This is a genomic window from Nocardia sp. NPDC127526, from assembly GCF_042672265.1.
In the GTDB taxonomy this organism is placed as follows: Bacteria; Actinomycetota; Actinomycetes; order Mycobacteriales; family Mycobacteriaceae; genus Nocardia.
Map to the genome: position 1 here is coordinate 372,424 of NZ_JBHXVO010000001.1, position 57,671 is coordinate 430,094.

A 57,671-nucleotide genomic window follows, 5' to 3' on the forward strand; every position below is an offset into this window, starting at 1 on the left:
TCTCTCTCTCCTCGGGCCTTTTTTCGCCCCCCCCCCCCCCCCGCGGGGCGGCACCCCCCCCCCCCCCACGCCGGGATGACGGGTGGGTCCACGCCGGGATGACGGGTGGGACTTCTCTCCGCAGGCTTGGTCGGTTGATGAGTGTCGGATCGTGCGGGCGATGTGTGGCGGATCGGGCTCAGGCCGAGGCGGTTTGGGGGCGCGGCGCCTTGCGGGAGGCGTGCGCGCGGGGTGCGCCCGGATCGGCGACGACACCGAATCGGATGAGGCTTTCGGCGGTATCGAGCAGGGTCTGCTCGATGGGCCGCATGCTCCAGCCGAGCTCGTTCTCGGCCTTCGCGGCGCTGAGCAGTTCGCGGCGGCCGAGGTAGCGCGCGGCCAGGGCGGCCGAGGGGTTGAAGCGGGCGACCAAGCGGACCAGCCAGTCGGGCAGGGTGCGGGTGGGGACGCGGTAGCGGGTGGCCAGGACCCGCGCCATGTCCGGGAGCGAGAGTTCGCGGCCCGCACAGATATAGCGGTTGCCCGCGGCCTCGGGAGCGGTCATGGCCAGCCGGTGTGCGACGGCCAGGTCGCGGACGTCGACCGTGGCGAAGTTGAGCCGGGGCGCGCCCGGCATCTCGGCCGCGAGCAGGATGCGCAGGGCGTCGACGGAGGTGCGGACCTCGGCGTACTGGATCGGGCCCAGGATCATGCCCGGATTGATCACCGCCAGTTCGAGTTCCGGATGCGCGGCCGCGAAATCCCAGGCGGCGCGCTCGGCGAGGGTCTTGCTCTTCTCATAGGCATTGCAGGCCGCGGGATTCGACCAGTCCTCCTCGGTGAGCACCCGGTCGCCGCCGTGCCCGACCCGGATGGCCGCGATGGACGAGGTCAGCACCACTCGCTCGACCCCGGCCGCCGCGGCCGCGCGCAGCACCCGCAGCGTCCCGTCGACCGCGGGCCGGACCAGTTCGTCCTCGTGTTCCGGCTCCCCGGACGGGAACGGCGAGGCCGTGTGCACGACGAACCGGCAGTCCGCGACCGCGGCCGCCCATCCGGCATCGGAGGTGAGATCGGCTTCGACGAGTTCGAGGCCCGGCAGATGCGGCAGCGTGCCACTGCGCGCGAGCGACCGCACCGTGCCCCGCACCCGATAACCATGCTCGTGCAGTTCCTTGACGAGGTGCCCGGCCACATAGCCCGAGGCGCCGGTGACGAGAACGAGATCGGACATGATCCGACTCCAATCTGAGCAGTGTTTAGAATCTAAGTACTGTTTAGATTGAAAGGACCGCAGCTGTCAACCCTCTACAGTCATCCCATGTCGCCGACCAAGGACCGCTACCACCACGGAGATCTCCGCGAAGAGCTGATGCGAGCATCCCTGCAGCTCATCGACTCCGAGGGCTTGGCCGCGGTGAGCCTGCGCCGGGTGGCGCGCGAGGCCGGCGTCAGCCCTGGCGCCCCCTACCACCATTTCGCCGACCGCTCCGCCCTGCTCGCGGCCCTGTCCACCCGCGGCTTCGAAATCCTGCGCGACGAAATCGCCGCCGCCAAGGCCCAGGCCTCCGGTCCCCGCGACGCCTTGTCGAAACTCGCCGCGGGCTACGTCCGCTTCGCCGTCGAACAGCCCGCCTACTTCCGCCTCATGTTCCGCCCCGAACTCTCCCAGCCCGAGAAACATCCGGACGCGATGGTGGCCGGCGAAGCCGCCTTCGCGGTCCTCGCCGAAACCGTCGAAGAGGCAGTTCGAGCGGGCGACCTCCCCGCGGACCAAGCGAGCGCCCTCACCGTCGCCTGGTGGAGCCTGGCCCACGGCCTGGCCGCCCTGACCGTCGACGGCCAGCTCGGCAAGCGCGCGGGGTTGATGGGCACCACCCCCGAGGAACTCACCTGCCGCATCACGAGCATGTTCGCCGCTTTCGTGGACTCCGCCAAAGCGGGCGATTGATCGATACGAACCAGTAAACCTTCGCAAATCCGGCACTACCCTTGGTCGCTGTGACCACCGATCTCCGTAGCTGGGCGGCGCGGACCGCGCGCGCTCGATTATGTGAGCTACCGCGTCGCTGGGCACACACCCAGGGCGTGGCGCGTCGGGCAGCCCTGGCGGCCGGCGTCGTCGACGACCCGGATCTGCTGATAGCGGCGGCCTGGTTGCACGACATCGGGTATGCGCCCGATCTCGTGCGGACCGGATTCCATCCGATCGATGGCACGATTCATCTAGCGGCACAGGGCATTTCCGATCGGCTGTGCGGGTTGGTTGCCCACCACTCGTGTGCGAGCGTGGAGGCGCGCAATCGCGGGCTGACGATCGATTGGCCCGACGAACGGACATCGCTGCGCGATGCGCTGTGGTGGGCCGATCTGACCACGACGCCGACGGGCGAGGTCACCGATGGGTCCAGCCGCATCGAGGAAGTCCGGCGGCGATACGGGGCCGATCATGTGGTCACCCGCTCGGTGGTCGAGGCCGCGCCGGAATTGCTTGCCGCGGTGGGGCGAACCGAACGATTACTCGCCGAACGGGATCAGGTGTAGAACGGGTCGGCTCGGTATTCGAGCCCGCGGGCGATCCGGAGTCTGATGGAAGGGTGGATGTCGAGCGCCGCCAGATCGCCGGTGGCAACCCATTCCACCGCTGTGGATTCCGCGCTCGTGCGCAGTTCGCCGCCGATCGGATCGGCGCGGAAGCAGATCGAGAACTCTTGGCGCACTTCGCCGTCGTCGTAGGCGATGACGTGGCTCGGATTGGAGAAGACGCCCACCAGCCCCGTCACCACGACATCGATGCCGGTCTCCTCCTTCACCTCGCGCACCACCGCCTGCGTCGGCGTCTCACCGATCTCCAGCCCGCCACCCGGAATGGCGTACTTGCTGTTGTCGGTGCGGTGGATCAACAGGATTCGTCCCTCGCCGTCGCGGACCACCGCGCTCACCGCGACCCGGATGGTGTTGGCTCTGGGCGCCGCCGGATCGTGGTAGTAGTCGATGCGGGTCATGCCCTGATCCTGGAGAAGTTGGCGACTTCCGAGGCGGCCCAGACATGTTCGAAGCTGGTCGAATACGTCTCGAACATATCGCCGGCCGGCAGCCGTCTGAGGTGCAGCGCCGGGGCGTAGGCGCCGGGCATGCCGAAGACGTGGGTGTTCACGATCATTTCGTCATCGAATCTGAAGACCGAGTTGTAGAGGGTGGTGCGGTGGAAGCGCAGGTCGACGCCGTCGACAGTGTTCAGCGACTCCACCAGCGCCAGCGCGTTGCGGATCCGGGCCTGCACCGCCCCGGCCGCCAGCCGCTCCTCCGCACTGCGGCGTGCGGCTTCGTCCGCCAGCGGGTCACCGAACAATATTCGCACCGAAACGCCCTGCTGTGCTTTGCTTTTGACCAGCTTCACGAAGACCGGGTCCTCGGCGAGGAACAGGCCCGCGAGCACCAGGATGTCGATATGGTGCACACACGCGCTCAGCAGCCGGTTCCACAGATCCGGGGGAACCGAACTCCGATGCGGATAGACCGTGATCACCTCGGCCGTGCCGGTTCCCGATCCCCGCTCCTGCCCGCAGAACTGCTCGAACAGGTCGCCGATGGACCAGTCCGGGAACATGGCCTGCAGGATGCGGCAATGATGCGGGTACGGCAGGCCGGTGAGATCGCCGGAGAGCCAGCGGTAGAACTGCGCCTTCTTGGGGCCGCAGCCGATCAGCTCGGGCTCCACCAGTCCGGCGAGCCGATCGTATTCCCGGTTGAACGAGGAGACGGTTTGCAGATGTCGTTGTTGCAGTAGCGCTTTCAGTACCGTCGCCATATCGCCGCCCCGAGCCGAGCCGCCGTGTCCATGGCGGCGATCCTACCTGCGGAAACGAGACATAGAGGAGACATTGACGCGGCAGAAGGTACCTCGGCGGCGACGCGCCGAGACCCCGGCTCGGGCCAAGCTGGGGGCCATGGGAAGGAAGGCGATGCGGTTTCGGCCCGCGGCGCTCGGCTATCTGCGGGCGGATGTTTCCGGCATGGGCCAGCCGTGGGATGAGGAGCGGATTCGAGGAGTCGCCGAGCAGCGCGGCTACGACTTCTGCGGCGTGGTCGTGTACGACGCGCGCAGCGGCAGGCCGCCGCTGGCCCGGCTCCGGGCACTGGTGAACCGCCTGGATGTGGCGGCCGTGATCGTGCCCGGGGCCGAGCATTTCAACGGCGGCCGGGCGCCCGACGCACTGGTTCGGCGAGTGGACGTCATCACCGTCGAGCCCGCCGGACTACCAGGACAATTCCTTGCAATGAGCGGCGGAATCGGCGCTTTCGACCTGGAGGGTGGCGTGTTCGATGTGGAAGTCGCCGGCCAGGATCTGCTGGGCGGCGCGCAGGACGTCGTCGCCGGAGTGCCCGGCGGTCACCGCGAGATGGGCGGAGGCCACTTCCATGCCGGAGGTGAGAGTCCAGACGTGGAGGTCGTGGACGTCTGAGACGCCGGGGACGGCCTGCAGGGCCGCGGCGACCTTTTCCACATCGAGGTCTTCGGGGCTGTGCTGGAACAGGATTCGCAGCGAGCGCTTTGCCAGCAGGAAGGCGCGGGGCAGCACCCAGAAGCCGATGGCCACGCCGATGATCATGTCGGCATAGCGCCATCCGGTGGTGAGAGTGATTGCGGCGGAGAGCAATACGCCGACCGATCCGATGAGGTCGGCGAAGACCTCCAGATAGGCGCCGCGCACATTGATGCTCTCCTGGGCGCCCTGGCGCAGCAGCAGGAACGAGGCGATATTGGCGACCAGGCCGAGGGCGCCGACGATGAGGACGGGCCAGCCGGGAACCTCCGGCGGCTCGCCGAGGCGGGCGATGGCCTCGTAGAGGACGTAGGCGGCGACCGCGAAGAGCAGGATCGCATTGGCCAGCGCCGCCAGGACCTCGGCCCGGTAGTACCCGAAGGTGCGGGTGTAGGTGGCGCGGGTGCGCTTGGCCAGCAGGATCGCCGACAGTGCCATCGAGATGCCGACCACATCGGTCAGCATGTGCGTGGCGTCGGAGAGCAGGGCCAGCGACGAGGTCGCGAAGGCGACGATGAACTCGACCGCCATGAAGACGAGCGCTATGGCCAGCGCGAGCACCAGGCGGCCGAGGTATTTGCCCGAGGCGCTCTCCGGGGCTACGCCGTGCGAATGATCATGTCCCACAAGGATCAAACATATGCATAGTTGCGCATGAATGCAAGGACCCGGCCGTGCACCGGCGTGGACACGGCAGACTGGTTGACGTGACTGCTTCGTCCCCGCCCGCCGGGCCGCCCCGCCTGACCCGAGGCCCGCTGCGGCCCATCGAACTCGCCACCGGGGCCGTGCTGGGCGGGGCGACCGTGGGCCTGGTGACCGTGGGCGCGCTGGTGCCGTTCGCCGCCGCACTGCAGCTGGTGGCCGCGGTGCCGATGGGCTTGCTCGCGCACCGGCACCGGCTGCGCGCGGTCGCCACCACCACCATCGCGGCGACGCTGGTGACCTTCGTGGCGGCCGGCATCGTGCCCGCGGTGAACCTGGTCGGGGTGGCCGTGGTCGGCGGGATCATCGGCATCGTCAAGCGGCGGCACGGCGGTCTCCTCGCGGTGCTCGGGCTGTCCGCGCTCGCCGGACTGGTCGGGGCATGCTTCTCCGTCGGAATGCTGCTGCTGTTCTCCCGGTCACGCCAACTGCTGTTCGACACTATCCGCAACTCGGCGCGGGGCCTGGAAAATCTGGCGGCGCGCCAAGCCGCGCTGGAACCGCTCGGACGTTGGGTCGCCGAGGCCACCGATGCCATCCTGCGCTGGTGGTGGGCCTGGATCGGCGGCGGCGTCATCGCCGGGGTGATCGTGAGCGGCGTGGTCTCCTGGTATGTGCTCGGCTCGGTGCTGGACCGGCTGGCCTGGCTGCCCGGACGCGATGATCTGCTCGACGCGCCCGCCGACGACCGGCCGGTCGCACCGCTGCCGGTCACGCTGCGGGAGGTGTCGTTCCGCTATCCCGGCGCTCGCGCGGACGCCCTGCAGGGCATCGACCTGACCGTGCGGGTCGGGGAATTCGTGGCGGTGGTCGGGCACAACGGGTCCGGAAAGTCCACGCTCACCAGGATTCTCGCGGGCCGCCCGCCCACCGGCGGCACCGTGACCCGGCCCGGATCCGCCGGGCTCGGCGTGCGCGGCGGCACCGCAATGGTGTTGCAGCGACCCGAAAGCCAGACCCTCGGCGTGCTGGTGGCCGACGATGTGGTGTGGGGCCTGCCGACCGAGATCGCCGCCGAGGTCGATATCGACGGGCTGCTGACCGAGGTCGGGCTGGCGGGCATGGGCGATCGGGAGACCGCGACCTTGTCCGGCGGGCAACAGCAGCGCCTGGCCGTCGCCGCCGCGCTGGCCCGGCAGCCCACGCTGCTGCTGGCCGACGAGGCGACCTCCATGATCGATCCGGAGGGCCGCCGCGATCTCGTCGCGCTGCTCGCCGATCTGCCCAAGCGGCACGCGATGGCCGTGGTGCTGGTGACCCATCACGAGGCCGACGCCGCGGCCGCCGACCGGGTCGTGCACCTGATGGGCGGGCGCTCGGTCGCGCAGCTGCCCGCCTGGCCGCGGCCGGTCCGCGACCAGCGGCGCAGGCCCATGGGCGAACCCGTCCTGGAACTCACCGGGGTGCGCCACACCTACAACCGGGGCACGCCCTGGGAGGCGCCCGCGCTGCACGGCGTGGATCTCAGCGTCCGGCGCGGCGAGGCGCTGCTCATCGTGGGCGGCAATGGCTCCGGCAAATCCACGCTGGCCTGGATCATGGCCGGATTGACCGTCCCGACCGACGGCGCGTGCGTGCTGCGCGAATTCGCCGGCGCCAAACCGGTGCACAAGCGAATCGGCGCGGTACAGCTGGCCTTTCAGCATTCCCGGCTGCAGCTGCAACGGCAGAGCGTGGGCGAGGAGATCGAGGACTGGGGCGGGCACGGCACCGCCGCCGTCGCCCGTGCCCTGGACGCGGTCGGCCTGGACCGCGCCCTGGCCACCCGATCCATCGAGGAGCTCAGCGGCGGACAGGCCAAACGGGTGGTGCTGGCCGCCATCGTCGCCGGACGTCCGCAGGTGGTCGTGCTCGACGAGCCGCTGGCCGGACTCGATCCGGAGGGCCGCGCCGGGGTGGTGGAACTGCTTGCCCGGCTGCGCGATTCCGGTCTCACCCTCATTGTCATCTCCCACGATGTGGCGGATATGGCCGCGGTCTGCGACCGCACCGTGCACCTGCGCGACGGGCGCATCGTCGAAACCGCCGCGCCACCGCATCCCGCGGCGCCATCACATCCTGCAGGGCCGCGCGTCCCCGATTTCACCGGAGGCTTCCGATGAGCAGCGTCATTCTCCGCGAGGTCCCCGTCGACAGTCCGGTGCATCGGCTCTGGGCCGGTACCAAGATGATCGCGGCCTTCGCCATCAGCGCGCTGCTGATGTTCATGCCGTCCTGGCCGGTGCTCGGCCTGAGCATCGCGTTCCTGGTGGCGGTGTGGCTGACGGCGCGGCTGCCGCTGGGGACGCTGCCGCGGTTCCCGTGGTGGTTCTGGCTGGGCATCGGCATCGGCGCGCTCATCAATCTGCCGGTGGGCGGGGCCGCGGTGCTGCGCTACGCCAATGTCATTGTCTTCGGCTTGATTCTGCTGGGCGCATCCTTCCTCATCGCCTGGACCACGCCCATGGGGGAGATCGCGCCCGCGCTGGCGAAACTCGGTGCGCCGCTGCGGCGCATCGGCTGGACCCGCAAGGGCGTGCGGCACCGGATTCCGGTCGACGAGTGGGCGGTGGTGGTGGCGCTGACGCTGCGCGGGCTGCCGTTGCTGCTGGAGGAATTGCGGATCCTGCGAGCGGCCCGCAAACTCCGGCCCAAGGATTCGCTGCTGCATCGGGCGTCGGAGAATCCGCTGGTCGACATTCTCACCGCGAGCATGGCCGTATCCAGCCGTCGCGCAGGCGAGCTCGGCGAGGCCATCACCACCCGCGGCGGCACCGGCGAATTGACCGCGCGGCCCAGCCGGCCGGGGCGCGGTGATGTCTTCGCGCTATCGATCGTCGGGGTCGTATGTGCGATCTGCATAGCTGTCGACCTGGTGTTTTGAATGACACTCGAGTCAAAAATGATCCGAGGTGTCGGTGTAACGCGTTACGGTGATCGCTTGTAGAGCGCAATACGCCGCAACACGGGCTCGGCAGCACTCTTCGAGGGGAGGAATCTAATCGATGAGCCGCGTGTTGCCTTCGAAACCTGATGAAGATTGGAAGTTCCATGCTGCGCAAGATCACCGCTGTCGCCGCGCCCGTAGTGACCGCACTCGCCATTGCGAGCGCGGGCGTCGCACAAGCTGATCCGGCCACCCCGAACGTGGGGTACGAGACCAAACTGGTCGGCAACACCGTCGTCACCACCCTGACCGACGGATCCTTCGAAGTCGCCGGCAGCTCGGTGAATGTCAAGGACATCGCCGGCAACACCGTGGTGAGCCTGCCCCTGTCGTTCGCGCAGGACGGCCTCGAATACGCCCTGCCGCACAATATCTCCGTCGACGCCCGCACCCTCGAGCTGACCGCCGTCAAGGATGTCGCCTCGGCCCGCCCGGTGCCGGTGCAGCCCATCGCCTCCACCGAGGAGAACCAGAAGGCCATGCAGGCCTTCAGCAGCCAGTTCGGCATCGCGACCGCGGTCGGCAGCTTCATCGGCCTCGCCGTCGGCGCGGTGGTCGGCCTGATCGGCTTCGCCGGCGGCGCCTTCGGCCTGGCCACCGTGCCGGTCGCGGCGGGCATCGGCGCGATCATCGGCACCCTGGTGGTCGGCGGCCCGACGCTGATCATCGCCGGGGTGGACCTGATCAACACCCTCACCGCGGCGCCCGGCACCACCAAGTGGGCCAACTAGCGCTAGCCGAACTCCGGTAGGGGCGCGCGCATTCCGCGCCCCGCCGGGCTTCAGCGCACCACGCAACCGTTCGCGAGCGGGACACCGGCGAAGCGATCGGACAGATAGTTCAGGGCGCCAACCGATTCCACCACCGCCGCCGGATTGTGGCCCGGGATGGCGGAGTGCACGGCGGTGAGATTCGCGCCCAGGGCGCAGTAGCGGTCCACCAGGGCCGTGTAGCCCGCCACGGGAATGATGTCGTCGCCGAGGCTGTGATACATGTACAGCGGGATATCGGGCGCGACCGCACCGAGTTCCTGCTTCCGCGTCGCGGCCTGGAAGGCCGGATGCCACAACAGATTCGGCTCGTTGCCGTATTCGTCCATGTGCCGGTTGAGATGCCGCACCACCAGATCGGCGCCGCACGCCTGCGCCTCCTGCGCCAGCAGATCCCTGCCGCGCTGATTCAACGCGTCGATCAATCCGGATCCGGGATCGTTGCGCGCCAGGGCCACCAGGATCAGGACCGCGAGACCGGCCTGGGTCTCCCCGTCGATCTGCCTGGCGATGGCGGCGATATCGGCGGGCACCCCACCGGCCGTCACACCCGCGAACCAGAGCTCCGGCGCATAACCGGCCCGCTGCTCCATGGCCCACAAGGTGGCGAACGCGCCACCCGAATAGCCCCACGCTCCGATCGGGCTGGCCTCCGTGATCCCCAGCGGCGGGAACGATTTCGCCGCCCGCACCCCATCCAGGACCCCGCGCCCGGAGTTCACGCCGTCGAAGAACCGCGACTGCGGGCCCTCGTAATCGGACACCACCACCGCCCAGCCTCGCCGCAGCAGCTCCGCCAGGAACGGCACGTCCAGCACGGTATTGACGATCGACCAATCCCGCCCGCCCCGGAGCGCATACGACGGCGCGCACCGCGTCCCGAGACTGTCCTCCGCCACCTGATACGACAGCAGCGGCCGCCCGCCGGGCCCGAGCCATGGCAGCAGCGGTGCGAGCACGGTCGCCATATCCGCGACCGCCGCCCCGGTCGAATCGGTCGACCGGTACTGCACCTGCCACCCCGCCACCGGCAGCGGCAGCCCGAGCACCGAGATCGGCCGCGAGTTCAGCACGTCCCCATTCGCGAAGTCCCCCAACCCGGCCGGGGCCGCATAGAACGGATCATCATCCGGATACGGAATCTGCGCCCGGGTCTGCGGCACCACCACGGCGGCGGCGATCAGAGCGACGGCCGCGACCAGGCCCATCCGCCACCAAGATCGGGTCCGATGCATAACCGCCTCCAGCGTCGACTCCCCGACGCTCCAGCACTACGGACTCGCATCTCGCGCCGACCTTGATCTCCGGCGCATCGGACCACCAAACCTACTGCCCGGCATACCGCCAGGTCAACGGCGTGCGCGCGGCGTAGCCAAGGCATTGCGGGCGAAAACCGGCCGGTCCCAACGAAATGTGTCGAACCGGCCACGAAGATCTGAAACACCACCGACCGGGAACTGGTGGCGGAGCGCTCTCGGCCGATGCCGCCACGGTTTCCCGGTGATCAACTGTCCAGCTGGCCGACCGCTAGGACGCCGGTGCTTTCGAGATCACCTTGATCAGGTGCCAGGTGTGGGAGGGGGCGTCCGCCGGCGGGTTCAGCCAGGGGCGTTCCTCCACGAGCAGGTGGTAGGTGTAGCCGGGCTGGTAGTCGAAGCCTTCGATGTCGAAGTAGTGGAGTTCCCACGGGGAGTTGGGGTCGCGGCGGACCTGGAGGCAGGTCTGGGGAGCCATTCCGGTGCAGGGGACTTCTTCGGGGGCCACATAGATTTCGAACTGCCGGGCGCCGGGAACCGTGGTGCTCGACGCGGCCGCCGAGGTCGTGGACGGCTCGGTGGAGCCGTCGGAGGAGCAGGCGCTCACCGGGAGGAGGGCCAGCAGCGCGAGGGGAACGGCCAGGCGGAGGCGAGTTCGCATGGCGTGAATATGCCATACGGGGGTTCGGGCGCCGGGGGATCAGCGGGCCACGTGGGTGAGTCGGTAGTCGGCGAGATCCACCTTGCGGGTGAGGCGGCGGTAGCTGCGGGTGGTGCCGGGCCAGTTGTTGGTGATGCGGCCGGAGGGGGTGCGATACCAGCTGGTGCAGAAGTTCCAGGGGGTCTTGGCCAGGCGCTGCTGGAGGGCGGTGTTGAAGTCGCGTTCCGCGTCGGGGCGGACCTCCATGACCTGCCCCGGGCGTTCGGCCAAGAGCTGGAGGGCGTGGCGGATGTAGCGGGCCTGGGATTCGATCATGTAGATGATGGAGCCGACGCCGAGATTGGTATTGGGGCCGTAGATCATGAACATATTGGGGAAATCGGGGACGGTGAGGCCGAGATAGGCGTGCGCGCCGTCGTCCCAGACATCGGAGAGGTGCACGCCGGCGCGGCCGCGAATCTTCATGGGCCACAGGAATTCCGTGCCCTTGAAGCCGGTGCCGTAGATGATCACGTCGGCCCGATGCAGGGCGCCGTCCTCGGTGCGGACGCCCTCGGGGACGATCTCGGTGATGGGCGTGGTCTCGACCGCCACGTTCGGCTGGGTGAGGGCCGGATAGTAGTCGTTGGAGAACAGGCCGCGCTTGCAGCCGATGGGGTAGTCGGGGGTCAGCTTGGCGCGCAGTTCCGGATCGGTGACCTGTTCTTCGAGATGCCGCTCCGCGATGCCGGACACCAGTCGGACGATGCCCGGAAACTCCACCAGGCCCAGGGCCACGAATTCGCCGATGGCCCACCAGGAGAAGCGTTCGGCCACGGGCAGACCCGGGACGTGCAGCAGGACGCGTTGATGGACGGGTTTGTAGTCGGTGTCGAACTTGGGCAGCACCCAGGCCGCGGTGCGCTGGAACAGCGTCAGGTGAGCGACCTTGGGCTGAATCTCGGGCACGTACTGGATGGCGCTGGCCCCGGTGCCGATGCAGGCCACGTGCTGTCCGGTCAGGTCGATGTCGTGATTCCACTGCGCGGAGTGGAAGGACCGGCCGGCGAATGTGCCGATACCGGGGATGGCGGGCATGGCGGGCCGGGACAGCTGGCCCACCGCGGAGATGAGGACATCGGCGGTGCGGGCCGCCCCGTCGGCGGTGTGCACGGTCCACCGGCCGGTGGTCTCGTCGTACTCGGCCTCGGTGACGTCCGCGCCGAAGACGATGTGCTCGCCCAGCCGGTGCCGTTCGGCCACCCCGCGCATGTACGCCCAGATGTCCTCGCGCGACGAATACCGCTGCCGCCATTTGGGTTTGGGCTCCTTCGAGAAGGAGTACAGCGGCGACGGCACATCGCAGGCCGCACCCGGATAGGTGTTCTCCCGCCAGACTCCGCCCAGGTCAGCGGCCCGCTCGAGAATGGTGAACTCGCGGAAACCGTTGCGCTGCAACTCCATCGCCATGCCGAGCCCGCCGAACCCGGCACCGATGATGATGATCGACGGCATGTGGCACCCCTCACATCGGAGACGCTTTCCACTGTAGGAGGCCGCGTCGCGGTTCGTGGGGGTCCTGATCGAGAATTTCGGCCATAATCTGGCTATGAGCACGGTGCAGGAGGCGGGGGTACGGGACTGGGACTTCCCACGGGGAGTCGCGAGTGTCGTGCTCATGGTGGGGTTCGGGCGCGAGCACGGGGTGCCGGTGCAGCGCATGCTGGCGGGCTCGGGGGTCAGCGAGAAGACCCTCGCCGATCCGGATGCGCAGGTCGACGCGCACACCGAGCTGGCGGTGATCCGGAATCTGGTCCGGGAGCTGGGGGAGCGGCCCAATCTGGGGCTGGAGGTGGGGCGGCGGTACCGGATCACCACCTTCGGCATCTTCGGATTCGCCTGCGTGAGCAGCCCGACACTGGGGGAGGCCATCGCCTTCGCGCTGCGGTATCTGGAATTGAGCTTCACCTTCTGCATTCCGGTGGCGCGCTGGCGGCCCGGCGAGTTCGTGGCGCGGATTCACGACGAGCGGATTCCGGCGGACGTGCGGCGGTTCCTGGTGGAACGCGATGTGACCGCCATGCATCAGATGCTGTGCGATCTGCTCGGGCATCAGGTGGAGCTGGTGCGGGCCGAATTCGATTTCCCGCCGCCGGGAGACCGGCGGCTCTACGACGAGATCTTCGGGCTGCAACCGCAATTCGATCAGCCGCACAATCTGTTCAGCCTCGATCCCGCGATGCTGGAGCAGCCGCTGCCGCAGGCCAATGAGCACACCTGGGCCATGTGCCTGGCGCAATGCCGGGAACTGGTGTCACGGCGGCGGGCGCGCACCGGTATCGCGGCGGATGTGCGCGAGCGATTGGTGCCGCGCGGCGGGGTGGACGGATTCGCCGCGCCGCCGGGAATCGACCTGGTGGCACGGGATCTCAATATGAGCACCCGCACGCTGCGCCGGCACCTCGATGCCGCGGGCACCAGCTACCGGCAGCTGCTGGACGAGGTGCGCCGTGCGCTGGCGGAGGAAATGCTCACGGCCACACCGCTTTCGGTGAGCGATGTGGCCATCCGGCTGGGATATGCGGAGGCGTCCACCTTCATTCACGCGTTCAAACGCTGGACCGGGACCACGCCCTCGGCGTATCGGCGCGGGGCGCTCACTCCGCCGGTTCGCTGAGCCAGCCGCCCATGGCGACGGGACGGAAGGTGGACAGCAGCCGGCCGTCCTGAATGGAGTGGAAGACCAGCACCGGGTCCGGGGCGAAATCGATGGGGACGTGCCCGGGCCGGGCCGTCTCCCATTCGCCGCCGATGGTCGAGGCGATACTGGGGGCCACGATGAGCGGCTTGCCGGCGAAGGTGGTGGTCAGGCCGAGGTGCACATGGCCGGTGAGCACGGCGAGAATGCGGTCGTCGGCGGCGACGATCTCGGCCAGGCGCTCCGGATTGGTGAGGCGGATGGGGTCCACGACGGTGGAATGCACCGGCACCGGCGGATGGTGCATGGCGACCAGCACGACATCGTCGGCCGGAGTGTTCGCCAGCAAGGTGGTGAGGAAGTCGTAGGTCTCCTCGGCGAGCTCGCCCGCGGACTGATTGGGAATGCTGGAATCGAGCAGGGCGAGGGTGACGCCGTCGATGCTGAACGATTGATTGATCGGTGCGTAGGAAGACGATTCGCCGAACAGCACGGCGCGCATATTGCCGCGATCATCGTGATTGCCGGGGAGGATGACGACCGGGACGTCGGCCTTCAGGGCCAACCGGGCCTGCTGATATTCCTCGACATCCCCTTCGTCGCCGATATCGCCGGTGACCAGGATGACGTCCGGTCGCTGCGGCAGCTCGGCCAGAAAGGCCATGACACGTTCCGTGCGTTCGAGATTCCGATCGCTCATGTTGAAATGGGTGTCACTGAGCTGTGCCAGCAGAACCATCGGCGTTCGCTTTCTGTGAAGGGCAGCGCCATTGCGCCCGAGCGGGCCGCGGGCGGCCACCCTTTCGAGGCTAGTTGAGCTGCCGCTATGCGGTCTCGGTGAGACTCGCCACCGAATATAGCGATTTCACATCGAAGCGGGCTCGGAGTGGGGGAGCCCACTCCCGGGGCCCTCAGGGGCTTCGCCCCCGAATCCCCAACTACGCCGGGGCTTCGGAGGCTTCGCGGCCGAACCCGCGAATGCAGTCGCTGGAGATGATTTCGCCGCCCACGTTCCAGAAGTCCGCGCCGGGTTCGGCTTCCAGGTTCAGGGTTGCCGGGTCGCGCCAGGGGGCGTCGAGGTGTAGGCGCCAGGAGTGGAGGTGGGTGCGGGGGTGGGTTCCGGATTTGTCGAAGAGGGGGTCGCCGGTGATGGGGTGGCCGATCCAGGCCAGGTGGACGCGAATTTGGTGGCGGCGGCCGGTGATGGGGCGGAGGGCCAGCACGGTGTGGGCGGGGGTGCGGGCGAGGGTGGTGAATTCGGTGATGGAGGGGTAGTTCTTGCCTGCCAGGAGGTCTTGGTCGTCGACGCGCCAGGTGTCGCCGTCGCGCCGGATGGCCTCGCGGGGGGCGGCGATTCGTACGCGGTTCTTGCGGCCGACGCCGAGGGGGAGGTCGATGACTCCGCGGTCGGGCAGGCCGGTGGATTCGGTGACGGCCAGGTACGCCTTCTCAGCCGTGCGCTTGTTGAACTGGCGGGTGAGCTGGCCGTGCGCGGGCAGCTCCTTGGCCAGCAGGACGAGCCCGGAGGTGACCTTGTCGATGCGGTGCACCGGGTAGAGGGTCTCCCCGGCGGCCGCGGCGAGCTCCACGAGGTCGGTGTCGTGGCGCTCGCCGGTGACCGAGATGCCCGCGGGCTTGTTCAGCGCCAGCACCGCCTCGTCCTCGGCGAGCAGGCACTGTTTCCGCAGTTCGGGCCAACGCGTATCCACCCGCCCAGGGTAGAGATCAGGCGACGGCGTGCTCCAACTCGGTCAGGCCCGCCTCCAGCAGATCCGGGAAGCGGCCCAGATCCGGCACCGTTTTGCGGCAGCCGACGAGCCCGAAGTCGAGATTGTCGCCATTGCTGGTGACCGTGATGTTCATGGCCTGCGATTCGAACGGAATCGACAGCGGATAGTTGGCGTCCAGCCGCGCCCCCTGCATGTACACCGGCTTGCGCGGCCCGGGCACATTCGAGATCACCAGATTGAACGGCATGCGCGGCAGGGCCTCGAACCCGGGCAGCAGCGACACTCCCAGCGGCGTCATGAGCAGCGCCGACAGCGCCATGGCCTCCAGTTTCGGCAGCTGGGTGAAGACCTGCTTGGTCTCGCGCATGGAGGCGCTGATGGAGCGCAGCCGCGCCAGCGGATCGTCCAGGTGCGTGGCCAGATTCGCCAGGCAGGCCGCGACCATATTGCCCTCGGCGGTATCGGCCTCGGCAATGCTGCGAATGTTCACCGGCACCATGGCGATCAGCGGATCATCCGGCAGCGCCCGGTGTTCCAGCAGATACGCGCGCAGCGCCGCCGCGCTCATGGCCAGCACCACATCATTGACGGTCGCGCCGGTGGCGTACCGGATCGTATTGATGCGCTCGATCGGCCAGGACCGCACCGCGATTCGCCGCGCGCCGCCGATGGAGGTGTTGAGCATGGTCTTGGGTGCGGTCATGGGCATGGTGAGCCGGCCGTCCACGGCCCCGCGCAGCGGCGCGGCAATCGATCCGGCGCTGCGCATCATGCGCGGCAGCGCTTTTCGCAGCTGCTGCCAGGAGCTCTGCGGTTCGCCGTCGCGCGGGACCGGCGCGGCGCCCCACGGCACCCGGACGCGGGTGTCGAACGGATCGTCGGTGAAGGTGCGCAGCATGAGCCGCATGGCCGAGACGCCGTCGATGAGTGCGTGGTGCATCTTGATGTAGACCGCGAAGCGCCCGTCGTCGAGTCCCTCGATGAGGCGGGCTTCCCACAGCGGCCGGTGCCGGTCCAGCAGCGTGCCGTGCAGGCGCTCGGTCAGATCCAGCAGATCGGCCATGGAGCCGGGCGCGGGCAGCGCGCAACGCCGCAGGTGGTAGTGCAGATCCACGGCATCGGCATGCGACCAGGACAGACTGGAGAAGCCGCCCAGCATGCGGCTGGGGTGCCTGCGGAAGCGGGCGCGCACCTCGCCCGCGGCGGCCATCTCCTCGTAGCGGTCGCGCGCGAATTCGGGGCCCGCGTCGGCGGGCGGTTCGAACAGTTGCAGGCCGCCCACGTGCATCGGGTGTTCGCGGGATTCGAAGGCCAGGAAGATCGCGTCGAGAGGGTTGAGAAGGTCCATCGGTTTCGCCTAACCGGTGCGGCAGCGCGGATCGTCACAGTGAAACGGGGCTGCCCAGGAAAGAACGGTATGGCGACACTGCCCCCGTGTGTTAACGGTGAATCAGATTATCACTGTGCTTGATTCGTCATAACCCGAACTCCGGGCCGTAAACCTCCGGCATGGCTGCCGCGCGATTGCTCGCGGCGCAGGTCCGCCCGCGAGGCGAAGGACATGCTCACGATGGTGCGCCGCCCGTGGGTGAACGGGTGCACGCGGTGCAGGGTGGTATCGGTGCGAATCAGGTAGAGATCGCCGGGATGCAGTTCCCAGGAGCGGATCGGATTCCGGATCAGGGTGCGATAGATATCGGAGTGGTCCCAGTCGCGGCGGGTGTGCGCCACGGTCTGCACGAAGCCGCCCTCCTCCAGCGGCGGGCATTCCACCACCAGCGCGAGCAGGAAAGAGTATTCGCCCCAATGCCATTCGTTCGGGCGATCGTCGTGGTGCAGGCGGGTGATGGCGTAGCGGCGGTCTCCCGGCCGCGGCAGCACGTCCTCGGCCGCCACCACGGATAGCCTGTGGCGCAAGGATTCACAGTCGTACAGCTGCGGAATGCACTGCCCGTGCGCGTCGACTTCCCGCTGCCCGATATCGATTCCGTGCCGCGCGGGCTCGTTCCCGGGAAGCTTGGCGCCCAGTTCCTGATGCCGGTCCACCAGGGTCAGCGCCTCGGCGGCCAGGCTGCGTTTCACCTGGTGCGGGAGCAGGAAGCCGAGCCGGGCGATCCCGGTCTCGGTCAATCGATCCCGGGCGTGGAGCAGGGCCTCCGGGTCGATGCGGCGCAAATGCTTGCGAGCGTTCTCGAGCGTGCTGTGTTGCTGCACCTCCTCGATTGTAATCCGTTGCCGGGCAACAACCTTGGAATTGTATTTAGTCTTGATCACGATCGGGGCCGAGCGCCGTGATCTGACTGTCGACCACCGTCGACGGGACGCGCCGAGCGAGGGGCCTTGCCGCCGCGCCCGCGCGCGGCGGGAGTAGCTTGAGATTCGCTATGGGCGATTACGGACATGAGCTGAGGTTCGGGATCTTCGTTCCGCCCGAGGCGGCGCGGGGCCGGGAGCTGCTGCGGCTGGTGCGCCTGGCCGACGAGCAGGGCCTGGAGATCCTCGCGGTCCAGGATCATCCGTATCAGCCCGCCTTTCTCGACACCTGGACGCTGCTGTCCTATCTGGCGGGCGTCACCCGCAATCTCACCCTCATGCCCGCGGTGGCGAATCTGCCGCTGCGCCCGCCCGCCGTCCTCTCCCGCGCCGCCGCCAGCCTGGATCTGCTCAGCGGCGGCCGGGTGGAACTCGGCCTGGGCGCGGGCGCGTTCTGGGACGCCATCGACGCCATGGGCGGACAGCGCCGCCCGCCGGGGGAGGCGCTGCAGGCGCTGCGCGAGGCGATCGCCGTCATCCGCGCCCTGTGGAATACGGAGGAGCGCCCCTATCTGCACGGTGAGATCTACACCCTGCGCGGCGCCAAACCGGGCCCGCGCCCGCCCCATCCGATCGGCATCTGGCTGGGCGTCTACGGCCCGCGCGCCCTGGCCATGACCGGTGAGCTGGCCGACGGCTGGCTCGGCGGATTCGCCTACGCGCCACCGGATTCCCTCGCCGCCCGGATGGCCGCCATCGACGCCGGCGCCCGCGCGGCCGGTCGCGTCCCCGCCCTCATCCGCCGCGCCTACGTGATCGAACCGGCCATGCCGCAGGCCCAGCTCACCGAGATCGCGCTGGCCCACGGCATCAGCGAGTTCCTGCTCCAGGTCGCCCCCGGCGACGAATGGGAGACACAGCGTTTCGCGGCCGAGACCGCACCCGCCGTGCGAGCCGCCGTCGCCGCCGCCCGCGTCGCCTGAACGGTGCGGGCTCGGTCGCCGGACCGGTGCGGGCTCGGTCGCCGGAGCGGCAAGGGGGCTTATCGGTGTCCCAGTAGAGGACTGTCGAGAATCTTCCGGATCGGCGCGGGCGCGCCGGAATGGTTGACCCGCTCGGAGCGCACGATGTGCACCGAACTGTCGCCCTGGGCCGGATCCTCGCAGAGCACGCGAATATCCCGGCCCCCGGCGGCGAGGGTGAGTTTCGCGCTGCCGTCCGCCGCGACGGTCGCCCAGGGCCCGCTGACGGTCTTGCCGGCCAGCTGGCAGCGATTACCGGGCTTCTCGCCGGAGACCGTCGCGGTGAGCGTGGCCCGGCCGTGGATGACCGCCCGCGGTTCCTGCTGGGCCAGCGCCGCGCCGGTGGCCAGCAGGGCGCCGAGCGTGCCGACCACGACGGCGGTGCTGACCCTGGTGCGCAGCGATCGACTCATGCGTCGATGGTGCCGCGCGGGCTATGAGGATTTCGTGATCCCGGGGGCGAGTCGCCCAGGTGGTGTGCTGAAAAGGGTGTCCTGACTGTCCGGTCGGAGTGTTCTCTGCCAGAATCGAATTGCTGTGAGTACGCTGAGCGCCGTTCATCGTGGGTTCCGGAGCCGATAGTCCAAGCTGCGGACGGATCTCGAGGAGGATGTGGTGACTGCCGTAGCTCCCAAGCCGCAATCGGGATTGGAGCCGACTCGGCCCTATCCGCCGCGGCTGGGCCCCAAGGGATCGTTCATCTACAAATGCGTGACGACGACCGATCCCAAGGTCCTGGGCGTCATGTACCTGTGCACCGCGATCTCGTTCTTCATGATCGGCGGCCTGATGGCGCTGCTCATGCGCGCCGAATTGGCCCAGCCGGGCATGCAGTTCCTGTCCACGGAACAGTTCAATCAGCTGTTCACCATGCACGGCACCATCATGCTGCTGTTCTATGCCACGGCCATTGTGTTCGGCTTCGCGAACATCGTGCTGCCTTTGCAGATCGGCGCGCCGGATGTGGCCTTCCCGCGATTGAACGCCTTCAGCTACTGGCTCTATCTGTTCGGCGGCACCATGGCCACGGCGGGCTTCATCACCCCCGGCGGCGCGGCCGACTTCGGGTGGACCGCCTACAGCCCGCTCACCGATATGGTGCACGCGCCGGGCGTGGGCGCCGACCTGTGGATTCTGGGCCTGGCGGTCTCCGGTCTGGGCACCATTCTCGGCGGCGTCAATATGATCACCACCGTGGTCTGCCTGCGCTGCCCGGGCATGACGCTGTTCCGCATGCCCATTTTCACCTGGAACATCATGGTGACCTCGGTGCTGGTGCTGCTGGCCTTCCCCATCCTGACCGCTGCGCTGTTCGGCATCGCCTACGACCGGCACCTGGGCGGGCACATCTACGACCCGGCCAATGGCGGCACCCTGCTCTATCAGCATTTGTTCTGGTACTTCGGGCATCCCGAGGTGTACATCATCGCGCTGCCGTTCTTCGGCATCGTCTCGGAGATCTACCCGGTCTTCAGCCGCAAGCCGATCTTCGGTTACACCACCCTGGTGTACGCGACCCTGGGTATCGCCGCGCTGTCCATCGCCGTGTGGGCGCACCACATGTACGCCACCGGCGCGGTGCTGCTGCCGTTCTTCTCGTTCATGACCTTCCTCATCGCGGTCCCGACCGGCGTGAAGTTCTTCAACTGGATCGGCACCATGTGGCGCGGTCAGCTGACCTTCGAATCACCCATGCTGTGGTCGGTGGGCTTCCTGGTGACCTTCCTCTTCGGCGGCCTGTCCGGCGTCATCCTGGCCAGCCCGCCGCTGGATTTCCATGTGTCCGACAGCTATTTCGTGGTCGCGCACTTCCACTACGTGCTGTTCGGCACCATCGTGTTCGCCACCTTCGCGGGCATCTACTTCTGGTTCCCCAAGATGACCGGCCGGATGGTGGACGAGCGGCTCGCGAAGTGGCATTTCTGGGCGACCTTCGTGGGTTTCCACACCACATTCCTGGTGCAGCACTGGCTGGGTAACGAGGGCATGCCGCGCCGGTACGCGGACTACCTGGAAATGGACGGATTCACCGTGCTGAACACCATTTCCACCATTGGCGCCTTCATTCTGGGCGCGTCGATGCTGCCGTTCGTGTGGAACGTCTTCAAGTCCTACCGCTACGGCGAAGTGGTGACGGTGGACGATCCGTGGGGTTACGGCAATTCGCTGGAGTGGGCGACCTCCTGCCCGCCGCCGCGGCACAACTTCTACGAACTGCCCCAGATCCGTTCCGAGCGTCCGGCGTTCGAATTGCATTACCCGCACATGGTCGATCGCATGCGCGCCGAGGCCCATGTCGGCTGGGGCTCCAAGTCCCATCAGGTGGCGGAGCCGGAAAAGGTCTCCAGCTAGCAATCAGTTCATAGAAAACCGGCGGCTGTCAGCCTGACAGTCGCCGGTTTTCGCATTTTCACTTGGATATCGCTGTGCCCCAGCAGACTTTCAGCAACGGTGCGGTACTGTCCGGCGTATTCCGCAGGTCCGGACTTCGGGAGGGACAATGCTCGCCGATTCGCCTGACGTTTGCGACGTACCGTTCGAATTGTCCCGCGCCCAAATGGAATTGTGGCTCGCGGACGATATCGGTGCGGGAGACGGAGCCGAACTCCGTCCGCGCGCGTTACCCGGACAAGCGCATTACCTGGAACTGCGCGGCGAATTGGACGCGGAGCTGTTCGATACCGCCGCGCATCGCGCCTTCGAGGAGTTCGGCGTCGGCCGGCTGCGCATCGGGCAGGCCGACGGTCAGCCGTATCAGTGGATGGCGGCCGATATCGGCGGCGGCCTGGAACGCGTCGACCTGACCGATCGGCCCGATCCCCATCGGGCCGCGCTGGATTGGATGGATCGGCGGCACCGGGTGCCCATCGAGCTGCTGGACGCCCCGCTGTGGGCGGCGGCGCTGCTGCATCTCGGACCGGATCACCACATCTGGTACGCGCAGATGCACCATGTCGCCATCGACGGCTACGGCGGGCTGAGCCTCATCGCCCGCATCGGCCAGTGGTACGAGGCCCTGCTCGCCGGCGCCGAACCGCCCGCCTTCGGCGGTCTCTCCCCGGCGGAGATCCAGGCCGCCGACGCCGAATACCGGGCCTCGGCGCGATTCCTCGCCGACCGCGACTACTGGCGGGAACGCTTCTCCGACTGGACCGCTCCGATCCCCGCGCCCGGTGCGCACCGTCCGCGCCGACCGGGCGCCGCGCCGCACGCCCTGCGCGCGGTGGGCGCGCTGGCGGCAGGCGAATGGGCGGGGGTGGAACGCCTCGCCGCTGCCTGCGGCGCCAGCCCGGCGCAGGTGCTCGTTGCGGCAGTCTGCGCATTCCAGGCGGGGGTGACCGGGGAGCTCGAGCCCATGGTGCAACTGGCCGCCTCGGCGCGCACCACCGCGGCATTGAAGAAGTCCGGCGGCATGCTCGCCAATGTGCTGCCGGTCCGGGTGCGCTGTGCAGGTGCGATCACGCTGCGCGAGCTGATCACCGCGGCCGCGCGCGAAACCACCGGCGGACTACGGCATCAGCGCTACCGGTTCGAGGAATTGCGCCGGGATCTGGGCGTGGGCGCGGATCAGGTGCTGGGTCCCAGCGTCAATCTCATGTTCTTCGATCGCACCAGCCGTTTCGGCCGGGCAATCGGCGAATACTGCATTCTGGCTTCGGGTTCGGTGGCCGATCTGCATTTCAATCTGTATCGCGCCGGCGCGGAGGCCGGCCTGTCGGTCGATCTCCTGGCCAATCCGGAGCGCTACGGCCAGCAGGTCCTCGATGAGCGGCTGCATCGCTTCCTGCTGTTCCTGCGCAATGTGATTGCCGCGCAACCGGACGAACCAGTCGCGCGCATCGGCTTGCTGACGCCGCCGGAACACGATTTCCTCGTCCGCGCACCCCAGCGCACGCGGACGGGTGATCCGCTGCTGCTGGCGGATCTGCTCGCCGCCGCGGCCGCTCGGGACCCGGGCGCGCAGGCGGTGGTGTGCGGTGACACCTCGCTGACCTACGGCCAGCTGGATTCCCTCTCGAATCGCCTGGCCCGCACCCTGTGCGGGCACGGCATCGGCCCGGAGGACGTGGTGGCCGTGCCCATGGGCCGCTCCGCCGAATGGGTGCTGGCGGTGTGGGGCGTGGCGAAATCCGGCGCCGCCTATCTGCCCATCGATCCGGGACATCCCGGCGATCGCCTGGCGGCCGTGCTCGCGGAAGCGGGGGTGCGCTTCGGCATCACCACCGCCGCGGACACCCTGCCCGGCGCTGTGCGGGACGGCCGGGACTGGCTGGAGCTGGATGCCTGCGAACGGCTGCTCGCCCACGCCGATGCCACGGCCGTCACCGATGCCGACCGAACCCGGCCGCTGCGCGCGGGCCATCCGGCGTATGTCATCTACACCTCGGGCTCCACCGGAATGCCCAAGGGCGTCATGGTCACACACGCCGGGTTGGCCGATCTCACCGCGGCACAGGCCGATCGGATGCCCACGGGCCCCGGGGACCGGGTGCTGTGCGTGGCCGCGCCCGGTTTCGACGCCTCGCTGTGGGAACTCCTCACCGCGGCCACCGGCGGTGCGACCCTGGTGGTCGCCTCCGGTGAGGCGTACGCGGGTCCCCGGCTGGCCGATCTCATGCGCTGGGAGCAGGTGACGCACGCCTTCATCACCCCCGCCGTGCTGGCGGGCACCGATCCCGCCGGACTCGATCAGCTGCACCATCTTTCGACCGGCGGCGAGGCCTGCCCGCAGGCGGTGGCCGCCGCCTGGGAGCCGGGCCGCACCCTGCTCAATGTGTACGGCCCCGCCGAGACCACCATCGCCACGCACATCGGCCACCTGATCCCGGACTGCCCCGCCACGCTCGGAGCGCCGGTGCCCGGCGTGCGCGGCTATGTCCTCGATCCATGGCTGCGACCTGCCCCGGCCGGCGTGCCCGGTGAGTTGTATGTCGGCGGCTCCGCCCTGGCTCGCGGTTACCTCGGCAGGCCGGGCGACACCGCGGCGCGATTCATTGCCGACCCCTTCGGCGTTCCCGGCGAGCGGCTGTATCGCACCGGCGATCTGGTCACCCGGAATGCCCAGGGCGAACTGGAATTCCGCGGTCGCGCCGACCACCAGGTGAAGGTGCGTGGCCTGCGCATAGAACTCGGCGAGATCGAAACCGTGCTCGCGGACTACCCGGGTGTCGCCCAAGCGGTTGCCGTCATCCGCGGCGGGCCGCAGGACACCACCCACGATCACGCGACCGCCGCCACCCGCATCGTCGCCTACGCCGCTCCCGAGCCCGGCTGCCTGCTCACCACCCGCGAACTGGAATACACCGCATCCCAACGCCTGCCGAGCCACATGGTGCCCACGGTCGTCCTGCTGGACCGCCTGCCGGTCACCCCCAACGGCAAGGTGGACCGCCGCGCCCTCCCCGCCCCGCTCCCCGCCACCGCCGCCTATCGAGCCCCGGTCACCCACGCGGAGAAGGTCGTGGCCGAGGCATTCGCCGAAGTCCTCGGACTCGGCTCGGCTACGGGGCGTCCTTTCGATCAGCCGCTGAAGGCTGCCGGGCGGGTGCGGCGGGTCGGGCTGGATGACGACTTCTTCGCGCTGGGCGGGGATTCGCTGACCGCCACGCTGGTCGTGGCGCGGGTGCAGGCGGGGCTGGGGGTGGAGGCGGGGGTGCGGGATCTGTTCGAGGACAGTACGGTCGCCGGGTTTGCCGGGCGGGTGAGTGCGCGGAATCTGCTGGTGGAGCGGGTGCGGCCGGAGGTGCGGGCGGACAAGGGGGAGGCGCCGGCCTCGTATGCGCAGCAGCGGCTCTGGGTGATCAATCAGCTGGATACCGGGTCGGGGCTGTACAACATGCTGCTGGGGCTGCGGTTGACCGGTGCGGTGGATGTGGCGGCGCTGACGGCCGCGCTGACCGATGTGGTGGCGCGGCACGAAGTATTGCGGACGTCGTTTCCGGAAACCGATGGTGTTGTGCGCCAACGGGTGTGGCCTGCCGACGCGGTGGTCTCCGGGCTGGCCGCGGAATCGGCCGGGGCCGGTGAGCTGGCGGGGCTGCTGGAGGAATTCGGCTGCGCCGGATTCGATCTGGCCGCGCGTCCGCCACTGCGGGTGCGGTTGTTCGCGGTGCACGGGGCGGCTGCGGCCGATCACCATCTGCTGGCGGTGCTGGTGCATCACGCGATCGCCGACGGCTTCTCGCTCGGGCCGTTCGCCCGCGATCTGGCCGCGGCCTATCAGGCCCGGATACGCAGCGCGGCGCCCGACTGGGCGCCCCTGCCGGTGCAGTACACCGATTACGCGCTGTGGCAGCGCGAGGTGCTCGGCGCGGACTCGGATCCGGAATCGGTGCTGTCGCAACAGCTCACGTATTGGTCGGACATGTTGTCCGGGTTGCCGGTGGAATCCGGGCTGCCGCCGCATCGCCCGCGACCGGCGAGCACCGCGCGACGGGGCGAACGGGTGCAGGCGGGCGTCGACGCCGATACCGTCTGGCGGCTGCAGGAGGTGGCGCGAAGGCACGGGGCGACGCTGTTCATGGTGGTGCACGCGGCGCTGGCGGCCCTGCTCGCGGCGGTCTCCGGCGGCCGCGATATCGCGGTGGGCACCCCGGTGGCCGGACGCGGGGACGCCCGCCTCGAGGAGCTGATCGGGATGTTCGTCAACACCCTGGTGCTGCGGGTGGACGTGGACGCCTCCGAATCGTTCACCGAATTGCTGGCGCGGGTGCGCGATACCGATCTCGGCGCCTTCGCCCACGACGAGGCGCCGTTCGAGCGCATTGTGGAGCTGATCGATCCGCCGCGGGAACGCTCCCGGCATCCGTTGTTCCAGGTCATGCTGTCGTTCCGGAACTCGGATCGGGCCGCCTTCGAATTGCCCGGCCTGCGAGTGCATCCGGTGGAGATCCCGCTGCCGCTGGCCAAGTTCGATCTCGAATTCGCCTGCGCCGAAACGGCGTCCGGGCTGTCGATCGCGATCCAGTACGCCACCGATCTGTTCGACCGGTCCGGGATCGACGCGCTGGCCTGGCGCCTGGTCCGGATGCTCGAGCAGGTCGGCCGGGATCCGCGGGTGCGGGTCGGGGATATGGATCTGCTGGCCGCGGCCGAACTCCGGCTGCTGCGGGAGTGGAACGACACCAGCCGGGCGGTCCCGCTCACGCTGCCGCAGTTGCTGACCCGCGCCGCCGCCTACGATCCGGAGGCGACGGCGGTGGTGTGCGAGGGCGGCACGCTGACCTATCGCGAACTGGGGGCGCGGTCCCATCGGCTGGCGCACCGGCTGATCGCGCAGGGCGCGGGCCCGGAAGACGTGATCGCGGTCGGCCTGCCGCGCTCGCCGGAATGGGTGATCGCGGTGTGCGCGGTGGCGCACACGGGCGCGGCGTATCTGCCGATCGATCCCAGCGGACCGGCCGAGCGGATCACCGCCATGCTCTCGGATTCCCGGGTGTCCGTGGGTATTACGACCGATCGCTGGAGTACGACGGTGCCCGCGCTGCCCGGCGGGCACTGGACCCTCCTCGACCCGGCCGAGCCCGTCGAGCCGGGTATCCGCCCGGTCACCGATGCCGACCGCGTGCGGCCGCTGCGACTGCACCACCCGGCCTACGTCGTCTACACCTCGGGATCCACGGGAGCGCCCAAGGGCGTCACCGTTACCCACGCCGGTCTGGCGAATGTCGTGGTGACACAGGCGCAGCGGTGTGATTCCGATCCGGAGGCGCGGGTGCTCGCCGTCGCCTCGCCCGGTTTCGACGCCTCGCTCTGGGAACTGCTGCTGGCCTTGGCTTCCGGGGCGGCGCTGGTGATCGCGCCGCCGTCGGCGTACGCGGGCGCCGAACTGCTGGAACTGCTGGTGCGCGAGCGGATCACGCATGCCCTGCTGACCCCGCGCGTGCTGGCGACGCTGGCCACGCCCGAGCGGGTCCCGCGATTGCGGCTGCTCGCCGTGGCGGGGGAGGCCTGCCCGCCCGAGGTGGCCGGAACATGGTCCGCCGGACGGTCTTTCATCAATGTGTACGGACCGGCCGAGGCGACCATCTGCGCCACCGTCACCCGTCCCGTCCGGATCTGCGCGGCCGACGGGGCCGTCTCCCTCGGCGGCCCGGTCGTCGGCGCCCGCTGCTATGTGCTGGACCGCCGCCTGCGGCCGGTGCCGCCGGGCGTGATCGGCGAGGTCTACGTGGCCGGTCCGGGCCTGGCCCGCGGTTATCTGCGTCGCCCGGGCCTGTCCGGCGCGCGGTTCGTCGCCGACCCGTTCGGCGCACCGGGTGAGCGCATGTACCGCACCGGTGATCTCGGCTCCTGGCGCGGCGACGGGGAACTGGATTTCCACGGCCGCAACGACTTCCAGGTGAAGCTGCGCGGCGTCCGCATCGAGCTGGGCGAGATCGAGGCGGCGCTGGCCGCATTGCCGGAGGTGGCGGACGCGGTCGTCGTGCTGCGGCCCGAGAGCGCGGCCGGGGAGGAGATCGTGGCCTACGTGGTGCCCGCGCCCGGCCGGTCGGTGGACCCCGGCGGCGTGCGCGCCGCCCTGGCCCGGCGGCTGCCCGGTCCGTATGTCCCGGCCGCGGTGACGGTGCTCGACCATTTCCCGCTCACCCTCAGCGGCAAGGTGGACCGGGACGCCCTGCCCCCGCCCGCCGCCCGTGCCCGCACCGGCGATCGGATGCCGGGCAATGCCATGGAGCGGCTGGTGGCCCATGCCTTCGCGCAGGTGCTCGCGCGCGACGAGGTGGGTGCGACGGAGGACTTCTTCGACCTCGGCGGCAATTCGCTCAGCGCCACCCGCGTCATGACGCTGCTGCGCGCGGAACTCGCCGCCGCCGACAGCCCCGGCGACTTCGACGTGGATCTCGGTGCGGTCGTGCGGCTCCGGGACCTGTTCGACGAGCCGACCGTGGCCGGGCTGGCCTGGCTGCTGTCCGAACGCCTGGCGGCCGCCCCGGTCGCGCCGCGCCCGCCCGCGCCGAGTCCGGGTATCCGCCCGCATCGCATCCCGCTCTCGCCCGCGCAGCACGGCATCTGGCTGCTGGACCGCACGGGATCCGGGCGCGCCTATCACATTCTGCTGGCGGCGCGGCTGGGCGGCGCACTGGATGTGGCGGCCCTGGCGGCCGCCGTCGCCGATGTGGTGCGGCGGCACGAGGCGCTGCGCACCTACTTCCCCGAGCACGATGGCGTGCCGTATCAGGCTGTGGCGCAGTCGGATACCGGAGTGCTGGAGATCCGCCGGGTCCCCGCGGACCGGTTGGAGCGCGTACTGGCGGAGCTCGAATCCGAACCCTTCGATCTCACCGCCGCACCGCCGATCCGGGTGCGGCTGTACGCGGTCGAGTCGGCCGGGGGCGATCTGCGGCAGGCCGAATGGGCGCTGGTCATGGTGGTGCACCACATCAATGCCGACGGCGCCTCGCTCGGCCCGCTGACCCGCGATCTGGCCACGGCCTACGCCGCCAGGACCGCCGGCCACGAGCCGGACTGGGCGGGACCGGCGCCGCGATACACCGACCACACGCTGCGGCAATCGGCCGCGCTGGGCGTGCCGGACGATCCGGGCTCGGAGCTGAATCGGCAGCTGGGCCAGTGGGTTCGGATACTGGCGGGCGCGCCCGCCGAGCTGCCGCTGCCGACCGATCGCCCGCGGCCCGCGGTAGCCCGGCATATGGGCGCGGGCGTCGAACTGGCCCTGTCGCCGGAGCGCACGGCCGGGCTGCACGTCCTGGCCCGGCAGCACCGCGCCTCCCTGTTCATGGTGGTGCACGCCGCGCTGGCCGTGCTGCTGGCCAAGCTGTCCCGCACCTCCGACGTGGTCATCGGAACGCCGACCGCGGGTCGCGACGCGCCCGGACTCGACGATGCGGTGGGCATGTTCGTCAATACCGTGCCGCTGCGGGTGCGCGTCGATCCGGAGGAATCGTTCGCGGCCCTGCTGGACCGGGTCCGCGACACCGATGTGGACGCCTTCGCCGCCGCCGCGCCGTTCGAGCGGATCTTCGACGCGCTCGAGCTGCCGCGCACCGCCGCCCGGCATCCGCTGTTCCAGGTGGGCCTGGCCTTCCGCAATTTCGGCCCGGCCGAGCTGCGGCTGCCCGGCATTCGCGTCGAACCGCTGACCGTCCCCGTGCGCACCGTGCGCTTCGATCTGGAATTCGAGGTCGCCGAATCGGATTCGGGGCTCACGGTGGCATTGCGCTACGACACGGCGCTGTTCGATCCGGAGACCGCCGATGCGCTGTTGCGGCGCCTGGACCGGGTGCTGGCCCAGGCGATCGAGGATCGCGAGCAGCCCGTCCGCGCCGTGGACGTCCTGATCACCGGCGAACGCTTCGAGGTGCTGGACGGCTGGAACCGGACCGGCGGCGGGCCCGCGCGCACGCTGCCGGAGATCCTCTCGCGCGCCGCACTGCGCGATCCGGACGCCGAGGCCGTCGTGTTCCATGGGCAAGCCCTCACCTATCGGGAGCTGCACGACCGGTCGAACCGGTTGGCGCACTGGCTGATCCGGCGCGGCATCGGACCGGATCAGGTGGTCGCCATCGCGCTGCGGCGCTCGGTGGAGTGGGTGATCGCCCTGTGGGCGGTGGCCAAGACCGGTGCGGCCTACCTGCCGCTGGATCCGGGCCATCCGCAGCAGCGGCTCGCGCACCTGCTCGCCGATGCGGGCGCTGGTTTCGGCCTCACCATCGACCGCATGCTCGATCGGCTCCCCGAATTCCCTGATACCCGGTCGAACTGGTGCTCCCTGAACGATCCGGACTTGGAAGCCGAACTCGCACTGGCCGATTCCGCAGAGGTGACCGATGCGCTGCGGGTGCGCCCGCTGCGCGTCGCCGACGCGGCCTACCTGCTCTACACCTCCGGTTCCACCGGTGTCCCCAAGGGCGTCGTCGTCACCCACGCGGGGCTGTCGAACGTTGTCGAGGCACAGGCGAAACACTGTGTCGTGGACCGTGACTCGCGGGTTCTGCAGGTCGCTTCCCCGAGCTTCGACGCCTCGCTATGGGAAGTGCTGCTCGCGGCGGGCGCGGGCGCCGCGCTGGTGATCGCGGATCCGGATATCTACGGAGGCCAGGATCTGGTGGATCTGCTGCGGCGGCAACGGATCACCCATGCCTTCATCACCCCGGCCGTGCTGGCCGGCATGGATCCCGCCGAACTGGCCTCTCCGCCCACGGGTTCCGCCCTGCGCGTCGTGGTGACCGGCGGGGAAGCGGTCGCACCGGCCGTGGCGGCCCGCTGGTCGGCGGGGCGGACGCTGTTGATCGCCTACGGTCCCACCGAGATCACCATCATCTCGAATCTCAGTGCCCCGTACGCCGCGAGCCTCCCGGTGGACTTCGGTGGCCCCGCCACCGGTGTGCGCTGCTATGTGCTCGACGAGCGCCTCGCGCCGGCGCCGGTCGGCGTTCCCGGCGATCTGTATGTGGCCGGGCCGGGCGTCGCCCGCGGCTATCACGCCCGGCCCGCACTGACCGCGGCGCACTTCCTGCCCGATCCGTTCGACGCGCGGACGGATTCGGCGGCCGGGCGCATGTATCGCACCGGCGATCTGGTCCGGTGGCGGCCCGGCGGTGCGCTGGAGTTCGTGCGCCGCACCGATTCCCAGGTGCAGCTGCGCGGTATCAGGGTCGAGCTCGGCGAGATCGAGGCCGCGGTCGCGGCCGTCGCGGGCGTGGCACAGGCCGTGGTCACGGTCCGCGAGGACAGTCCGGCCGCCCGCCGCCTGGTCGCCTATGTGACCGCCGAACCCGGCGCCGACCCGGAGGTGGCCGATATTCGCGCCGCCGTCGCCGCGCGCCTGCCCGAGTACATGGTGCCGTCGGCGATCGTCCGCTGTGAACGGCTGCCGGTGAACGCCAATGGCAAGGTGGACCGGGCCGCGTTGCCCGCCGTCGCGGCCGAGCTCTTCCGGATGCCGCGCACGCTCGCCGAGCAGACGGTGGCGCGGGTGTTCGCGGAGGTGCTGGAGGTGGATCGGGTCGGTGCGGACGACGACTTCTTCCGGCTCGGCGGCAATTCGCTCAGCGCCACCCGGGTGGCGGCGCGGCTGGGCGCGGCGCTGGGTACGCGGGTCCGGGTGCGGGAGGTTTTCGACGCGCCCACGGTCGCCGAATTGGCCGCGCGCGTGGGCGATTCGCCCGCGCCGGGCCAGCCGTCGCTGGTGGCGCTGACCCGCCCCGAACGGATCCCGCTGTCATTCGCGCAGCAGCGGCTGTGGCTGCTGCACCGGCTCGATCCGGAGTCCGCGGCCTATCACATTCCGCTCGTGGTGCGGCTGGACGGACCGCTCGACCCGGCGGCCATGACGACGGCGCTGCGCTGGGTCGTCGCCCGGCACGAGGCGCTGCGCACCTGCTATCCGGAGACCGCCGGGGAGCCCGGCCAGCGGGTGCTGCCGGTCGAGAAGGTGTTCGCAGAATCGTTCGCGACGGTGACGGTGGCCGCCGCGCAGGTGCCCGAGATCCTCGCGGAATTCTGTTCGGCCCCCTTCGATCTCCGGTCCGAGGCGCCGCTGCGGATCGGCTTGTTCGCCGTCGGCGACGCCCGCTATCCGGACCGGGAATGGCTGCTCGCCCTCACCGTGCACCACGCGAACGCGGACGGTTTCTCCCTGGGCGTGCTCGCGCGCGAGCTGCGCGAGGCGTACACCGCCGCACGGTCCGGGACACTGCCCGACCGCCCGGCTCCCCGCGTGCAATACACGGACTACACGCTCTGGCAGCGCGCGGTGCTGGGCTCACCCGACGACCCAGAGTCCGAACACAGCCGGCAGATCGATTACTGGACAACACAGCTCGCCGGACTGCCCGCCGAAATCGGCCTGCCCCTGGATCATCCGCGCCCGGCGATCGCCTCCCATCGCGGGGCGGTGTTCTCCCGCGCGATCCCCGACTCCATCCTGCGGCGTCTGGGCGAGGTGGAGCGCGAATACGATGTCTCGCTGTTCATGACGCTGCACACCGGTCTGGCCCTGCTGCTCTCGGCCTGGTCGGGCAGTACCGATATAGCGATCGGCACCCCGGTCGCCGGTCGTGGCGAGGCCGCGCTCGACGAGCTGGTCGGCATGTTCGTCAACACCCTGGTACTGCGCGTGAACACCGGTGCCGCCGAACCGATCTCCGCGCTGCTGCGGCGCGTGCGCGATATCGACCTGGACGCCTTCGCACACGCCGAACTGCCCTTCGAACAGGTGGTGCGGGCCCTCGATCCGCCCCGCTCGGGCGCGGTGCACCCGCTGTTCCAGGTCATGCTCTCGGTGGAGAACCTCGACCCGGTCCGCCTGGAGCTCCCCGGCCTGCGCGCCGAACCCCTCACGGTGGCGGTCCCGACGGTCCGCTTCGACCTGGAATTCATTGTCAGCCAAGGCGATTCCGGCCTCACCCTCACCATCCGCCACGCCACCGACCTGTTCGACCACGACACCATCGAGCAGCTGGCCGATCGCTATCTGCGCGTCCTGGACCAACTCGGCGCCGATCCGCAGGCCCCGGCCGCCCGGATCGCCATCCTGGCCGAACCGGAATACCGGCAGCTCGTACACGACTGGAACGACACCGGATCCGCCCCGGACCTGCTGCTGCCCGACCTGCTGGCGGCCGCGGTGCGCCGCGCCCCCGACGCCGACGCCGTGCGCTGCGGCGAACTTACCCTCACCTACCGCGAACTGGACGAGCGCGCTGAGCGATTGGCGCACCACCTGATCGAGCACGGCATCGGCCCGGAGGACGTTGTCACCCTCGGCATAACACGGTCCATGCCATGGGTGGTGGCCTGTTGGGCGGTCGCCAAATCGGGCGCGGCCTTCATGCCCGTCGACCCGGGATTCCCCGCGGCGCGCATCGCCGATATGGTCGCCGCCGCGGCAAGCCGAATTGCGGTGACCACTCCGCAGGAAGGTGCGGTGTTCGCCGCCGCACAGGCGGCGGAAGTCCTGGTACTCGGCGACGATGGCGCAGTACTTGCCGACCGAGTCGCGGTACTTGCCGACCAAGGCGCGGTACTGGGCGACCAAGGCACGCCCACCGAGGTCGCAGGTGCGACTTCTCCCCGTCTTCCTGGCGCGACCTGCTCTCGTCTTCCTGATGTGGCCTTGCCTCGTCCTGATGCGACCGTGCCTCGTCATCCCGGCGCGTTTTTGGCCGGGATCTACACACCCGGTGCACCGACGAGTCCGGTGGATTCCGGCCAAAAGCACGCCGGAATGACGGTGGGCGGGCGAGCCGGGCACGCCGCCTACGAGAAACATGCCGCCTGCGGGAAGCACGCCGCCTACGTGATTCACACGTCGGGCTCTACCGGTGCACCGAAGGGCGTTGTGGTGACGCACGCCGGATTGGCGAATATGGCTGCCGCCCAGGCCCGCTGCCTCGGCGTGGAGCAAAACTCGCGCATTCTGTGCGCGGCCGCACCGAGTTTCGACGTGTCGGTGTGGGAACTCGTGCTGGCCGCAGGTGCCGCCGCCGCGCTGGTGGTCGCACCCACGGACGCCTACGCGGGTCCCGCGCTCGCACGATTCCTGCGTGCCGAGCGGGTGACGCACGCCTTCCTGACTCCCGCCGTGCTGGCGGCCACCGAACCTGATGGGCTGCCGGATCTCTCGGTGCTGGTCACCGGCGGGGAAGCCTGCCCGCCGGCCGTGGCCGCCGCATGGGGTCGGGATCGGCGGCTGGTGAACGCCTACGGTCCGACCGAGACCACGATCGTCGCCACCATGAGCGGTGCGATCGATGGCGGCGGGCCGATCACCCTCGGTGGTCCGGCACTCGGAATCCACTGCTACGTCCTGGATTCCGGACTGCGGCCGGTGCCGGTCGGCACGATCGGCGAGTTGTACATCGGCGGTGCGGGACTGGCGCGCGGCTATCTCGCTCGGCCCGGGCTGACCGGCGCGCATTTCATCGCGAATCCCTTCGGCCCGCCGGGGGAACGGCTTTACCGCACGGGTGATCTCGTCACCTGGACCGAGCGCGGCGAACTGGACTACCGCGGTCGCGCCGACCTCCAGGTGAAGCTGCGCGGTATGCGCGTGGAACTCGGCGAGATCGAGGCGGCGGTGGCGGCCGCGCCGGGTGTCGCGCACGCGGTCGCGGTCCGCGCCGGGGACGGTCCGGACGCCTTCCTGGCCGCATACGTGGTGCCGCACCCGGATCATTCGCTCGACCCGGCTGCGGTGACCGCCGTTGCGGCGGAACGGCTTCCGAGCCATCTGGTGCCCACCGTCGTCGTGCTCGACCGAATGCCGCTGCTGGCGAACGGCAAGGTGGACCGGGCCGCATTGCCTACGCCCGCGCGTCCGCAGCGGCGGCATCGCCCACCGGCCACACCGGCCGAGCAGGCGGTGGCCGCGGCCTTCGCACAGGTTCTGGACATCGAATGCGCCGGGCTCGACGACGATTTCTTCGAGCTCGGCGGCAATTCGCTCAGCGCCGCCCACGTCATCGCCCGGCTCGACGGCGGTATCGCGCTGCGGGACCTGTTCGAGGCCCCGACCGTGGCGGGACTGGCGGCCCGGCTGGGCACCCGGCACGCCGGCGAATCCTTCGCCGTACTGCTGCCGCTGCGGCGCGCCGCCGCCGAGGCGCTGTTCTGCATTCACCCCGGCGGCGGGCTGGCCTGGCCCTATGCGGGCCTGCTCACCCACCTCGATCCGGAGATCTCGCTCTACGGCCTCCAGGATCCGTGGGTGGTGTGCGCCGAGCCCGCACCGGATTCGGTCGCCGCCTACGCGGAACGGTATGTGCGCGAGATCCGCCGGGTGCAACCGGCGGGCCCGTACCGCCTGCTCGGCTGGTCCCTGGGCGGCCGCATCGCCTACGAGGTCGCGGTCCGGCTCCAGGAGCAGGGCGCGCAGGTGCGCCTGCTCGCCCTCATGGATTCCGCGCCCGAGGACGGCGTCTTCGAATCCGCCGGGGAGCCCGGCGATTCCGCGACGGCCTGGGATGAACTGCGCGGCATGGTCAGCGCCGACAGCTTCCCGCCGGAGCTGGTCGACCGCGCCGTCGCCGCGCTGACCCGGCGGGTTCCGGGTGCGCCGAGCGGCAAGTATCACGGCGACCTGCTGCACTTCACCGCCACCCGGGAGGCCGATCCGTCGCGCTGCCCGGCGGCGGGCTGGGCCGATCACGTCACCGGCACCGTCGTCGACGTACCCGTCGAGGCCACGCACATCGGTATGGCGCAACCGATTCCGCTCGCCCGCATTGCCGCGACGCTGACCGAATGGTGGCGGCGGGAGTGAGCGCGGATCACCTGCCGGAGGCCATTCACGTGGTGGGCGCGCGCGTCCACAATCTGCGGGACCTCGATGTGGATGTCCCGCTGTGGCAGTGGGTGGCCATTACCGGGCTGTCCGGGTCCGGCAAGACGTCGCTGGCGATGGACGTGCTCTACGCCGAGGGCTATCAGCGGTTCCTGGAGGGCCTGTCCACCTACACGCGGCGGCGCATCGCCCAGGCCGAACGGCCGGATGTGGATCGCATCGACTTCCTGCCCGCCACCCTGGCGCTGCGGCAGCGGCCGCCGATTCCGACCCGGCGCAGCACGGTCGGCACCATGACCGAGGTGTACAACGTGCTGCGGCTGATGTACTCCCGGCTCGGATCGCACCTGTGCCCCACGGGATATCGGCTGCCGCCCATGCTGGAGGTCGCCGTGCGGGGATATGTGGATCTCCCCGAATGCGGCGGCAGATTCGAGCTGCCCGGCGCGGAATCCTTCGCCTTCGACAGTTTCGGGGCGTGCCCGCGCTGCGGCGGGCTGGGCACGGTGGAGGAGATCGACGACGACGCCCTGGTGCCGAATCCCGATCTCACCATCACGGCGGGCGCGGTGGCGCCGTGGAAGCTGCCGCTGCGCGACTTCCAGCCGCAGATCGCCGCCCAGCTCGGGGTGCGCATCGATGTGCCCTATCGGGAGCTGACCCAGCGGGAGAAGGACATCGTCCTGGACGGACCCGCGGTGAAGCGGCACGTGGTGGTGACCACCAAATCCGGTCGCGCCGCCGAACTCAACGGCACCTACGAGAATGCCCGTGCGGCCGTGCGGCATTCGCTCGCCAACAGCAGCAGCGAGACCACCCGGGAGCGGTTGAGCAAGTTCTTCACCCTGCACACCTGCCCCGATTGCCACGGCGCCCGGCTGCGTCCGGAAGCGCTCACCACCCTGGTCGAGGGCCGCGATATCGCCGCCACCAGCGCTCTCACTCTCGCCCAATTGCGGCCTTGGGCAGGCGGATTGCCGGAGCGCCTGCCCACGGAGCTGGAGCCGCTGGCGAAAAGGCTGACGGCGGAATTCATCCGGACCATCGAGCCGCTGCTCACCCTCGGCCTCGGCTACCTGACCCTGGACCGGGCCGGTGCGACGCTCTCGACCGGAGAGCGCCAGCGAATTCAGCTCACCGCGACCTTGCAGGCCCGGTCCACCGGCATGCTGTACGTCCTGGACGAACCCTCTATCGGCCTGCACCCGGCCAATGTCGAGGGCCTGCGCAGCGTGATCCGCGCCCTGGTCGACAACGGCAATTCGGTGGTCATGGTCGATCACGACGTGGATCTGCTGCGCTGGGCGGATCAGCTCATCGAAATGGGTCCGGGTGCGGGCCGTGCCGGTGGCGCCATCGTCGCGCAGGGCACTGTCGACGAGGTGGCCGCCGACCCGAATTCGGTGACCGGGCCCTATCTTTCGGGCACGGCCGAGACCCGGATGCGGGAGCAGCGGCCGGTGCGGGCCGAGGACGAGCACCTCGAGATCACCGTCGGCGACTACTACACCCTGCACCGTGTCACCGCCCGTATCCCGGTAGCGCGGCTGACGCTGGTCACCGGCGTCTCCGGTTCCGGAAAGACGAGCCTCGTGCTGGACAGCCTGGTGCCCGCCCTCACCGCCGAACTCGCCCGCCGGCGTCTGCCCCGCCACGTGCGCGCGCTGCGAACCGGCGGCATCCAGCGCGTGGTGACCGTCGACTCCACGCCCATCGGCAATAACAGCCGGTCCACCCCCGCCACGTATTCCGGCGCGTTCGACGGCATCCGCGCCCTCTTCGCCGCGACTCCACTCGCCCGGGAAAGGCAGTGGGGCGCAGGGCGTTTCTCCTACAATGTCAAGGGCGGGCAATGCCCGGAGTGCGCGGGCCTCGGCGAGGTCGCCCTGGACGTGCAGTACCTACCGGATATGACGGTCACCTGCCCGACCTGCCACGGCGCCCGCTACAACCCCGAGACCCTGGAGGTCCGCGTCGATGGCCTCACCATCGCCGATGTCCTGCAGCTGACCGTCGCCGACGCCGCCGAGCGCTTCGCCGACTCCCCGCGCATCGGCCCGCCGCTGCATGCGCTGCGGGAGGTCGGCCTCGGCTACCTGTGCCTGGGCGAACCCACCCCGGCGCTGTCCGGCGGCGAGGCGCAGCGCATGCGGCTGGCGAACGGCCTGCGCTCCAGCCAATCTCATACCCTCTACGTCTTCGACGAGCCCACCACCGGATTGCACCCGGAGGATGTGCGCACCCTGCTCGGCGTCCTGGACCGGCTGCTGCGCGCGGGCGCGACGATCATTGCCATCGACCACGATCTCGACCTGATCGCCAATGCCGACCACGTCATCGATATGGGCCCGGGCGGCGGGCCCGATGGCGGCCGCATAGTCGCCACCGGCACACCACGCGAGATCGCCGCGGCCGAGGACAGTCTCACCGGCCGCTATCTGTTCACAGACCCGGAACGCTGAGGTAGACGACGGCGGCGCTGCCCTGCATGAGGTAGACGTCCGCGGGCGGTTCCCGGTGTGCGGCAACTCCGGAATCGGGCAGCCAGGAGTAGTCGAGCAGGGTCAGCGGCAGCGGCCCGGCGGATGCGACCAGTTCGACCTCGACGCCCTCTGCGGTGGGTGCGAAGAAGCGGAACCCGCGCTCCGGCGCCGGCGCGATCTCGCGACCTGCCACGCGCAGGGCCTGTATCGCGTTCTGGGCCCAGCGCAGATCCAGTCGCGTCGCCCCGCGCGGGGACCGCAGCAGCAGGCGTACCGTGCGCTGCCCGGCTTCGGTGCGGTCGGACAGGATCTGAGCGGTCGGCGGCGACAGTGCCTGCGCCGGTGCGGGTCCGCTGGATTTCGCCTTCGGGAATATCTCGGCGGCCGTCCCTTCCGGCGCGTTCGCGCTGACGAACTGCTCGGTCCAGGGGTTCGGCTCGGGTGCGGAGATCCATTGCGCCGCATTACGGTCGGCGTCCAGTGCGTAGTAGAGCTGGGCCATGCGCGGATGCTGGGCGTCGACCCGGTTCACCGCCAGCCCGGCCGCCGTCAGCGCCGCGGTGAGCAGCAGCGCGAGGGCCGGAATCGTCCAGCCGTGCCGCCGGGGCCAGGCGTGGGTGAGCGGGAACAGCAGCAGTCCGCCGTAGAGCACCACCATCGGCGCCAACAGCAGGTAGCCGGTATTCAATCCGACCTGCAATCCCGACCAGCTGCTGCCGAGGAAAAGCGCTGCGGGGAGCAGGAATACGGTGAGCACCGGCAGACGCCAGGCATCCGGGATCAGGAAGGTGAGCGTCACGCCGATCGCCGCCGCGAGCGCGGGCACGACCAGGATGTGCGCGGCCGCGGGCAGCAGCGCCGCGAGCAGTGCGCCCAGTACGCTCACGCACACCAGCAGCCCGACCGGCGTCGCCGTCGGCCCGAATACGCGGCGCGCCAGGGCATACCAGGCGAGCAGGGCGAAGACCGCCGCCATGATCATGGCGGCCTGGAAGAACCCGGGCCGATACGGATCGATGGGGACCGCGTATTCCGGCCGGATCAGCTCCACCGCCCGCCACATTCCATAGGCCGCGCCCACGGCGGCCGGTATGGCGAGGAAGGCCACCACCGCCGAGCCGAGGACGCGCTTGATGCTCGCCTCGCCATGGCGGCGCACCTGCCACACCACCCAGCCCACCAGCACGACCATGACCACCGCGAGGGCGATCAGCACCCACGGCGGCACGGTGACCAGCACGCCGAACGGCAACGCGAAGTACGCCAGATCCGTATCGCCGGCGGTGTCCGCGAGATCGCGCTGCCCGAATTCGCGGGCCTGGGCGAGGGTGTTGTCGCCCATCTGCTGCATGGTCGCCGGATTCACGTGGTCGGGATCATCGAGGCGATTGTGGTAGTAGGCGCTGTGCCCGGCGTACGCCCAGTCCAGCACCCGCAGCCCGGCGGGCTCGAAGGCCGCGAAATCGGTATTGCTGCCGGTCTGTTCGCCGGTGGCCAGCTGCGTGTTCATCGAATCGGTATTCGGATGCGGCGCCACCTTCCGCACCACGTCGATGAGGCCCGAATCGGGATGGGTGATGCGCCACAGCATGGCCGGACCACCGGCCCCGCGCGCCTCCAGATTGATGATCACGCCATTGCGGTCGAAGTCGCCGGAGGACACGAAGGCCTCCGCGCCGAGCAGGCCCATCTCCTCGCCGTCGGTGAGCAGCGCGACCACATTGTTGCGCAGGCCGGTCTCGCCGGCCCGCAGCGCGCGTACGGTTTCCACGATGGCGGCGACCCCGACCCCGTCGTCATTGGCGCCCGGACCGGACGGCACCGAGTCGTAGTGCGCCACCAGGTACACCGTTCCGGTCGGGTTGGTGCCGGGTATCCGGGCGACAATATTGTCGACCCGCCCGACGCCGACGGAATCGGTGCCGAAAGCCCCCGGCCATTTGCCGATCCCGGACCGGATCTCCGTCTCCAGCCCCAGCTCACGCAGTGTGGCGGCCAGATAGTCGCGGACCCGATCGTGCTCGGCCGTGCCCACCGGATGCGGCCGCTGCGCGATCTCCTGGACCGTCCGCGCGGCCCGCGCCGCGCTGAACTCGGTCCCGGGCGCCGACTCCGGCTCGTACCCGTGTGGCTGCTGCTCCCATGCCGTGGCCACCGCCACCAGCAGCAGTACTGCGAATGCCAGAAATCCCGAAAGCCCTCGACCCACCCGCATTCCTAGATCGTAGGCAGACCGCCGTGGCGGCGGACCCTGATCTTTCCCCCAATTCCCATGCCCGCGGAATACGCCGCTCGGGTGACCGCGGACCCTGTCATCGCGCTCGACATGGGTGTGTAATGGGATTCGTAGACATCAGGATCGGAATCATCGGCGGCAGTATCGCCGGGTGCGCGATGGCAATGGCGGCCCGGTTCGCGGGCGCGGACGTGGTCGTCTACGAGCGCAGCGCGGGGCGGCTGGAGGAGCGCGGATTCGGAATCGGAATGCCGCAGCCGCTGCGGGCCACGCTCATCGCGGCGGGCTATGTGGATCCCGGCATGCCCGCACATCCGATGTCGGAGCGGGTGTGGATCACCAAGGCGGACGGCGGGGACGAACGGGTGCTGTGGCGCCAGCCCAGTCCGGTCATGGGATGCAACTGGGGACTGCTCTGGCAGGCCCTGCGCGACAAGATCGCCGAGGGCGACTACCGCGCCGGGATCACGGTGGAGCGGATCGAATCCGACGGCGCGGCACCGGGCCTCGTCACCCGGGACGCGACCGAGCGCTTCGACTGCGTGATCGGCGCCGACGGCTATCGTTCCCTCGCCCGCGCCGGTATCGACGGCCGGTCCGAACCGCACTACGCCGGATACGGGCTGTGGCGAGCCAGCTATCCCGAAGCGGCGCTGCCCGTTCCGGTCCCCGAACTGGAGACCGGTTTCGCCACAGTCGTTTTCCCGAACGGCCACGCCGTCTTCTACTTCATCCCCGACGCCCCGCCGCCGCGCGGCACCGGCGGCCGCCGGTTGAACTGGGGCGTCTACGCCTACCCGCCCAGCACGCCGCGCTCCGAGCACGGTCACCCGCCCGGATCCGCCCCCGAACTCGCCACCTTCGTCAAAGCCCTCGCCACCCAGCACTTCCCGCGCCGCTGGACCCAGCTGATCGAGGCCACCGCCGACACCGAGATCGCCATGCACCCGGTCTACGACCTGAGCGTTTCGGCCTACACCCGCGGCAGACTCGCCCTGGCCGGCGACGCCGGCGCCCTCGCCCGCCCGCACACCGCGTCGGGAGCCGTCAAGGCGATCGACGACGCCCTCACCTTCCAGCGGGCCCTGCGCGAAGCCCCCTCACTCCCCGCCGCCCTCGCCGACTACAACGAATCCCGCTGTGCGGAAGGCAATCGCCTCACCGCCCTCGGCCGCCGCATCGGCCACGCCCAAGTAGAGGAAACCCCCGACTGGTCGCGCATGGACGCCCCCGCCATGGCCGACTGGACCCGCCACACCCTCGCCGGCACCGGCCACTACCTCTACGCCGATCCCGGCGAACCGCCCGCCCGGGCATAGCCCTCGAGGGCTATGCGCCGTCGGGCTTCTTGAAGATCTCGTAGACGGAGAGATAGTTGCCCTCGCCCAGGCCCGCGGCAATGGCGCGTTCGGCGATCTCCCGCATGAGCCGCGGCTGGGCGGAGTGGATGCCCTGCTCCTCGCTGGTGCGGGTGATGTGGTGCAGCGCATTGAGATTCATTGCCAGCGTGCCCAGTGTGCCCGGGTAGTCGCCGGCGTCCAGGGCGGGAGCCCGCCGGGCCAGGGACGCGGGGTCGAGCACGGTCGGCATGAACCAGTCCAGGGCCAGCTCGGCGAACTCGGTGGCCGGGATGTTCGCGGAAGCGACCAGCGCGCTGGCGTGCAGCCACCCGTTCAGGGTCGCGTACATCATCTCGAGCATGGCGGTGTTGTAGAGCACCGCCAGGCTCACCTCCGCACCGAGATAGCGGGGGTCGCCCAGGCTCGCCAGGACGGGACGGTGCCGATCGAAAAGGTCTCGGGCGCCGCTGTAGAGGAAGACCGCGCCGGGCTCGCCGACCAGCGGCGGCGGCACCATGATGGCGCCGTCGAGGTAGTCGATGCCGTGCGTGCCCGCCCATTCGAGGGCGGCCCGCGCCTCGTTCGGCGTCCCGGAATTGAGGTTCACCAGGAGGCGGCCCGCGAGCGCGGTGGTCGCCGGGCCGAGGACCTCGTACATGGTGTCGTAGTCGTTGAGGCACATGAGGGTGATCGGGCTCGCGGCGACCGCCTCGGCCACCGTGTCCGCGCGCCGCGCACCCAGGGCGACGAGCCCGTCGGCCTTCTCCGGCGTGCGGTTCCAGACCGTGACCGCATGGCCTTTCCGCACCAGCGCCGCGCCCAGTGCGAGCCCCATGGGCCCGAGTCCCACGAGGCTGATGTCGTTGTCTCGCTGGTTGATTGATTGCTGAGGTGTCATGCGACCCAAGCTAGAGTCTCACATGGATGTGAGAGTCAACTCGAATCACTGAGGGGAGGCGCACATGCGCATCGGAGACCTGTCCACCCGCACCGGCGTCAGCGTGCGCCTCTTGCGCTACTACGAGGAGCAGGGCCTGCTCCGGCCCGTGCGCCGCCCCAGCGGCTATCGCGAGTACCGCGACGAGGATGTCCGAACGGTCCGCAATATTCGCACCCTGCTGGCCGCGGGCCTGAACACCCAGACCATCGCCGCCGTGCTGCCCTGCATGGTCGACGACGACGGCACGCTCGCGCCGGCCTGCCTGGGCATGCTGCCCGGCTTGCACCGCGAACGGGACCGCATCGACCGGGCCGTCGCGGATCTGCTCGCCGCCCGCTCCGCGCTGGACGTCATCATCGGCGCGGCCCCGCCGCCGGACGCGGCCGAGCCCGACGCGTGCCGCGCGGCCTGAAGCCGCTCGCCGGTCAGCGCAGGACGGTCTTGGTGCGCATGAGGAATTCGGCGAGGTAGCCGTCGTGGGGGAGGCCGGGGGCCATCCACGGGGTGGGGTGGTTGCCGATGTAGACGTTGGCGATGGACGGCTCGGCCACCAGTTCGTCGATCAAGTCCGCGTCGGTGGTGATCGCGGTGAGGACGAGGGTGTCGCGCAGGGGACGGATTCCGGCGTCGCGGTCCCAGGGGGCGATCCAGGCGCAGGGGAAACCCAGTTCCAGGCCGAGGTTTTCGGCGAAGGGGCTGTCGAGCTGGTGGAGGGCCGGGCGGAGGACGGCACTGCCGTCGCCGAGGTCGTCGAGGATGCCCTCGCCGCCGAGCCAGGCTTTGGCGCCCGCGGCCCGGTGCCGCAGATGCTCGTCCCAGCGGCGGGCGAGGCCGAGCGGGGCCACCGGCAGGACCGCGCGGTCATCGGTGGCGGGCAGACTGGGCAGGGCGGCCAGGCGTTCGGCCAGGGCCGCCGCCACGGGGGACGGATCGCCCTCGACGAGGATGCCGGTGGCATTCACGCAGCCGACTCCGCCGCCGCCGCTGATCGACTCCACGAGGGTGTCGATGACCGGCTCCCAATCGGTTTCGGCGGTGATGAGAATCTTGGAGCGCCCGGGACCCTGGGGCAGGATGCGCGGATCGCCCGCGTACTTGCGCACGACATCGGCCCCGCCGTAGACCATTCCGAAATCGGCACGGCGCAGGATCTCGTCGGCCGCGGTGTGATCGGTGGGCAGCAGGACGAGATGATCGTCGCCGAATCCGGCCGCGCGCAGGGCGGTGATCAAGCGGTGCGGGGTGAATGCCTCACGCCGGGAGGGGCGCACGGCGACCCGGTAGCCGAGCGCGAGAGCGTCGAGCCAACCCTGGTGCACCGCAGGGTGATTGCCCGCCGCGTGGACGGCGAACACCGCACCGCGCCGGGACCACACCGCCGCACCGCCGCGGGTGATCGGATCGCGCCACGACTCGGTCGCACCGGCCGGCCGGGCATTGCGCACGCTCGGCTGGATTCGCTCGGCAGCCCGCGCGATGGCGTCGGTGGCATTGCGCACCTCCGTGATCGGTATTCCCGTGGTGGCGCTGACTATGCGCTGATACTCGGCCACCGGCAGTCCCGCGATCGGCTGCGTGGCGAAGGCCCGGCCCGCCGCCGCGAATGCCGCGATCCGCTCGTCGAGGGGCAACTCCGTCGCCCGGCGCAGTGCCTGCATGGCGCGCGCGACGTACAGCGGCGGGGCGAGACTCAGGGTGGCGACCGGGTTTCCGGTGAATTCGCGGATGGTCTCCACCCGCCGGGACCGATAAGGTCCGGCCGGGCCGAGAACGTCGAGGGACAGCATCAGTAGACGCCTTCGATGACCGGCGCGCCGCTGAAGGAGGCGACGGGGGCGACATCGGCGACCGAATCACCGAAACCGCCGTCCACGGGCGCGATCCGGGTGGCGAAGTCCCGCTCGACATTGTTGACCAGCAGCGCCGTCCGGCTCATGTGGTGCACGACGATCTGCCCGCGCTCGCCGTACGGGACGACCCGGCCGGTCTCGGGGTCGATCACCCGGAACGTGGTGTACGGGGCGAAGGAGTCGAAGACGCACGGCTCGTCGTCGCCCAGGCCCGGACGCTCCACCGAGGTCCCCAGCATCATGGTGCTGCCGTAGCCGCCGACCAGCTTGGCCTTCGGGAACACCTCGTCGCGCAGCAGATCCCGGGTGTCGGGATCCAGCTGCGTACCGCCCCAGATGATCGCGCGAACCTGCTGATTCACCAGCTCGACCAGATCGTCGTGCTGGGCGAGGCGTTCCAGCATGGGCGGGGTCGCGAACAGCACGCCCACCTCCTGGCCGGCGAGAATGAAGCCGATCTGCTCGATCAGGTGATCGGTGTACGCGGAGGCCATATCCATCCGGCCCTCGGCAATGAGCTTCTTCACCCAGCGCGGGTCCAGGTCGATGGCGAAGTTCAGCCCGCCGCGCGCCGCCGCGGTGTCGACCGCCATGGCGCCGACATTGTGCGGGCCGGTTGGAACGGCGCTGAGCCAGTTGATGTTTCGCGGTACGCCGTGCGCATCGAGGCGCTCGCTGAACCAGGCGACGCTGAGCCGCTGCCATTCCGCGGTGAACATCACCCGCTTGGGCTGCCCGGTGGTGCCGCCGCTCTCGTAGACGCTGGCCGCGTGCTCGTCCCCGTAGCCCCGGGGAATCAGCTCGCGCACCCCGACATCGCGCAGTTCGTCCACCACATTGGGGAACAGGCTCAGATCATCGAAATCCCGGACGTCGGTGAGCGGATCGAAGTCCAGCGTCTCGGCCCGCCGCAGCCAGAATGGCGACCCGGTCTCGGGGCCGAAGTGCCACCGCATCATCTCCCGGACGAATTCCGCGCCATTCCGCTCTGTCATGAAACATCCTTTCGAGTGATCGAAAATGATTCTGACACAACGAAATACGACTGACCCTCCTGTAGAAGTCTACGAAATGCCGGTCGGTCCCGGCGGCCGTTTTCGTGGCTTCCTGCCCTGGCCGCCGCCACGGCCCCGGCTGTGTACTCGGTCACACAAGTTGTGGCGAAAGCAAGGTGATTCCTTGCTGGACAAGGAGTTCGCGTGGCGATCCAGCGCAAGCACACCATGTACGACTCGACCATCGTCGACGCCGATCCGGACACCGTCTTCGCCGTCGTGCGCGACGCCCTGAAAGTGGTGTCGATCGTGTCCGGACCCGCGGCGCAGAACGTGCACTGGGTGGGAGACGCTGGGCCCGACCGTGTTCCGGCGCTGTACAACTTCACGCTGGCCTTCAGCGGCGGCCTGGTCCAGCAGGAGGTGGCCGGGCGCAACGAGGTGGAGCGCTCGCAGACCTACCGCTCCATCGAGCCGACCATGGGCGTGGACCGCTATATCGCCACCATTCGCGTCCGGCCGATAACCAATGATCCCCACCGCTGCTTCTTCGATTGGACGCGCGAGCTGACGATCGCCGAGGACGCCGAGACCGAGGTCGTCGAAACCATCATCGCCATGATGGCCAAGCAGACCGACGCCATTCGTGACCATTTCGCGCAGAAATAGCGAAAAGCGTGGCGCGGCACCATTTATCGAAACAAAGGAGAAAGCCTTGACCGATACGTCCGGTCGGCAACTCGAAATCGCCTGGCCCGGTCTGGATATCACCGTGACCGCGGAACTCGACGGCCGCAATCCCGAACTGGCCGACGCGCTGTGGGAGGCGCTGCCCTACCGGAGCCTGCAGGGGCACGCGCTGGTCGCGGGGCAGCACCTCTATCACGTGGCTCCCATCCCGTCGCTGCTGCACCTGCCCGCGTCCACCCGTATCCCGGACCGGCGCGACGCCCCGGACGGAACGGTGTTCTGTTCCGCGCTACAGCACCTGGGCATCAAGTACGGCGAGCTCACCGAACCCATGCCGGCCTCCCCGGTGGGCCGGATCCGGCCGGAGGACATGCCGGCGCTGCTCGCGGCCGGGCAGGCGATCTGGGATTCGGTCTATGCCAACAACGAACCGGTCCTCGCGGAAGTCCGCAAGGCGGGAACCGAAGGCGGCCACCGCATTCCGCATCTGACCGCCGCGGATGCGGACGCCAATCGCCTGATCCACGACGTGCACGCCGAGACCGAGCGGATCTGGCTGGACCCGCCGGCCGAACTCGCCGATCTGCACGGCGGGCTGATCCCCTCCGGCGCGGGGACCTTCGACACGGTGCTGCCCACCCTGCTGTTCGTCAATGGCGAGACCCGCCCGCTCGGGTACGCCACCTACGGCGGCCTGGTCCGCGGCGCGGTCCAGGACATGCCGATGGATTCGCTGCGGCACATGGCGCGCCTGCTGGTCGGCATTCCGGCCGAATTCCTGGGCTACTGCGGCCTGGAGAAGCTGTGGGCCTTCACTCAGCGCTTCCTGGCCTGCCTGGACAACCTCGACCGCGACGACTTCCTGGCCGTGGCGAGCCAGCTGGCCCTCTACGTCAACTGCCTGGGCGGCTGGAACCTGCAGCTGTACCCGTGGGCCACCGGGGACCACCTGCGTCAGCTGCGCCCGGCCGAAGCGGGTCGGCAGGCGTGAACGAGCTGCCCGCGCTGCCCGAACGGACCGACGCCCTCGTCATCGGCGGCGGCGTCATCGGCACCTCGATCGCGTACCGGCTGGCCGAGGCGGGCGTCGGCGCCGTTCTGCTCGATCGCGGCGCGCTCGGTTCGGGCTCGTCGGGGACCACGGCGGGCGTCGTCCGCACCTACTTTCCGGGCAATGCCCTCATCAGCGGCCTTGCGGCCCGGAGTCTTTCGGCGTATCACGCCTTCGCCGAGAGCACCGGGACCGACCTCGGTCTGGAGCGGATCGGCTTCCTGGTGTTGTTCACCGAGGAAAACCAGGTGGAGGACTTCCGCCGCGACTATGCCGCCCAGCGGGCCGCAGGTGTCGACGTCGAGCTCGTAACGCCCTCCGAAGCAACGGAATTCAACCCTCTGGTCGACCCGGGAGCCATTGTGGCCGCGGCCTGGTCGCCCGAGGCCTACGCTTGCGATCCGGCCGCGATCGTGCGCGGCTACGCGGCGGCCGCCCGGCAGGCGGGCGCTGTCCTGCGCACCGAAACCTCCGTCACCGGAATCGATCCCGACGGCCTGGTCCACACGGCGGCGGGCAGCATCCGTGCCGACGCCATTATCTGCGCGGCGGGTCCCTGGGCGGGCACGGTCGCCGCCATGGCGGGCGTGCACCTCCCGGTGACCACATACCCCGTGGACATGCTCCTCACCGACGCGCCCACACCGCAGCCGGTCCTGCCGATGACCCTGCACCCGTCCAGCCTGCGAATCCGCTCCTGGGGCGACCGCATTCTCGTCGGCATGGGCCGCCCGGGCCCGGGCGAATCCCGGGAGGACTGGCTGCGACGGGTCTCGGGGCAACTCGGCGCCGCCTTCCCGGCGCTCGCCGGCCGCGGCCTCGAGCTCGGCTGGAGCGGTGATCTCGATGTCAGCCCGGACGGGATGGCCTTCATCGGCCGCGATCCCGCCCGCCCCTTCCTCTACGCGGCAGGATTCTCCGGCCAGGGCCTGTGCCAGGCGCCCGCCGCCGGAGAGCTCGTCCGCGACCTCGTGCTCGACAAAGAAGGAAATGGTCATGATCGTCTTGGGGTGCAACGGCTTCACCCGCGTCTCGGAATTCTTCGCTGAGAACTTCGGCGCGGTCGGCATCGACAAGCACTACCTGCTCGGCCACGATGCGGGCGCCGCGCTGCTGATCGACGGCGAGCTGGTCGCGGCCGTGGAGGAGGAGCGGCTCAATCGCGAGAAGAAGACCACCGACTTCCCGGTCGAATCGGTGCGCTGGTGCCTGGATCAGGCGGGCTTGCAGTTCTCGGACGTCGATGTGATTGCCATTCCGTGGAATTGGTCCACGCAGGTCATGGACGAGGTGCTCTCCGATGTGACCTCCGCGCCCATGCCGCCCGCGGTGAAACAGGGCCTGGTGGACGCGCTGAGCAGGCTGCACGCCGAAATCGTCGGTCCCGAGGCGATTCTCGCCGATTTCGCCGCCCGCACCGGCTTCACGCCCGATCCGGCCAAGGTGGTGTTCGTGCCCCACCACTTCGCCCATGCCATGACCGGCTACTACATGGCGGGCATGCGGGACAGCGCGTTCCTCATCAGTGATGGTCGCGCGGAACGGTTTTCGGCGGTGTTGGGAGAGATCCGCGATGGCCGGATCCGCGTCTTCGACGAGTCGACGATCGGCGCGGAGTACTCGATCGGCATCCTGTTCAGCGCGATCACGCGCTTCCTGGGCTTCGTGCCCAACAATGACGAATACAAGGTGATGGGCCTGTCCGGCTACGCCGGGCCACCGTCGCCGAACCCGTTCGTCGAGGAATTCGTCGAACTGCACGCCGATGGGCGCTACACCTTCGCCCAGCCCCTCGCGACGGATGATCCGCACAGCCTCGATGCACTGTTCGAGCGGTATTTCGGTCCTTTCCGGGACACGCTCGAATACAAGGCCCGGGTGGCCGCGGCGGCCCAGGAAATGCTGAATGTCGTGACCGCCCATCAGATCCGCGCCTTGGAAGCCAAGACGGATCTGAACCACTTGCTGTTCGAGGGCGGTGTGGCGCTGAACTGCCTCAACAACACCCCGCTGTTCGAGGGCTCGCGATTCGACGATATGGACGTGAGCTTCGGCGCCAGCGATACCGGCATCGTCATCGGGGCCGCGGTGCACGCGTGGATCGATCACCCGGACACCAGCGGCAAGCCGAAGCCCACGCCGCGGGTCACTCCGTATCTCGGTCCGGAATACGATGATTCGGCGATCGCGCAGGCCCTGCGCGAGTTCGGCGACCGAGTCGAATGGAGCAGGCGCGAGGACGACGAACTCGTCGACCTGGTGGCGAAACTGCTCACCGCGAAGACCGTCATCGGCTGGTACGAGGGCCGGCTCGAGCACGGCCCGCGCGCCCTGGGCCATCGCAGCATTCTGGCGAACCCGAACTTCCCGGATATCAAGGACGTCATCAATACCCGGGTCAAACACCGCGAACCATTCCGTCCCTTCGCGCCCCTCGTGCTCGAATCGGACGCACCGAAGATCTTCGACATGGGCCGCAAAACGCGTTCGCCGTACATGACTTTCGTCTTCCCGGTGCGTCCGGAGTTCCACGAGGTGATCCCGGGCGCGACCCATGTGGACGGCACCTCCCGGGTGCAGACCATCACCGAGGAGGACACCCCGCGGCTGGCGGCGCTGCTGCGCCGGTTCACCGTGCTGACCGATGTGCCCTGCCTGATCAATACCTCGTTCAATGTGGCCGGCGAGCCGATCGTCTGCACCCCGGCCGACGCCCTGAGGTGCTTCCTCGGCACGGAGATCGACTACCTCGTGCTCGGCAACCACCTCGTCGCCAAGGCCGGACCCGCCGCATGATGTTCGGCTCGGAGCCTCCCACGACCTTGCTCCTGCTCCGCCACGGCGAGACCGCGCTGACACCGGACAAGCGGCTCTCGGGCAGCGGCGGCTCCGACCCGGCCCTGTCCGAGACCGGGAGGCGGCAGGCCGAAGCCGTCGCGGATCTGCTCGCATCGCCGGTGCGGCGCGCGGAGCACGGCCCGGTGCGCGCCGTGGTGTCCTCGCCATTGCGCCGGTGCCGGGAGACCGCCGCGGCGGCCGCGCGGCGGCTGGGCCTCGAGGTCCTGTTCGACGAAGGCTTGCGCGAGGCGGATTTCGGCGCCTGGGAAGGGCTGACCTTCGCCGAGGTGCGCGAGCGCTATCCGGACGAGTTGGCGGCCTGGCTGGCCTCGCCGGCGGCGATACCGGGCGGTACGGGTGAGTCGTTCGAGGACGTGACGCACCGGGTCACGGCCGCGCGGGACAAACTGCTCGCGCGGTACGCGGGGGAGACCGTCCTGGTCGTCTCGCATGTGACGCCGGTGCGGCAGCTCATCCGGCTGGCGCTCGGCGCGCCGCCGCAGTCGGTGTTCCGACTGGACACCGCCGCGGCCTCGGTCTCGGCGGTGGCGTACGACGCGGACGGGAATGCGGCCGTGCGATTTCTCAATGACACGTCACATTTGCAATGAGACCCGCAGGCCGGCGCAGGTGTAGATCGCGGGCGTAGCGGGAACCCCGTGTGCAGGGTTGAAACTGCAGCCCAGTCTTCGGGGCGGACAGCTACCGGAGGCGACAGTCCGCCGCGGGCCGTTCGCGGTTCGCGTGCACCCCAAGGACCGAGGTCCTCACAATGTCTGCCCTGCGAACCCCCATTCCGATCACGGCCACCTCCACCATGGCCGCCGACTCCACGCCGTTGTGCACGGTGGCCGGCGAGATCGACATCCGCTCGGTCGATGCGCTCCGCACCGCACTCGCCGGCACCCTACGCGAGGGCGCGACAGTCATCGTCGATCTCAGCGGCGTCACCTTCTTCGGCACACCGGGCCTGCGGGCGCTCATCGACGCCCGGGTGTGGGCCGCCCAGCACGACTGCACGCTGTGGATCGTCGGATCGCCGTGTGTGAAGCGCCTCTTGGAGGTCATGGATCTGGCCGACGACTTCGGCATCCTGCACTGACGCCCGCACGGCCGGCCGGCGGCGCCGAGTGCGCGCCGGCCGGCATTAGGCTGGCCGGATGCCCTTGATCGAAGTGACCCATGCGGCCCATGTTCCCGAGGCCACCTTGCGCGAATTGGCCGACAAGCTCCCGCATCTGGTGTCCGTGGCGGTCGAATGCCCGGAGGAGCCCTACGACGGTGATCTGCAACCGGGTGACGTCGAGATCCGGTTCCGGGCGCTCGGGCCGCTGGATCGCAGCGGGCTGGACGCGGTGATCGAGATCCGATCCAAGTATTTCGAGAGCCGGGCGGTCGATTGGCAGGAGCGGGTCGACGAATTGCACGAGCGGATCGCGGAATCGACGGCGCTCGAGGACTTCGGCATTTACCTGTCATTGCCGGTCGCGGCCTGGGCGCAGACCGAATAAGGTTGCGGGCGAATCGATTCGGTCAGCTGGTGCGCGACGTCGGTTTGTCGCGCAGCACCGCGGCGGCGCGCTTGATCGCCTGCCGAATGCGGTAGTAGGTGCCGCAGCGGCAGACATTGTCGATCTCGTCGATGGCATCGTCGTCGGGATCCGGGTTGCGGGCGAGCAGCGCCACGGCATTCATGATCTGGCCGGGCTGGCAGTAACCGCATTGCGCCACATCGAGATCCAGCCACGCCTGTTGGACGGGATGCAGGGTCTCACCGTCCGCCAGGCCCTCGATGGTGGTCACGGTGCGCCCCTGCACGCGGTCCATCGGCAACCGGCAGGGCAGCACGGCGGCCTCGTCGAGCAGGCAGGTGCAGGCGTGACAGACCTCGATGCCGCAGCCGTATTTGGGGCCGCGAACCCCGAGAACATCGCGAAGTACCCACAGCAGCGGGACTTCCGCCGGCACATCCACGGTGACGGGCTCGGCATTGAGCGTGAACGAGTATTCGGGCACGGGCGGCTCCTAGCGCGGGAACGGTTCGAAATCGATCTCGGATTTCGCCGGGAACCGGTGCACGGGTTGCCCGGTGGCTTGGATCAGGGCGGTGGCCACGGCTCCGGCGGCGACCGGGACCGCGAGTTCGCCGGCGCCGCCGGGCCGGTCGCCCGAGTCGATGATCGACACCTCGAAAACCCGTGGGGTGTCCCGCATCCGGGCGAAGTGGAAGTGGGAGTAGCTGCCTTCCAACGGCAGCCCGCGCTCGATGTGCAGCCCCGCGGTGAGCACCGTGGAGATGGCGTCGGTGAGCCCGCCCATGAGCTGGGCCTCCAGCCCGAGCGGGTTCACGGCCAGCCCGACATCAACGGCGAAGTACGCCTTGGTGACGCGCGGCGCCTCCCCGGTCGCGTCGAGCTCCACCACGCACGCGATGACCGAACGATGCTCGGTGTGCAGCGAAACACCCAGTGCGATACCGGGTTCGGTCTCGCGACCCCAGCCGCTCAGGCGCTCGACCTCGGCGAGCACCCGTCGCGCCCGCTCGGATTTCGCGGTGCGCTTGCGAAATGCGAGCCGGTCCTGTCCGAGCAGGCGCGCGATCTCGTCGACCGCGATCTCCTCGCAGACGCGGGTATTGGCCGAGTACACCGAACGCCAGCTGCCGGTGTGCATGCGCACCGGCGCCTCGGTGAGTCCGTAGGTGACGACACCCAGGTCGTACGGGCACACCACCGAGGTGAGGAAGACCGTCTCGGCGAAGGACAGATTCCCGATCACCGGAACCCGGGCGACCATGGCGGTCAGGCATTCGCCGAGCCCGTGCCGGAAATCGGTTTCCACCGCGGCCACCCGGTGCTCGTAGCCGACCACCCGGTCCCCGGCGATATTGGCCCGCACCCGATGGTGGCTCGCGGGCCGCGCCCGGCCGTGCCGCATATCGTCGACCCGGGTCCACATCAACCGGACCGGCCGCCGCAGCGCGCGCGAGGCCTGCACCGCCTCCAGCGGCGCGTCGAAGAACAGCCGCCTGCCGAATGATCCGCCCGCGGGAACCACGGTGGCGCGCACCGCATTCGGAGGCAGTCCGAGATGCGCGGCAATGGTGTGGGCCGCGACGATCGGCGTCTGCATGGGCGCCCACACCTCGGCCCGATCGGCACGGACATCGGCCACCGCGCAATTGGACTCCAGGGGAGCGTGCGGCACGAACCCGAAATCGAAGTCCAGCTCCACGGTGGACGTTCCCGCCGCCACATCCTGTAGTCGGGGAATCACGAAGGGCGCGATGGTTTTCCGAAGCGTCGCCCGGATGGTGTCATCGGATTCGCCGTCGACCGGCCCCGGATTCCAGGCCACCCGCGCCGCGTGCCGGGCCGCGATGGCGTCCCCGAAGGTCCGCGCGCAGATCGCGACGCCGGTCTCGATCAGCGCGGCGTCGATCACCCCCGGCATGGCCCGGATGGCCGCCAGGTCGACCGCCAGCACGGTCCCCTTGATGGTCGGCGGGCGTGCGACGACCACCGGCAGCGCATCCGGAATCCGCAGGTCCATGGTGTATTCGTGGCGTCCGGTCACCATGGCGCGCGCATCCGGCCGCCCGTGCGGCCGGCCGATGATCCGATGTCCGGACCGCGGTTTCGGCGCCGCGACCACGGCGGCCAGCCCCGGATCGGCCGCCGCGCGGCTCAACTCCCCGTACGACAGCCGCCGCCCATCGGCCGCCACCACGAACCCCTCGGCCGTCCGCATTTCCCCCGAACCGATTCCCAGCCGGACCCCGGCCGCGGCGAGCAATCGCGCCCGTACCGCGGCCGCCGACCACCGCATCGGATCATAAAGACTGCGAACCGAATTCGAGCTACCCGTCATCTGGTTGAACAGCAGTTCCGGCCGCGCCGGCGCGAGCTCCACCGCCACCCGCTCGACCGGCAGCTCCAATTCCTCCGCCACCAACTGCGCCGCGACCGTGACAATCCCCTGCCCCACCTCCGCCCGCGGCAGCTGCACCGTGACCCGTCCGTCCGCGCCAACGGTGATCACCGTCAGCAGCCCGCTGGTCGGCGCTCCCGCGAGCATGAGAATGTCACCGAGATCGAGGAATTCGGGCACCGGCGGCGCCTGCCGCCACCCGGGTCCGATGTCGGCCCCGGCGCGCGGCGCGATCGTAGCGACGGTCAGCAGCGGCGCGGCGACGAGGCAGGAGAGGAAGTCGCGCCGCGTGGTCACGGCGTCATCCTCTCGAATGATAGCGAAACAGCATTACGACACGCCGGTCACCGGGGTGGCGGCGATGGGCGAGGTTCTCGGCCGAACCCGACCGCGCGGGCCCGCGGATCGGTCAGTATTCGGCATAGCCCGGCAACGCCGGGGCTGCCCGTTTTCAGGAGATTCGCATGGGTTCTTCGATATTCGCGGTGTTCCTGCCGCTCGCCCTCGCCCTGGTCATGTTCGGCCTCGGCCTGACCCTGACCGTCGACGACTTCGCGCGGGTGCTGCGCTATCCCAAGGCGGCCGCGATCGCACTGGTCTGCCAGATCGTGGTGCTGCCGCTGCTGTGCCTGGGGCTGGTGTACCTGTTCGGGCTGGAGGGGGCGCTGGCGGTGGGGATGATGCTGCTGGTCGCCTCGCCCGGCGGCACCTCCGCGAATCTGTTCAGCCATATCGCGGGTGGGGACGTGGCCTTGAACATCACGCTGACGGCCATCAATTCGGTGCTGGCGGTATTCACCATGCCGATCGTGGTCACCCTGTCGATTGCGGCATTTCTCGGCGACGAGGCCGGCATCGGCCTGCAACCGGCCAAATTCGTGCAGGTGATCGCCATCGTGCTGGTGCCGGTCGCCCTCGGCATGTGGGTGCGGCGGCGTTTCACCGAATTCGCCGAGCGCATGCGCCGGCCGGTCAAGATCGCGTCGGTGACGGTGCTGGTGCTGGTCATCCTCGCCGCCGTCATCAGCGAGTTCGATACCGGACTCGAGCATCTCGGGCAGCTCGGCGGGATATCGCTGCTGCTGTCGACGCTGAGCCTGACCATCGGATACTTCGTGCCGCGCCTGTTCCGGGTCGATACCGGGCAGTCCATCGCCTCGGCCTTCGAGATCGGCATTCACAATGCCACCCTGGCCATTGCCATCGCGGTCTCGGTCCTGGACAACGAGACCATGGCCATCCCCGGCGCCATCTACGGCATCCTCATGTTCTTCCCCGCCGCCGTGGCCGCGACGCTACTGGCCCGGCGGCAGAGGGAAGCGGCGCCGGCGCGGCAGCCGACCGGATCTCAGTAGTCGATGCGGTCGGTCTTGGCCAGCCACGCGTCGAACGGCGCGGTGCGATTCGGCAGGTCCAGCTGGTCGACCGGGGTCGGCCACAGCTCCCGCGGCTTCTTCTCGAACAGGTCGTAGAACTTCAGATCGTCGAATCCGGCCACCGCGGCATCGTGGCGATCGGCCGCGTAGACGATCCGGTCGACGCGCGCCCACAGCGCCGAGGACAGGCACATCGGGCACGGCTCACACGAGGTGATCAGCACGCAGCCCTCGAGGGAGAAGGTGTTCAGCTGCTTGCACGCGGCCCGCATGGCGCTCACCTCGGCATGCGCGGTCGGATCCAGGGTCGCGGTGACCCGGTTGTTCCCGAGCGCCACGATCTCGCCATCCTTGACGATCAGTGCGCCGAACGGCCCGCCGCCATTGGCCACGCTGTCGGTAGCCAGCTTGATCGCCTCGTCCAGCCAGGCGTGTTCGAGCTCCTGGATGCTCATTTCTTGGATGGCCACGAGAACTCCTTGTCAAATGAAACTTGTGTGAAGGAGTACACAGCCAAGCCGGCGCAGTCAGCTAGGGGTGGAAGACCTGAAGACCCCCGCAGGCTGAGACCCGGTTTTCGTAGACTTTCACAAACGGGCCCCAGCCTGTTACCTGCCGATTACGCCACGATCGGGGAGATCAGTAGGTGTAGAAACCGCGGCCGGTCTTGCGGCCCAGGTAGCCGGCGTCGACCATGCGGCGCAGCAGCACCGGCGGGGCGTACTGCGGCTCGCCGAATTCGGCGTACAGGGATTCGGCCACGGCGAGCGTGACGTCCAGGCCGACGGTGTCGGTCAGGCGCAGCGGGCCCATGGGGTGGGCGCAGCCGCTGACCATGCCCTCGTCGATGTCCTCGGCGCTGGCGAAACCGGTCTCGTACATGCGAATCGCATTGCACAGGTAGGGGATCAGCAGGGCGTTGACAATGAAGCCGGCCTGATCCTTGGACTCGATGGTGCGCTTGCCGAGGATGTCGCGGGCGTAGGCGGTGACCTTGTCGGCGACCTCGCGGTCGGTCTTGAGGGTCACCACGATCTCGACCAGCGGCAGCACGGGCACCGGATTGAAGAAGTGCACGCCCACCACGCGGCCCGGATTGGCGGTGGCATTGGCCAGCCGGATGACCGGGATGGAGGAGGTATTGGTGGCCAGGATGGTCTCGGGGGAGACGATGCCGTCCAGTTTGGTGAAGAAGTCGGTCTTGAGCGACTCGATCTCCGGGGCCGCCTCGATGACCAGCTCACGGTCGGCGAAATCGTTGATCGAGGTGGTGAGGGTGATGCGGGCGCGGGCCTCGTCGGCGGCCGCCTGCTCCAGGCGGCCGGACTTCACCGCGCGCGCCAGGGACTTCTCGATGCGGGCCACAGCGGCGTCGGCCGCCTCGGTGTCGCGCTCCAGAACCAGGACCGATCCGCCGGCGCGAGCCGCCACCTCCGCGATACCGGCACCCATGGTTCCGCCGCCGATCACTCCGATGCGTTGCACTGTCGCTGTCTCCTTGTACTCGGGTTTCTCGGCGCCTATCTTCCCGGATCGGGCGTGCCCACTTTCATCGGCGTGGGGGTTGTGAGGGCGGGCCGGGACGCTATTCGTCGACCGTCATCCGCACGCGCGGTTTGGGGGCGGTGCCGGTGCGGTCGACCATCGCCCACACCGAATCGATCATCGGAGCCAGCAGCAGTTCGCCGAGTTGCCGGACCAGGATTTCGACGATCTGGGTGGATTCGCGGCGGTCGGTGGACGCCAGGCCCGCCTCGCGCAGCGAAATCACCTCGGAGCGAACGAGTTCGACCAAACGCTCCAGAAACGCGAGCTGCGCGGGTTCGGGTTCCAGAATCGCGCGGCGCAGGTAGTTCACGACCGCCGGATTGTCCCGGAGCATCTCGCGCACGGCCTGATCGCGGGCGGCGGCCACCTCGCCGGGCGTGCCCGCGCCGGGGACCGAGTGCACCGCTTGGTGGAAGTACTCGCCGACCAGCTGGTCGACGGCATCGCGCAGACCTGCCTTGGTCTTGAAGTGGTGCTGGACGAGCCCCAGGGTGACGCCGGCCTCGGCGGCGACCGCGCGCAGCGAGACCCGGGATTCGCCGTGCTGGGCGAACAGGTCCATGGCGGCATTGCGAATGCGTGCCTTGGCGGTCAGGTCGTCGTTGGTGGCCCGTGGATTCAGCACATCGCCCCTCGAGTAGTCGGTATCAGGCGATTCTACGACGCGTAGTAATCAACTGGTCTGCTGTCCATGAAATGTTACTGTTGACCTGTTGACTATACAACCGTATTGTTCGCTTTCATGGAGGATGCAATGCGGCCGCCCCTTGCCGGTGTCGAGGTCGTCTCGCTCGCGGTGAATCTGCCCGGGCCGCTGGCCGCCGCGCGGCTGGCCGAGCTGGGCGCGACGGTGGTCAAGGTGGAACCGCCCGGCGGCGATCCGCTGGCCGCGGCCGCGCCGGACTGGTACGGGAAGCTGATTGCCGCTCAGTCGGTGGTCACCCTCGACCTCAAGCAGGCGGCCGATCGCGCCAAGCTCGACGAACTGCTGGCGACCGCGGATCTGCTGATCACCTCCATGCGGCCCAGTGCGCTGGCCAAACTGGGATTGGCCCAGCCGCAGGAGCGCTTCCCGCAGGTGTCGCTCATCGAGATCGTCGGGCACGCCGACGATCCGGAGGTGCCAGGACACGACCTCAACTATCAGGCCGTGCACGGAACCCTGCTGCCGCCGGCCATGCCGACCGTGCCGCTCGCTGACATGCTCGGGGCCGAGCGCGCGGTCTCCACCGCGCTGGCCGCGCTGGTGCGCCGGGCGAAAACCGGTGCCGGACAGCCTTATCGGGTTGCCCTGGAAGAGGCGGCGGCGCGTGCGGGCGATGCGGTGCGCTATCGCCTCACCGCACCCGGCGCGATACTCGGCGGCGCGTTCCCGGGCTACGGCATCTACGAGTGCAAGGACGGCTACGTCGCGCTCGGCGCGGTGGAACCGCACTTCTTCATGGGCGCGCTGGCCGCCTTCGGCGCCGACGGCAGCCATGCGGGCTTCCGCGCGGCGTTCGCCGAGCGGACCATTGCCGAACTCGAAGCCATCGCGGCACGGAAAGACCTGCCGCTCAACGGAATCAATACCGAGACCGGAAAGTAGAACACCGATGTCCGCACTCTTCCCCGATTAC

Annotated in this window: 43 protein-coding genes (1 of these 43 running past the window's edge); 22 read left to right on the plus strand and 21 right to left on the minus strand. The window is 69.4% G+C overall.

Translation table 11 applies throughout. The features are described from left to right. Positions 1-178: 178 nt before the first annotated feature. Positions 179-1,213, minus strand: coding sequence for an NAD-dependent epimerase/dehydratase family protein (locus ACFVIV_RS01820; protein ID WP_379192814.1), 1,035 nt, complete (start codon positions 1,211-1,213; stop codon positions 179-181). An 87-nt stretch (positions 1,214-1,300) separates the two neighbouring features. Between ACFVIV_RS01820 and ACFVIV_RS01825 the strand changes: the two genes are divergently transcribed. Beyond that, complete coding sequence (locus ACFVIV_RS01825) at positions 1,301-1,930, plus strand: TetR/AcrR family transcriptional regulator (RefSeq protein WP_379192816.1); 630 nt, start codon at positions 1,301-1,303, stop codon at positions 1,928-1,930. 50 nt (positions 1,931-1,980) lie between these two features. After that, entirely contained in the window at positions 1,981-2,523 is a 543-nt protein-coding gene (locus ACFVIV_RS01830) for an HD domain-containing protein (RefSeq protein ID WP_379192818.1), read from the plus strand. Here the strand turns inward: ACFVIV_RS01830 and ACFVIV_RS01835 are convergent. The 3 genes from ACFVIV_RS01835 to ACFVIV_RS01845 all read right to left on the minus strand — a co-directional run bounded on the left by ACFVIV_RS01835 (position 2,514) and on the right by ACFVIV_RS01845 (position 5,153). After that, positions 2,514-2,984: an NUDIX hydrolase gene (locus ACFVIV_RS01835; RefSeq protein WP_379192820.1), complete on the minus strand. Its 471-nt coding sequence runs from the start codon at positions 2,982-2,984 to the stop codon at positions 2,514-2,516. The genes ACFVIV_RS01830 and ACFVIV_RS01835 overlap by 10 nt on opposite strands. After that, positions 2,981-3,790, minus strand: coding sequence for an XRE family transcriptional regulator (locus ACFVIV_RS01840; RefSeq protein WP_379192822.1), 810 nt, complete (start codon positions 3,788-3,790; stop codon positions 2,981-2,983). Before ACFVIV_RS01840 ends, ACFVIV_RS01835 begins: the two co-directional genes overlap by 4 nt. A gap of 448 nt (positions 3,791-4,238) precedes the next feature. Continuing rightward, a complete protein-coding gene (locus tag ACFVIV_RS01845) occupies positions 4,239-5,153 on the minus strand; it encodes a cation diffusion facilitator family transporter (protein WP_379192824.1) in 915 nt (304 codons plus the stop codon). Between the two features lie 80 nt (positions 5,154-5,233). On the opposite strand from ACFVIV_RS01845, the gene ACFVIV_RS01850 reads away from it, so the two are divergent. The 3 genes from ACFVIV_RS01850 to ACFVIV_RS01860 all read left to right on the plus strand — a co-directional run bounded on the left by ACFVIV_RS01850 (position 5,234) and on the right by ACFVIV_RS01860 (position 8,888). After that, on the plus strand, positions 5,234-7,333 hold the full coding sequence (locus tag ACFVIV_RS01850; RefSeq protein WP_379192826.1) for an ABC transporter ATP-binding protein: 2,100 nt from the start codon (positions 5,234-5,236) through the stop codon (positions 7,331-7,333). Next, positions 7,330-8,094 (plus strand): energy-coupling factor transporter transmembrane component T family protein, encoded by a 765-nt coding sequence (locus ACFVIV_RS01855; protein WP_379192828.1) that lies wholly within the window; start codon positions 7,330-7,332, stop codon positions 8,092-8,094. The genes ACFVIV_RS01850 and ACFVIV_RS01855 overlap by 4 nt, the downstream gene beginning before the upstream one ends. Positions 8,095-8,243: 149 nt before the next feature. Then, positions 8,244-8,888 (plus strand): ammonium transporter, encoded by a 645-nt coding sequence (locus ACFVIV_RS01860; RefSeq protein ID WP_379192830.1) that lies wholly within the window; start codon positions 8,244-8,246, stop codon positions 8,886-8,888. Between the two features lie 50 nt (positions 8,889-8,938). Here the strand turns inward: ACFVIV_RS01860 and ACFVIV_RS01865 are convergent, their stop codons facing one another. The 3 genes from ACFVIV_RS01865 to ACFVIV_RS01875 all read right to left on the minus strand — a co-directional run bounded on the left by ACFVIV_RS01865 (position 8,939) and on the right by ACFVIV_RS01875 (position 12,338). After that, the gene (locus tag ACFVIV_RS01865) at positions 8,939-10,162 is read right to left on the minus strand and encodes a lipase family protein (RefSeq protein WP_379192832.1); all 1,224 of its coding nucleotides are present in this window, start codon (positions 10,160-10,162) and stop codon (positions 8,939-8,941) included. Between the two features lie 292 nt (positions 10,163-10,454). After that, entirely contained in the window at positions 10,455-10,844 is a 390-nt protein-coding gene (locus tag ACFVIV_RS01870; RefSeq protein WP_379192834.1) for a DUF4377 domain-containing protein, read from the minus strand. A 39-nt stretch (positions 10,845-10,883) separates the two neighbouring features. Next, on the minus strand, positions 10,884-12,338 hold the full coding sequence (locus ACFVIV_RS01875; RefSeq protein WP_379192836.1) for a flavin-containing monooxygenase: 1,455 nt from the start codon (positions 12,336-12,338) through the stop codon (positions 10,884-10,886). Positions 12,339-12,432: 94 nt separating this feature from the next. Here ACFVIV_RS01875 and ACFVIV_RS01880 point away from each other — a divergent pair, with 94 nt between their 5' ends. Further along, a complete protein-coding gene (locus tag ACFVIV_RS01880; RefSeq protein ID WP_379192838.1) occupies positions 12,433-13,500 on the plus strand; it encodes an AraC family transcriptional regulator in 1,068 nt (355 codons plus the stop codon). On the opposite strand, the gene ACFVIV_RS01885 is transcribed toward ACFVIV_RS01880, so the two are convergent. The 4 genes from ACFVIV_RS01885 to ACFVIV_RS01900 all read right to left on the minus strand — a co-directional run bounded on the left by ACFVIV_RS01885 (position 13,481) and on the right by ACFVIV_RS01900 (position 17,465). Continuing rightward, positions 13,481-14,260 (minus strand): metallophosphoesterase, encoded by a 780-nt coding sequence (locus ACFVIV_RS01885; protein WP_379192839.1) that lies wholly within the window; start codon positions 14,258-14,260, stop codon positions 13,481-13,483. The two genes, ACFVIV_RS01880 and ACFVIV_RS01885, sit on opposite strands and share 20 nt — an antisense overlap. A 199-nt stretch (positions 14,261-14,459) precedes the next feature. Further along, positions 14,460-15,230 carry an RluA family pseudouridine synthase gene (locus ACFVIV_RS01890; protein WP_379192840.1) on the minus strand — a complete coding sequence of 257 codons (771 nt, stop codon included), beginning with the start codon at positions 15,228-15,230 and terminating at the stop codon, positions 14,460-14,462. A gap of 16 nt (positions 15,231-15,246) precedes the next feature. Next, complete coding sequence (locus ACFVIV_RS01895) at positions 15,247-16,599, minus strand: wax ester/triacylglycerol synthase family O-acyltransferase (RefSeq protein WP_379192842.1); 1,353 nt, start codon at positions 16,597-16,599, stop codon at positions 15,247-15,249. A gap of 110 nt (positions 16,600-16,709) precedes the next feature. Further along, entirely contained in the window at positions 16,710-17,465 is a 756-nt protein-coding gene (locus tag ACFVIV_RS01900; protein ID WP_379192844.1) for a hypothetical protein, read from the minus strand. Between the two features lie 170 nt (positions 17,466-17,635). Here ACFVIV_RS01900 and ACFVIV_RS01905 point away from each other — a divergent pair, with 170 nt between their 5' ends. Continuing rightward, positions 17,636-18,487 (plus strand): LLM class flavin-dependent oxidoreductase, encoded by an 852-nt coding sequence (locus ACFVIV_RS01905; RefSeq protein WP_379192846.1) that lies wholly within the window; start codon positions 17,636-17,638, stop codon positions 18,485-18,487. A gap of 59 nt (positions 18,488-18,546) precedes the next feature. On the opposite strand, the gene ACFVIV_RS01910 is transcribed toward ACFVIV_RS01905, so the two are convergent. Further along, the gene (locus tag ACFVIV_RS01910) at positions 18,547-18,939 is read right to left on the minus strand and encodes a hypothetical protein (protein WP_379192848.1); all 393 of its coding nucleotides are present in this window, start codon (positions 18,937-18,939) and stop codon (positions 18,547-18,549) included. A 202-nt stretch (positions 18,940-19,141) separates the two neighbouring features. On the opposite strand from ACFVIV_RS01910, the gene ctaD reads away from it, so the two are divergent. The 3 genes from ctaD to ACFVIV_RS01925 all read left to right on the plus strand — a co-directional run bounded on the left by ctaD (position 19,142) and on the right by ACFVIV_RS01925 (position 37,237). After that, on the plus strand, positions 19,142-20,878 hold the full coding sequence (ctaD, locus tag ACFVIV_RS01915; protein ID WP_379192850.1) for a cytochrome c oxidase subunit I: 1,737 nt from the start codon (positions 19,142-19,144) through the stop codon (positions 20,876-20,878). A 190-nt stretch (positions 20,879-21,068) separates the two neighbouring features. Then, positions 21,069-34,754: an amino acid adenylation domain-containing protein gene (locus ACFVIV_RS01920; RefSeq protein WP_379192851.1), complete on the plus strand. Its 13,686-nt coding sequence runs from the start codon at positions 21,069-21,071 to the stop codon at positions 34,752-34,754. Next, positions 34,751-37,237 (plus strand): excinuclease ABC subunit UvrA, encoded by a 2,487-nt coding sequence (locus tag ACFVIV_RS01925; RefSeq protein ID WP_379192853.1) that lies wholly within the window; start codon positions 34,751-34,753, stop codon positions 37,235-37,237. Before ACFVIV_RS01920 ends, ACFVIV_RS01925 begins: the two co-directional genes overlap by 4 nt. Here the strand turns inward: ACFVIV_RS01925 and ACFVIV_RS01930 are convergent. Further along, positions 37,218-39,473: a M28 family peptidase gene (locus tag ACFVIV_RS01930; protein WP_379192855.1), complete on the minus strand. Its 2,256-nt coding sequence runs from the start codon at positions 39,471-39,473 to the stop codon at positions 37,218-37,220. The two genes, ACFVIV_RS01925 and ACFVIV_RS01930, sit on opposite strands and share 20 nt — an antisense overlap. Positions 39,474-39,595: 122 nt before the next feature. Here ACFVIV_RS01930 and ACFVIV_RS01935 point away from each other — a divergent pair, with 122 nt between their 5' ends. After that, on the plus strand, positions 39,596-40,813 hold the full coding sequence (locus ACFVIV_RS01935; protein ID WP_379192857.1) for an FAD-dependent monooxygenase: 1,218 nt from the start codon (positions 39,596-39,598) through the stop codon (positions 40,811-40,813). Positions 40,814-40,823: 10 nt separating this feature from the next. Here ACFVIV_RS01935 and ACFVIV_RS01940 read toward each other — a convergent pair whose 3' ends face one another. Next, positions 40,824-41,732: an NAD(P)-dependent oxidoreductase gene (locus ACFVIV_RS01940; RefSeq protein WP_379192859.1), complete on the minus strand. Its 909-nt coding sequence runs from the start codon at positions 41,730-41,732 to the stop codon at positions 40,824-40,826. A gap of 64 nt (positions 41,733-41,796) precedes the next feature. On the opposite strand from ACFVIV_RS01940, the gene ACFVIV_RS01945 reads away from it, so the two are divergent. After that, positions 41,797-42,186: a MerR family transcriptional regulator gene (locus tag ACFVIV_RS01945; RefSeq protein WP_379192861.1), complete on the plus strand. Its 390-nt coding sequence runs from the start codon at positions 41,797-41,799 to the stop codon at positions 42,184-42,186. A gap of 13 nt (positions 42,187-42,199) precedes the next feature. Here ACFVIV_RS01945 and ACFVIV_RS01950 read toward each other — a convergent pair whose 3' ends face one another. Both ACFVIV_RS01950 and ACFVIV_RS01955 read right to left on the minus strand, forming a co-directional pair. After that, positions 42,200-43,561: an aldehyde dehydrogenase family protein gene (locus tag ACFVIV_RS01950; RefSeq protein ID WP_379192863.1), complete on the minus strand. Its 1,362-nt coding sequence runs from the start codon at positions 43,559-43,561 to the stop codon at positions 42,200-42,202. Then, the gene (locus ACFVIV_RS01955) at positions 43,561-44,619 is read right to left on the minus strand and encodes an AMP-binding protein (protein WP_379192865.1); all 1,059 of its coding nucleotides are present in this window, start codon (positions 44,617-44,619) and stop codon (positions 43,561-43,563) included. Before ACFVIV_RS01955 ends, ACFVIV_RS01950 begins: the two co-directional genes overlap by 1 nt. Before the next feature lie 204 nt (positions 44,620-44,823). Between ACFVIV_RS01955 and ACFVIV_RS01960 the strand changes: the two genes are divergently transcribed. The 7 genes from ACFVIV_RS01960 (at position 44,824) to ACFVIV_RS01990 (ending at position 50,709) form a co-directional block, all read left to right on the plus strand. Continuing rightward, positions 44,824-45,288, plus strand: coding sequence for an SRPBCC family protein (locus ACFVIV_RS01960; protein ID WP_379192867.1), 465 nt, complete (start codon positions 44,824-44,826; stop codon positions 45,286-45,288). Between the two features lie 46 nt (positions 45,289-45,334). Next, positions 45,335-46,300, plus strand: a complete 966-nt coding sequence (locus ACFVIV_RS01965) for a hypothetical protein (protein WP_379192868.1) — start codon at positions 45,335-45,337, stop codon at positions 46,298-46,300. Beyond that, positions 46,297-47,409 carry an NAD(P)/FAD-dependent oxidoreductase gene (locus tag ACFVIV_RS01970; protein WP_379192870.1) on the plus strand — a complete coding sequence of 371 codons (1,113 nt, stop codon included), beginning with the start codon at positions 46,297-46,299 and terminating at the stop codon, positions 47,407-47,409. Before ACFVIV_RS01965 ends, ACFVIV_RS01970 begins: the two co-directional genes overlap by 4 nt. Further along, positions 47,357-49,156, plus strand: a complete 1,800-nt coding sequence (locus ACFVIV_RS01975; RefSeq protein WP_379192872.1) for a carbamoyltransferase — start codon at positions 47,357-47,359, stop codon at positions 49,154-49,156. Before ACFVIV_RS01970 ends, ACFVIV_RS01975 begins: the two co-directional genes overlap by 53 nt. Continuing rightward, positions 49,153-49,809, plus strand: coding sequence for a histidine phosphatase family protein (locus ACFVIV_RS01980; protein ID WP_379192874.1), 657 nt, complete (start codon positions 49,153-49,155; stop codon positions 49,807-49,809). Before ACFVIV_RS01975 ends, ACFVIV_RS01980 begins: the two co-directional genes overlap by 4 nt. Positions 49,810-49,970: 161 nt before the next feature. Further along, positions 49,971-50,300, plus strand: a complete 330-nt coding sequence (locus ACFVIV_RS01985; protein WP_379192876.1) for an STAS domain-containing protein — start codon at positions 49,971-49,973, stop codon at positions 50,298-50,300. Positions 50,301-50,358: 58 nt separating this feature from the next. Next, positions 50,359-50,709, plus strand: coding sequence for a hypothetical protein (locus ACFVIV_RS01990; protein WP_379192878.1), 351 nt, complete (start codon positions 50,359-50,361; stop codon positions 50,707-50,709). A gap of 22 nt (positions 50,710-50,731) precedes the next feature. On the opposite strand, the gene ACFVIV_RS01995 is transcribed toward ACFVIV_RS01990, so the two are convergent. Both ACFVIV_RS01995 and ACFVIV_RS02000 read right to left on the minus strand, forming a co-directional pair. Beyond that, complete coding sequence (locus tag ACFVIV_RS01995; RefSeq protein WP_379192880.1) at positions 50,732-51,214, minus strand: (2Fe-2S)-binding protein; 483 nt, start codon at positions 51,212-51,214, stop codon at positions 50,732-50,734. Between the two features lie 9 nt (positions 51,215-51,223). Beyond that, positions 51,224-53,425 carry a molybdopterin cofactor-binding domain-containing protein gene (locus tag ACFVIV_RS02000; protein ID WP_379192882.1) on the minus strand — a complete coding sequence of 734 codons (2,202 nt, stop codon included), beginning with the start codon at positions 53,423-53,425 and terminating at the stop codon, positions 51,224-51,226. Positions 53,426-53,592: 167 nt separating this feature from the next. Here ACFVIV_RS02000 and ACFVIV_RS02005 point away from each other — a divergent pair, with 167 nt between their 5' ends. After that, positions 53,593-54,483 (plus strand): bile acid:sodium symporter family protein, encoded by an 891-nt coding sequence (locus ACFVIV_RS02005; RefSeq protein WP_379192884.1) that lies wholly within the window; start codon positions 53,593-53,595, stop codon positions 54,481-54,483. Here the strand turns inward: ACFVIV_RS02005 and ACFVIV_RS02010 are convergent. From ACFVIV_RS02010 to ACFVIV_RS02020, 3 genes are all read right to left on the minus strand, one after another. Further along, positions 54,477-54,974: a nucleoside deaminase gene (locus ACFVIV_RS02010; protein WP_379192885.1), complete on the minus strand. Its 498-nt coding sequence runs from the start codon at positions 54,972-54,974 to the stop codon at positions 54,477-54,479. The two genes, ACFVIV_RS02005 and ACFVIV_RS02010, sit on opposite strands and share 7 nt — an antisense overlap. Positions 54,975-55,143: 169 nt before the next feature. Beyond that, complete coding sequence (locus ACFVIV_RS02015; RefSeq protein ID WP_379192887.1) at positions 55,144-55,989, minus strand: 3-hydroxybutyryl-CoA dehydrogenase; 846 nt, start codon at positions 55,987-55,989, stop codon at positions 55,144-55,146. A gap of 100 nt (positions 55,990-56,089) precedes the next feature. Further along, positions 56,090-56,677, minus strand: coding sequence for a TetR/AcrR family transcriptional regulator (locus tag ACFVIV_RS02020; protein ID WP_379192889.1), 588 nt, complete (start codon positions 56,675-56,677; stop codon positions 56,090-56,092). Between the two features lie 117 nt (positions 56,678-56,794). On the opposite strand from ACFVIV_RS02020, the gene ACFVIV_RS02025 reads away from it, so the two are divergent. Beyond that, a complete protein-coding gene (locus ACFVIV_RS02025) occupies positions 56,795-57,640 on the plus strand; it encodes a CoA transferase (protein ID WP_379192891.1) in 846 nt (281 codons plus the stop codon). Between the two features lie 7 nt (positions 57,641-57,647). Then, on the plus strand, positions 57,648-57,671 hold the start of the coding sequence (locus ACFVIV_RS02030; RefSeq protein ID WP_379192893.1) for an acyl-CoA dehydrogenase family protein. 1,137 nt of this gene lie beyond the right edge of the window; only the first 24 of its 1,161 coding nucleotides appear in the window; its start codon is at positions 57,648-57,650; its stop codon lies beyond the right edge, outside the window.

Excerpts from the sequence above, each read along its gene's own strand:
- ACFVIV_RS01910 (WP_379192848.1), bottom strand. The coding sequence starts at position 18,939 with ATGAGTCGATCGCTGCGCACCAGGGTCAGCACCGCCGTCGTGGTCGGC.
- ACFVIV_RS01990 (WP_379192878.1), top strand. The coding sequence starts at position 50,359 with ATGCCCTTGATCGAAGTGACCCATGCGGCCCATGTTCCCGAGGCCACC.
- ACFVIV_RS01940 (WP_379192859.1), bottom strand. The coding sequence starts at position 41,732 with ATGACACCTCAGCAATCAATCAACCAGCGAGACAACGACATCAGCCTC.
- ACFVIV_RS02025 (WP_379192891.1), top strand. The coding sequence starts at position 56,795 with ATGGAGGATGCAATGCGGCCGCCCCTTGCCGGTGTCGAGGTCGTCTCG.
- ACFVIV_RS01980 (WP_379192874.1), top strand. The coding sequence starts at position 49,153 with ATGATGTTCGGCTCGGAGCCTCCCACGACCTTGCTCCTGCTCCGCCAC.
- ACFVIV_RS01870 (WP_379192834.1), bottom strand. The coding sequence starts at position 10,844 with ATGCGAACTCGCCTCCGCCTGGCCGTTCCCCTCGCGCTGCTGGCCCTC.
- ACFVIV_RS01840 (WP_379192822.1), bottom strand. The coding sequence starts at position 3,790 with ATGGCGACGGTACTGAAAGCGCTACTGCAACAACGACATCTGCAAACC.
- ACFVIV_RS01975 (WP_379192872.1), top strand. The coding sequence starts at position 47,357 with ATGATCGTCTTGGGGTGCAACGGCTTCACCCGCGTCTCGGAATTCTTC.
- ACFVIV_RS01880 (WP_379192838.1), top strand. The coding sequence starts at position 12,433 with ATGAGCACGGTGCAGGAGGCGGGGGTACGGGACTGGGACTTCCCACGG.
- ACFVIV_RS01835 (WP_379192820.1), bottom strand. The coding sequence starts at position 2,984 with ATGACCCGCATCGACTACTACCACGATCCGGCGGCGCCCAGAGCCAAC.
- ACFVIV_RS01895 (WP_379192842.1), bottom strand. The coding sequence starts at position 16,599 with ATGGACCTTCTCAACCCTCTCGACGCGATCTTCCTGGCCTTCGAATCC.
- ACFVIV_RS01905 (WP_379192846.1), top strand. The coding sequence starts at position 17,636 with ATGGGCGATTACGGACATGAGCTGAGGTTCGGGATCTTCGTTCCGCCC.
- ACFVIV_RS01935 (WP_379192857.1), top strand. The coding sequence starts at position 39,596 with ATGGGATTCGTAGACATCAGGATCGGAATCATCGGCGGCAGTATCGCC.
- ACFVIV_RS01945 (WP_379192861.1), top strand. The coding sequence starts at position 41,797 with ATGCGCATCGGAGACCTGTCCACCCGCACCGGCGTCAGCGTGCGCCTC.
- ACFVIV_RS01885 (WP_379192839.1), bottom strand. The coding sequence starts at position 14,260 with ATGGTTCTGCTGGCACAGCTCAGTGACACCCATTTCAACATGAGCGAT.
- ACFVIV_RS02005 (WP_379192884.1), top strand. The coding sequence starts at position 53,593 with ATGGGTTCTTCGATATTCGCGGTGTTCCTGCCGCTCGCCCTCGCCCTG.
- ACFVIV_RS01955 (WP_379192865.1), bottom strand. The coding sequence starts at position 44,619 with ATGACAGAGCGGAATGGCGCGGAATTCGTCCGGGAGATGATGCGGTGG.
- ACFVIV_RS01950 (WP_379192863.1), bottom strand. The coding sequence starts at position 43,561 with ATGCTGTCCCTCGACGTTCTCGGCCCGGCCGGACCTTATCGGTCCCGG.
- ACFVIV_RS01855 (WP_379192828.1), top strand. The coding sequence starts at position 7,330 with ATGAGCAGCGTCATTCTCCGCGAGGTCCCCGTCGACAGTCCGGTGCAT.
- ACFVIV_RS01985 (WP_379192876.1), top strand. The coding sequence starts at position 49,971 with ATGTCTGCCCTGCGAACCCCCATTCCGATCACGGCCACCTCCACCATG.
- ACFVIV_RS01825 (WP_379192816.1), top strand. The coding sequence starts at position 1,301 with ATGTCGCCGACCAAGGACCGCTACCACCACGGAGATCTCCGCGAAGAG.
- ACFVIV_RS01820 (WP_379192814.1), bottom strand. The coding sequence starts at position 1,213 with ATGTCCGATCTCGTTCTCGTCACCGGCGCCTCGGGCTATGTGGCCGGG.
- ACFVIV_RS01865 (WP_379192832.1), bottom strand. The coding sequence starts at position 10,162 with ATGCATCGGACCCGATCTTGGTGGCGGATGGGCCTGGTCGCGGCCGTC.
- ACFVIV_RS01875 (WP_379192836.1), bottom strand. The coding sequence starts at position 12,338 with ATGCCGTCGATCATCATCATCGGTGCCGGGTTCGGCGGGCTCGGCATG.
- ACFVIV_RS01930 (WP_379192855.1), bottom strand. The coding sequence starts at position 39,473 with ATGCGGGTGGGTCGAGGGCTTTCGGGATTTCTGGCATTCGCAGTACTG.
- ACFVIV_RS01860 (WP_379192830.1), top strand. The coding sequence starts at position 8,244 with ATGAAGATTGGAAGTTCCATGCTGCGCAAGATCACCGCTGTCGCCGCG.